Annotated in this window: 41 protein-coding genes; 4 read left to right on the forward strand and 37 right to left on the reverse strand. The window is 74.9% G+C overall.

Going from position 1 to position 43979, the window contains the following annotated elements:
- The 4 genes from ACWFNE_RS14450 to ACWFNE_RS14465 form a co-directional block, all read right to left on the reverse strand.
- The coding region (locus ACWFNE_RS14450) for a translation initiation factor IF-2 N-terminal domain-containing protein (protein ID WP_452123131.1) at window positions 1-368 on the reverse strand (368 nt) is incomplete at its 3' end.
- Between the two features lie 172 nt (window positions 369-540).
- Complete coding sequence (locus ACWFNE_RS14455) at window positions 541-804, reverse strand: YlxR family protein (protein ID WP_452123132.1); 264 nt, start codon at window positions 802-804, stop codon at window positions 541-543.
- Window positions 805-893: 89 nt separating this feature from the next.
- Window positions 894-1994, reverse strand: coding sequence for a transcription termination factor NusA (nusA, locus tag ACWFNE_RS14460; RefSeq protein ID WP_452123133.1), 1101 nt, complete (start codon window positions 1992-1994; stop codon window positions 894-896).
- A 1-nt stretch (window position 1995) separates the two neighbouring features.
- On the reverse strand, window positions 1996-2670 hold the full coding sequence (locus ACWFNE_RS14465) for a ribosome maturation factor RimP (protein ID WP_452123134.1): 675 nt from the start codon (window positions 2668-2670) through the stop codon (window positions 1996-1998).
- A 158-nt stretch (window positions 2671-2828) separates the two neighbouring features.
- On the opposite strand from ACWFNE_RS14465, the gene ACWFNE_RS14470 reads away from it, so the two are divergent.
- Entirely contained in the window at window positions 2829-3947 is a 1119-nt protein-coding gene (locus ACWFNE_RS14470; protein WP_452123135.1) for a DUF4439 domain-containing protein, read from the forward strand.
- 188 nt (window positions 3948-4135) lie between these two features.
- Here the strand turns inward: ACWFNE_RS14470 and ACWFNE_RS14475 are convergent, their stop codons facing one another.
- On the reverse strand, window positions 4136-5947 hold the full coding sequence (locus ACWFNE_RS14475) for a proline--tRNA ligase (RefSeq protein ID WP_452123136.1): 1812 nt from the start codon (window positions 5945-5947) through the stop codon (window positions 4136-4138).
- Between the two features lie 35 nt (window positions 5948-5982).
- Between ACWFNE_RS14475 and ACWFNE_RS14480 the strand changes: the two genes are divergently transcribed.
- Window positions 5983-6867 (forward strand): Fpg/Nei family DNA glycosylase, encoded by an 885-nt coding sequence (locus ACWFNE_RS14480; RefSeq protein WP_452123137.1) that lies wholly within the window; start codon window positions 5983-5985, stop codon window positions 6865-6867.
- Between the two features lie 3 nt (window positions 6868-6870).
- Here the strand turns inward: ACWFNE_RS14480 and ACWFNE_RS14485 are convergent, their stop codons facing one another.
- The 3 genes from ACWFNE_RS14485 to ACWFNE_RS14495 form a co-directional block, all read right to left on the reverse strand.
- Complete coding sequence (locus tag ACWFNE_RS14485; RefSeq protein ID WP_452123138.1) at window positions 6871-7773, reverse strand: GNAT family N-acetyltransferase; 903 nt, start codon at window positions 7771-7773, stop codon at window positions 6871-6873.
- 77 nt (window positions 7774-7850) lie between these two features.
- Complete coding sequence (ispG, locus tag ACWFNE_RS14490) at window positions 7851-8987, reverse strand: flavodoxin-dependent (E)-4-hydroxy-3-methylbut-2-enyl-diphosphate synthase (RefSeq protein WP_452123443.1); 1137 nt, start codon at window positions 8985-8987, stop codon at window positions 7851-7853.
- A gap of 132 nt (window positions 8988-9119) precedes the next feature.
- Window positions 9120-10433: a M50 family metallopeptidase gene (locus ACWFNE_RS14495; RefSeq protein WP_452123139.1), complete on the reverse strand. Its 1314-nt coding sequence runs from the start codon at window positions 10431-10433 to the stop codon at window positions 9120-9122.
- A gap of 284 nt (window positions 10434-10717) precedes the next feature.
- Here ACWFNE_RS14495 and ACWFNE_RS14500 point away from each other — a divergent pair, with 284 nt between their 5' ends.
- Window positions 10718-12151 carry an NAD(P)/FAD-dependent oxidoreductase gene (locus ACWFNE_RS14500; protein ID WP_452123140.1) on the forward strand — a complete coding sequence of 478 codons (1434 nt, stop codon included), beginning with the start codon at window positions 10718-10720 and terminating at the stop codon, window positions 12149-12151.
- Window positions 12152-12182: 31 nt separating this feature from the next.
- Here ACWFNE_RS14500 and dxr read toward each other — a convergent pair whose 3' ends face one another.
- The 8 genes from dxr to rpsB all read right to left on the reverse strand — a co-directional run bounded on the left by dxr (window position 12183) and on the right by rpsB (window position 19445).
- Window positions 12183-13373 (reverse strand): 1-deoxy-D-xylulose-5-phosphate reductoisomerase, encoded by a 1191-nt coding sequence (gene dxr, locus ACWFNE_RS14505; RefSeq protein WP_452123141.1) that lies wholly within the window; start codon window positions 13371-13373, stop codon window positions 12183-12185.
- A gap of 109 nt (window positions 13374-13482) precedes the next feature.
- A complete protein-coding gene (locus ACWFNE_RS14510; RefSeq protein ID WP_452123142.1) occupies window positions 13483-14037 on the reverse strand; it encodes a DivIVA domain-containing protein in 555 nt (184 codons plus the stop codon).
- Window positions 14034-15161: a 23S rRNA (adenine(2503)-C(2))-methyltransferase RlmN gene (rlmN, locus tag ACWFNE_RS14515; RefSeq protein WP_452123143.1), complete on the reverse strand. Its 1128-nt coding sequence runs from the start codon at window positions 15159-15161 to the stop codon at window positions 14034-14036. Before rlmN ends, ACWFNE_RS14510 begins: the two co-directional genes overlap by 4 nt.
- Window positions 15162-15200: 39 nt before the next feature.
- Window positions 15201-16070, reverse strand: a complete 870-nt coding sequence (locus ACWFNE_RS14520; protein WP_452123144.1) for a phosphatidate cytidylyltransferase — start codon at window positions 16068-16070, stop codon at window positions 15201-15203.
- Window positions 16070-16627, reverse strand: a complete 558-nt coding sequence (gene frr / locus ACWFNE_RS14525; protein WP_183297781.1) for a ribosome recycling factor — start codon at window positions 16625-16627, stop codon at window positions 16070-16072. Before frr ends, ACWFNE_RS14520 begins: the two co-directional genes overlap by 1 nt.
- A gap of 62 nt (window positions 16628-16689) precedes the next feature.
- Window positions 16690-17433 (reverse strand): UMP kinase, encoded by a 744-nt coding sequence (gene pyrH / locus ACWFNE_RS14530; protein ID WP_452123145.1) that lies wholly within the window; start codon window positions 17431-17433, stop codon window positions 16690-16692.
- Window positions 17434-17530: 97 nt separating this feature from the next.
- Window positions 17531-18370, reverse strand: coding sequence for a translation elongation factor Ts (tsf, locus tag ACWFNE_RS14535; RefSeq protein ID WP_452123146.1), 840 nt, complete (start codon window positions 18368-18370; stop codon window positions 17531-17533).
- 43 nt (window positions 18371-18413) lie between these two features.
- Window positions 18414-19445, reverse strand: a complete 1032-nt coding sequence (rpsB, locus tag ACWFNE_RS14540) for a 30S ribosomal protein S2 (protein ID WP_452123147.1) — start codon at window positions 19443-19445, stop codon at window positions 18414-18416.
- 513 nt (window positions 19446-19958) lie between these two features.
- Between rpsB and ACWFNE_RS14545 the strand changes: the two genes are divergently transcribed.
- Window positions 19959-20477 carry a M23 family metallopeptidase gene (locus ACWFNE_RS14545; RefSeq protein ID WP_452123148.1) on the forward strand — a complete coding sequence of 173 codons (519 nt, stop codon included), beginning with the start codon at window positions 19959-19961 and terminating at the stop codon, window positions 20475-20477.
- A gap of 124 nt (window positions 20478-20601) precedes the next feature.
- Here the strand turns inward: ACWFNE_RS14545 and whiG are convergent, their stop codons facing one another.
- From whiG to smc, 21 genes are all read right to left on the reverse strand, one after another.
- Window positions 20602-21567 carry an RNA polymerase sigma factor WhiG gene (gene whiG / locus ACWFNE_RS14550; RefSeq protein WP_452123149.1) on the reverse strand — a complete coding sequence of 322 codons (966 nt, stop codon included), beginning with the start codon at window positions 21565-21567 and terminating at the stop codon, window positions 20602-20604.
- A complete protein-coding gene (locus ACWFNE_RS14555; protein WP_452123150.1) occupies window positions 21564-22496 on the reverse strand; it encodes a tyrosine recombinase XerC in 933 nt (310 codons plus the stop codon). The genes whiG and ACWFNE_RS14555 overlap by 4 nt, the downstream gene beginning before the upstream one ends.
- A gap of 373 nt (window positions 22497-22869) precedes the next feature.
- Window positions 22870-24009, reverse strand: a complete 1140-nt coding sequence (gene dprA, locus ACWFNE_RS14560) for a DNA-processing protein DprA (protein ID WP_452123151.1) — start codon at window positions 24007-24009, stop codon at window positions 22870-22872.
- Between the two features lie 389 nt (window positions 24010-24398).
- A complete protein-coding gene (locus ACWFNE_RS14565; RefSeq protein WP_452123152.1) occupies window positions 24399-25937 on the reverse strand; it encodes a YifB family Mg chelatase-like AAA ATPase in 1539 nt (512 codons plus the stop codon).
- On the reverse strand, window positions 25934-26293 hold the full coding sequence (locus ACWFNE_RS14570; RefSeq protein ID WP_452123153.1) for a YraN family protein: 360 nt from the start codon (window positions 26291-26293) through the stop codon (window positions 25934-25936). Before ACWFNE_RS14570 ends, ACWFNE_RS14565 begins: the two co-directional genes overlap by 4 nt.
- Window positions 26294-26475: 182 nt before the next feature.
- On the reverse strand, window positions 26476-26799 hold the full coding sequence (locus ACWFNE_RS14575) for a DUF2469 domain-containing protein (RefSeq protein ID WP_034628486.1): 324 nt from the start codon (window positions 26797-26799) through the stop codon (window positions 26476-26478).
- Between the two features lie 73 nt (window positions 26800-26872).
- A complete protein-coding gene (locus tag ACWFNE_RS14580) occupies window positions 26873-27868 on the reverse strand; it encodes a ribonuclease HII (RefSeq protein ID WP_452123154.1) in 996 nt (331 codons plus the stop codon).
- Complete coding sequence (gene lepB, locus ACWFNE_RS14585; RefSeq protein ID WP_452123155.1) at window positions 27865-28629, reverse strand: signal peptidase I; 765 nt, start codon at window positions 28627-28629, stop codon at window positions 27865-27867. The genes ACWFNE_RS14580 and lepB overlap by 4 nt, the downstream gene beginning before the upstream one ends.
- A gap of 216 nt (window positions 28630-28845) precedes the next feature.
- Entirely contained in the window at window positions 28846-29211 is a 366-nt protein-coding gene (gene rplS, locus ACWFNE_RS14590; protein WP_452123156.1) for a 50S ribosomal protein L19, read from the reverse strand.
- Between the two features lie 249 nt (window positions 29212-29460).
- The gene (gene trmD, locus ACWFNE_RS14595) at window positions 29461-30333 is read right to left on the reverse strand and encodes a tRNA (guanosine(37)-N1)-methyltransferase TrmD (RefSeq protein WP_452123157.1); all 873 of its coding nucleotides are present in this window, start codon (window positions 30331-30333) and stop codon (window positions 29461-29463) included.
- Window position 30334: 1 nt separating this feature from the next.
- A complete protein-coding gene (gene rimM / locus ACWFNE_RS14600) occupies window positions 30335-30901 on the reverse strand; it encodes a ribosome maturation factor RimM (protein ID WP_452123158.1) in 567 nt (188 codons plus the stop codon).
- Window positions 30902-31051: 150 nt separating this feature from the next.
- A complete protein-coding gene (locus ACWFNE_RS14605; RefSeq protein ID WP_034628495.1) occupies window positions 31052-31291 on the reverse strand; it encodes an RNA-binding protein in 240 nt (79 codons plus the stop codon).
- The gene (gene rpsP, locus ACWFNE_RS14610) at window positions 31291-31719 is read right to left on the reverse strand and encodes a 30S ribosomal protein S16 (RefSeq protein ID WP_452123159.1); all 429 of its coding nucleotides are present in this window, start codon (window positions 31717-31719) and stop codon (window positions 31291-31293) included. The genes ACWFNE_RS14605 and rpsP overlap by 1 nt, the downstream gene beginning before the upstream one ends.
- A 200-nt stretch (window positions 31720-31919) precedes the next feature.
- Window positions 31920-33014 carry an amidohydrolase family protein gene (locus ACWFNE_RS14615; protein ID WP_452123160.1) on the reverse strand — a complete coding sequence of 365 codons (1095 nt, stop codon included), beginning with the start codon at window positions 33012-33014 and terminating at the stop codon, window positions 31920-31922.
- 33 nt (window positions 33015-33047) lie between these two features.
- Window positions 33048-34655, reverse strand: a complete 1608-nt coding sequence (gene ffh, locus ACWFNE_RS14620) for a signal recognition particle protein (RefSeq protein WP_452123161.1) — start codon at window positions 34653-34655, stop codon at window positions 33048-33050.
- A gap of 28 nt (window positions 34656-34683) precedes the next feature.
- Window positions 34684-36483, reverse strand: coding sequence for a [protein-PII] uridylyltransferase (locus ACWFNE_RS14625; protein ID WP_452123162.1), 1800 nt, complete (start codon window positions 36481-36483; stop codon window positions 34684-34686).
- Between the two features lie 22 nt (window positions 36484-36505).
- Window positions 36506-36847 carry a P-II family nitrogen regulator gene (locus ACWFNE_RS14630; RefSeq protein ID WP_258726657.1) on the reverse strand — a complete coding sequence of 114 codons (342 nt, stop codon included), beginning with the start codon at window positions 36845-36847 and terminating at the stop codon, window positions 36506-36508.
- Entirely contained in the window at window positions 36847-38148 is a 1302-nt protein-coding gene (locus ACWFNE_RS14635; protein WP_452123163.1) for an ammonium transporter, read from the reverse strand. Before ACWFNE_RS14635 ends, ACWFNE_RS14630 begins: the two co-directional genes overlap by 1 nt.
- Before the next feature lie 156 nt (window positions 38149-38304).
- Window positions 38305-39570 carry a signal recognition particle-docking protein FtsY gene (gene ftsY / locus ACWFNE_RS14640; protein ID WP_452123164.1) on the reverse strand — a complete coding sequence of 422 codons (1266 nt, stop codon included), beginning with the start codon at window positions 39568-39570 and terminating at the stop codon, window positions 38305-38307.
- 80 nt (window positions 39571-39650) lie between these two features.
- On the reverse strand, window positions 39651-39980 hold the full coding sequence (locus ACWFNE_RS14645) for a hypothetical protein (RefSeq protein WP_452123165.1): 330 nt from the start codon (window positions 39978-39980) through the stop codon (window positions 39651-39653).
- 202 nt (window positions 39981-40182) lie between these two features.
- Window positions 40183-43755 (reverse strand): chromosome segregation protein SMC, encoded by a 3573-nt coding sequence (gene smc, locus ACWFNE_RS14650; protein ID WP_452123166.1) that lies wholly within the window; start codon window positions 43753-43755, stop codon window positions 40183-40185.
- Window positions 43756-43979: the final 224 nt, after the last annotated feature.

Genomic DNA, 43979 nt, shown 5'->3' on the forward strand with positions numbered 1-43979 from the left:
CACCCGAGCGGCCCAGCACGACGTCGGCGCACGCCAGCGCGAGCTGCATCTCGTCGAGGTACTCGCGCAGGTGCGGCGGGTGCCGCCGCGGCGGGGCTCGGCGCCGCAGCGACCGGGGCCGACGCTGCCGGAGCGGCGGCGGCGGGGGTCGGCGCGGCGGCCGGCTTGGGCGCCGCGGGGCGGGCCGGTGCCGGCGCGGGTGCAGAGCCACCCACGGGGTAGAGGTCGCGCAGCTTGCGCACGACGGGCGGCTCGATGGTCGAGGACGCCGAGCGGACGAACTCCCCGAGGTCGCCCAGCTTGGTCATGATGGTCTTGCTTTCCACACCGAGCTCTTTGGCGAGCTCGTAGACGCGGACCTTGGCCACATCTCTCCTGTCTCGGTCCGCCCAGGAGAGGGTCGGACCGTCGTTAGTGCGAGGTACTCATCGCTGGGTACTCATCGGTGCGTGCTCATCGGGCAGCCATCGGCTTGTCAAACCCGCTTCCCATGTCGACGGTTCGGTGCTCCCGGGTTCGGGACCCGGTCGCTGGTTCCCCTCAGCCGCGCTCGAGATGCTCGCGCACCGGTGCGGCGTCCAGCGGACCTGCATGACGCAGGGCCCGCGGGAACGCCCGACGGCGCTCGGCAAGCTCGAGGCAGTGAAGCTGGGGGTGCAGCCACGCCCCCCGGCCCGGCATCCGACGACCGGCGTCCACGACCACTGCGGGTTCCCCCGCGGTGCCCGTCCCGACGACCGTCCTCAGCAGGACCGACCTCGGGCCGGTCGACCGGCACCCCACGCACGTGCGGAGCGGGCCCATGCCGGACACCGGAAGGGCGTCAGGGGGTCGCCTGCTCGGCGCGGAGAACCGGGCATCCAGCCCAGCCTCCGGAAGTCTACCGCGCCTCGTCACCGCGTGGGACCGGAGCCGGCTCCCCGCTGCGTCTCGCCGCGGGCCGGCTCGTCCCGGCGACCGTCCTTGGACCCGTCGGCCGGGGCCCCCGCCGCACCCTCCGCGTCCGAGCGGATGTCGATGCGCCAGCCCGTGAGCTTCGCGGCCAGGCGGGCGTTCTGGCCCTCCTTGCCGATCGCGAGCGACAGCTGGTAGTCGGGCACCACGACGCGCGCGGCACGCGCGACCGGGTCCACGACCGTGACCGACAGCACACGCGCCGGCGACAGCGCGTGCGCGACCATCTCGGCCGGGTCGTCGGAGTGGTCGACGATGTCGATCTTCTCGCCGTGCAGCTCCGCCATGACCGCCCGCACGCGCGCCCCGAGCGGGCCGATGCACGCGCCCTTGGCGTTGAGGCCCGCCACGCGCCCGCGCACGGCGACCTTCGTGCGGTGACCCGCCTCGCGGGCGATCGCGGTGATCTCGACCGAGCCGTCGGCGACCTCGGGGACCTCCATCGCGAACAGCTGGCGCACGAGGTTGGGGTGCGTGCGCGAGAGCGTGATCTGCGGACCCTTCGGCCCGCGCGCGACCTCGAGCACGAGCGAGCGCAGCCGCTCCCCGTGCACGTACTGCTCGGTCGGGACCTGCTCGTGCGCGGGCAGGACCGCCTCGGTGCCCCCGACCTCGACGAGCACGACGCGCGGGTCGCGACCCTGCTGGATCACACCGCCGAGCACCTCACCCTCCTTGCCGCGGAACGCACCGAGCACCTGGTCGTCCTCGGCGTCACGCAGGCGCTGCACGATGACCTGGCGCGCGGTCGCCGTGGCGATGCGCCCGAAGCCCTGCGGGGTGTCGTCGAACTCGGGGCCGGGAGCCGGGGGCGGCACCGCGACGCCGTCCTCCGCGGGCTCGGGCGCCGGCTGCTGCTCGCGCGCCCAGACGGTCACGTGGCCGGTCTTGCGGTCCAGCTCGACCCGGGCCGTCGCGTGCGCGCCGGGGGTGCGGTGGTAGGCGGACAGCAGCGCCTGCTCGATCGCGGACACGAGCACGCCGAGACTGATGTCCCGCTCGCGCTCGAGCATCCGCAGGGCGGCCATGTCGATGTCCACGTCAGCTCTCCTTGGTGGCCGGCGCACCGGCGTCGGGGTCGGCGGCGTCGGTTCCCGAGCCGTCCGGGTCGAGGTCGTCCACGCCGTCGAGGTCGTCGACGTCGTCGGTGTCGGTGCCCGTGTCCTCGTCCACGACGTCGCCGAACAGCTCGGCGTCCGTCCCGTGGGCGAGGCGGGCGAGCTCGACCTCTACGTGCGCGTCGCGCACGCGGTCGAGCGTGATGTCCTGGGGCGGGGCTGCGACGGGCTTGCGGCCCTTCACGCTCACGGGCTCGGGGACGACGTGCAGCACCGTCGCCTGGCCCTCGCCCTCGACCGAGACGAGGCGTCCCGTCACGGGCTCGCCGTCGCGCAGCCGCACGGTCACGAGCCGGCCGCGTGCACGGGCGAAGTGCCGCCGCTCGGTCAACGGTCGCGAGACGCCCGGGCTCGACACCTCGAGGGTGCTCTCCCCCGGGATGACGTCGTCGAGGGCGGCCGAGATGTGCCGCGACACGTCCGCGATGCGGTCGAGGCTCAGGCCGCCCGTCTCGTCCTCGTGGAGGTCGAGGACCACGCTCACGACGGTCCTCGCGCCGACCCGTGCGACCTCGAGCTCCTCGAGGTGCAGGCCGGCCCCGCGCACGACCGGTTCGATGACGTCCCGGACCCGGTTCGTCGGTGCTGGCGAGGACATGGTCGCCTCCTGTCGGCTCCGGCGGGTCACCCTGACGCGCCCCTCCGGACTGCCGACCCTGTGATGTTGTGGCGCCCAGCCTAACGACTCGGCGCGACCCGCCCGACCGCGGGCACCACCGCCGTGCGGGCGCCGCGCCCGTGGGAGGATCGCGGGCGATGAGTGCCACCTGCCCCGCGGAGCCGTCCGCGCACACCGTCCCGCCCGGGAGCGGCGCTCGCGCACCCCGGGCCGGCACGCGCGGACCGGGTCGGTCCGCGCGCCTCGTGGTCGCCCTGCTCGGCGCGGTCGTCGCGCTCTCGGGCTGCGGCCTGCGCCTGGAGACCCCGCCGCCCGAGCCGCTCGTCCCCGACGCGCTCGAGCTCGTCCGGAGCCGGACCGTCGACGACGCCCTGGCGCTCGCCGCCGGGGCGTCGGACCTCGTGACGGCCAGGTCGGCCGCGGCCGCCCCCGACGACGCGCTGACGCCGGTGCTCGCCGACGTGACCGCGTTCTCGACGGCGCACGCCGAGCAGATGGGTGGCGTCTACGACTCGGGGCTGCCCACGCCGACGCCGACCGTGACCCCGACCCGCACGCCGGTCCCGGACGCCGACGCCCTCCTCGCGCTGGCCGCGGCCGCGGCCGACACCGCACGCACCGACGCGGACGCCGTCGAGGACGGCCAGCTCGCCCGCCTGCTCGGGTCCGTGGCGACGTCGCGCGCGAGCCTGCGCGACCGGCTCGGTGCGGCGATCGGCGCGACCCCGCCCGAGCCGGTCGACCCCGCACCCAGCCCGGCCGCTTCGGTCCAGCCGGGTCCGCTGACGCCCGAGACGTACGCCGACCTCGTCGTCGCCGAGGACGAGGTCGGGTACGCGTACGAGGTGGTCGCGGCGAAGCTCACCGGCGACGCCCGGGCGGCCGCGCAGGCCGACGCGGCGGCGCACCGGGGACGTGCCGAGGCGTGGGCCCGCGAGTCCGGGGTCGACGGGACCACGATCGACCCGCGGCGGACGGCGTACTCCCTGCCGGGCGGCATCGACGACCCTGCGGTCGCGGTCGAGCTCGGGCGCACGCTCGAGCTGCGGCTGACCGTCGCCTACGCGAGCGCTGTCGCGGTCGCGCCGGCAGGTGCGCGTGCCGCGGTGCTCGCGGCGCTCCGGAACGCCGACGCGGAGTCCACGGCGCACGGCGCACCCCCGGTGGCGTTCCCTGGGCTCCCCGAGCAGCAGCCCGGTGCGGACGTGGCGCCCGACGCCGGCCCGGCCGAGCCCGCGGGCGGCGCGGACGGCTGAGCCTCGACCGTCGGGCAGCCGCTCGGCGACCCTCGGCCGCGGCGCGGCCGCCCGAGCGGGGGGGGGCCGGGGGGGGGGGGGGAGGGGGAGGCGGGGATGGGGGGGAAGCGGTGGGGCGACCGTTGGCGGAGGCGTGGCCTCCGGGGGGGGGGGCCGCGGGGGGGCGCCCGCCCCCTCGACAACGCTCCTCAGCCCGCGATCAGGTCGTCCACGAGCTCGGCGACGCGGTCCGCGGCGTCCGACACCGGGACCTGCTCGGCCTGCGGCCCGCCCTCGACCACCACGCGGGGCCGGACCTCGACGACGCCGTCGGCGAGCCCGCGGCCCACGACGACCACCAGCGGCACGCCGAACAGCTCGGCGTCGGCGAACTTCACACCGGGCGAGACCTTGGGACGGTCGTCGTAGAGCACCTCGATGCCGCGCGCGGACAGCGTCGTGGCGAGGGACTCGGCGGCCTCGAACACCGCGGGGTCCTTGCCGGTGGCGACGACGTGCACGTGCGCGGGGGCGACGCCGGCGGGCCACGCGAGCCCGCGCTCGTCGTGGTTCGCCTCGGCGAGCGCCGCGAGCACGCGCGTGACGCCGATCCCGTAGGAGCCCATCGTCACGACGACGGCCTTGCCGTTCTCGTTCAGGACCGTGAGGCCGAGCGCCTGCGCGTACTTGCGGCCCAGGGCGAAGATGTGGCCGATCTCGATGCCGCGCGCGAGCTCGAGCGGGCCCGAGCCGTCCGGCGCGGGGTCGCCGGCGCGCACCTCGGCCGCCTCGATCGTCCCGTCCGCGGTGAAGTCCCGTCCCGCGACCAGGTCGAACACGTGGCGCCCGGACTCGTTCGCGCCCGTGATCCACCGGGTGCCCGCCACGACGCGCGGGTCCAGGAGGTAGCGCAGGCTCGTGCGCACCTCGTCGTCCGCCGCCTGGCCCGTGGGGTTGGGGCCGAGCACCGCCGGACCGAGGTAGCCCTTGACGATCTCGGGGTGCCCGGCGAAGTCCGCCTCGCCCGCGGGCTCGACCTCGGCCGGCGACACGGCCGCCTCGAGGCGCTTGAGGTCGACCTCACGGTCGCCGGGCAGCCCGACGACGACGAGCTCCCGCTCGCCCGTCGGGTGGACGAGGGCGAGCACGACGTTCTTCAGCGTGTCCGCGGCCGTCCAGGCGCGGTCGGGGCGCGCGAACCGCTCGTTGGCGAGGGCGACGAGCGTGTCGATCGTCGGGGTGTCGGGGGTGTCCTCGACGTGCGCGGGCGGTGCGTCTTCGAACGGCACGGCGTCGGGGACGACGGTCGTGACCGCCTCGACGTTGGCCGCGTAGCCGCCCGCCGAGCGCACGAACGTGTCCTCGCCGATCGCGGTCGGCGTGAGGAACTCCTCGCTGCGCGACCCGCCCATGGCGCCCGACGTCGCGGCGACGATCACGTACTCGAGCCCGAGGCGCGTGAAGATCCGCTCGTAGGCGTCGCGCTGACGCTGGTAGGACGCCGCGAGACCCTCGTCGTCGACGTCGAACGAGTACGCGTCCTTCATGATGAACTCGCGGCCGCGGATGAGCCCGGCGCGCGGGCGGGCCTCGTCGCGGTACTTGGTCTGCACCTGGAACAGCGCGAGCGGCAGGTCCTTGTACGAGGAGTACAGGTCCTTGACGAGCAGCGTGAAGAGCTCCTCGTGCGTCGGTGCGAGCAGGTAGTCCCCGCCCTTGCGGTCCTTGAGCCGGAAGATGTTCGGGCCGTACTCCGTCCACCGGCCCGTCGCCTCGTACGGTTCGCGCGGCAGGAGCGCCGGGAAGTGCACCTCCTGCGCGCCCGCGGCGGCCATCTCCTCGCGGACGACGGCCTCGACCTTGGCGAGCACGCGCAGCCCGAGGGGGAGCCAGGTGTAGATGCCCGGGGCGGCGCGGCGGATGTACCCGGCGCGCACGAGCAGGCGGTGGCTCGCCACCTCGGCGTCGACCGGGTCCTCTCGCAGGGTGCGGACGAACAGCGAGGACAGGCGCAGCAGCATGGCGCAGAGCCTAGTGCGTGCTCCACGATGGACCCGTGCCGGAGCTGCCCGAGGTCGACGCGCTCGCGTCCTTCCTGCGTGACCGCGTCGTCGGGCGCGCCGTGACCGGAGCCGACGTCGGCGCGATCAGCGCGCTCAAGACGTTCGCCCCCGGCCCGGCGGACCTCGTCGGGCGCACCGTCGTCGGCGTCGAGCGGCACGGCAAGTGGATCGACGTCACCGTGGGCGACGAGCCGGGGGTGCACCTCGTCCTGCACCTCGCCCGCGCCGGCTGGCTGCGCTGGTACGACGCCGTGCCGAAGACAGCCGTCAGGCCGGGCCGCTCCCCCATCGCGCTGCGCGTGCGCTTCGACGACGGGAGCGGGTTCGACCTCACCGAGGCCGGCACCCGCAAGCGCCTCGCGGTGTACGTCGTGACGGACCCGCGGGAGGTCCCGCAGGTGGCGACGCTCGGGGTCGAGCCGCTCTCGGCGGAGTTCACCGAGACCCGGCTGCGCGAGCTCCTCGCGGCCCGCAACCAGCAGGTGAAGGGCCTGCTGCGGGACCAGGGCACGATCGCCGGGATCGGCAACGCCTACTCCGACGAGATCCTGCACGCCGCGCGACTGAGCCCTTTCGCGCCCACCCGCTCGTTCGACGAGGACCGGGCCGCGACGCTCTACCGGGCGATCGTCGACGTGCTGACCGAGGCCGTCGGTGCCGCCGCCGGCAAGCCCGCCGCGGAGCTCAAGGACGCGAAGCGTCGCGGGATGCGCGTGCACGGCAGGACCGGCGAGCCGTGCCCCGGCTGGGACGGGGTGCCGTGCGGCGACACGGTGCACGAGGTGTCGTTCGCCGACTCGTCGCTGCAGTACTGCCCCACGTGCCAGACGGGCGGCCAGCCCCTCGCCGACCGGCGGCTCTCGCGCCTGCTGCGCTGAGCGTCAGAACAGCACCGTCGCGTACGTCCCGACCTGGCGGAACCCGACGGACCGGTACGCCGCGAGCGCCCGGGCGTTGTAGTGGTTCGCGTACAGGCTCACGACGGGCGCGACGTCCCGGCGGGTCGCTGCCACGACGGCGGCCATGCCCGGCTCCGACAGCCCGAGCCCGCGGTGCGACGGGCTGACCCACACGCCCTGGACCTGCGCGACCCCGCCCGCGACGGCGCCGAGCTCGGCCTTGAACACGACCCCGGGGCCACCGTCGGGCGCGACGCCGTCCTCGATGCGCACGAACGAGCGTCCGTCCGCGATCAGGCTGCGCACCCGGGCCTCGTACGGGCCGTCCGTGCCCGAGACCGGCGAGTACCCGACCTCCTCGACGAACATCCGCACGCACGCCGGCAGCACGAGCGGGTACTCGCCGGGGTGCGAACGGCGCACCCGCGGGTCGGGGGCGAGCACCGGGTCGTCGTCGAGCACCATCGACGGCTGGTCCGCCCGCACCTCGCGCGCCCGCGGCCACTCGTCGGCGAGCCGGTCCCACAGGCCGAGCACCGCGGGGGCCTCGCCGACGATCGACGAGCACCGACGCCCGTGGCGCGACGCGAGCGCTGCGAAGCCGTCGAGCGCGTCCTCCGCGGCGTCCTCGACGGGAACGACCGGGACGAGGTTGGCGCCTGCCCAGCAGACCGCGAGGAGCTCACCGGCACGCTCGTAACCCCAGACCTGACCGCCGGTCGAGCGCAGGCCCGAGCGTGCGGCAGACTCGAGGCGCGCCGTCGCGAGCACCGACGCGACCGGGTCGAGCGCGCACACCGCGAGAGCTGCCGCGACGTCCGCGTCGCCCAGGAGGCGCCCACCGGCGACCTGACGGTCCTGCGTGGCCCAGCGCCCACGTCCCATGGCAGCGATTCTGCCCCAGGTCCCGGCGGCGCGCCGGGCCGGGCGCAGCCCCGCGCCGAGCTCGGGTCGGTCGGTCCTCAGCCGACCGTCACGACCGTGGGTCCGCCCGCTCCGTCGACGGGCTCCATCGAGTCCGCGAGGCGCATGGCCTCCTCGATGAGCGTCTCGACGATCATCGCCTCGGGCACGGTCTTGATGACCTCGCCGCGCACGAAGATCTGACCCTTGCCGTTGCCCGACGCGACGCCGAGGTCCGCCTCGCGGGCCTCGCCGGGACCGTTGACGACGCAGCCCATCACGGCGACGCGCAGCGGGACCTCGAGCCCCTCGAGGCCGGCGGTGACCTTCTCGGCGAGCGTGTAGACGTCGACCTGCGCGCGCCCGCACGACGGGCACGAGACGATCTCGAGCTTGCGGGGCCGCAGGTTGAGCGACTGCAGGATCTGGATGCCGACCTTGACCTCCTCGACGGGAGGCGCGGACAGCGAGACCCGGATCGTGTCGCCGATGCCCTTGCTCAGCAGCGCACCGAACGCCGTCGCGGACTTGATCGTGCCCTGGAACGCCGGGCCGGCCTCGGTCACGCCGAGGTGCAGCGGCCAGTCCCCGCGCTCGGACAGCAGCTCGTAGGCGCGGACCATGATCACGGGGTCGTTGTGCTTGACCGAGATCTTGAAGTCCTGGAAGCCGTGCTCCTCGAACAGCGACGCCTCCCAGACCGCGGACTCGACGAGGGCCTCGGGCGTGGCCTTGCCGTACTTGGCGAGCAGGCGGGGGTCGAGCGAGCCCGCGTTGACGCCGATCCGGATCGAGACGCCGGCGTCCGTCGCGGCGCGCGCGATCTCCTTGATCTGGTCGTCGAACTTGCGGATGTTGCCCGGGTTCACGCGCACCGCCGCGCACCCGGCGTCGATCGCCGCGAACACGTACTTGGGCTGGAAGTGGATGTCGGCGATGACCGGGATCTGCGACTTGCGCGCGATCGCCGGCAGCGCGTCGGCGTCGTCCTGGCTCGGGACCGCGACACGCACGATGTCGCACCCGGCGGCCGTCAACGCCGCGATCTGCTGCAGCGTCGCGTTGATGTCGGTCGTGGGGGTCGTGCACATCGACTGGACGCTGACCGGGGCGTCGCCCCCGACCGCGACCTTGCCGACGTTGATCTTGCGCGTCTTGCGACGGGGGGCCAGCACCGGGGCGGGGGCCTCCGGCATGCCGAGGTTGAGGGGGATGCTCACCGTCCCAGTGTCCCACCCGCGGCCGCCGGGCGTGCCCGGGAGTGACCACTCTCACCAGACCCACCCGTTCCCCACGCGGGACCTCGACCGCGAGCGGCGGGGCGGGTCTCAGCCGAGCGTGATGGGCTTGACCAGGTCGGCGTAGACGAGCAGCAGGCCCATGCCCGCGAGCAGCACGAACACCCCGTACGCGAGCGGCACGAGGCGCGCGGTGTCGAACGGTCCGGGCCGGGGCAGGCCGCGCAGGCGGGCGACCTGGCGGCGGGTGCCCTCCCACAGCGCACCGACCACGTGCCCGCCGTCGAGCGGCAGCAGCGGGATGAGGTTGAACGCGAACAGCGCGATGTTGAGCCCCGCGACCAGGCTCAGGAAGTACTGGACCTGCTCGCGGAGCGACAGACCGTCGTCGTCCGCGATCTCGCCGGCGAACCGGCCGATCCCCACCACGCCGATCAGCCCCTCGTCGTCGCGCGGGGCCGAGCCGAAGGTCGACCGCGCGAGGTCCGCGAGGTGCACGGGGAGGGTCGCGACGACGCCGAACGTCTGCCACGTCGCGTCGGCCACGAACGGCGCGGCCGCCGTGACGGGCTGCCGCACGAGCTCGTTCGCCGGGGACATGCCGAGGAACCCGACGCGCGTCGTGCGCGGCTCGCCGTCGTCGCCGAGCACCACCGCACCCTCGTCGTCGAGCACGGCGCGCTCGGCGACGATCGGGGTGATCTCCGTCGTGACGCGCTCGCCGCCGCGCTCGAGCACGAGCTCGACCTCCTGGCCCCCCGACGCCCGGATCTGCGCCTGGAGCTGGGTCCACTCCTCGACCGCGACGCCGTCGAACGACACGACCCGGTCGCCCGGCTGCAGGCCCGCCGCGGCCGCGGGCGCCGCGGTGTCGTCGTCGGTGCAGGTGCGCGACGCGTCCTCGCTGACCGGGATCACGCACTGGCTGACGGACTCGAGGGTCGTGCTCGGCGTCGGCACGCCGATGCCGGAGAGCAGGACGGTGAAGAGCGCGAGCGCGATCAGGAGGTTCATGAACGGGCCGCCGAGCATCACGACGAGCTTCTTCGGCGCCGACAGGCGGTAGAAGGCTCGCGCGTCCTCGCCGGGCAGGATCTCCGCCGCGCTGACCTCACGGGCGTCGGCGGCGACCCGGCCGAAGAAGCCGCGCGGCGTGGGGTTGCCGACGGCCTCCGCGGGCGGGTACATCCCGACGAGGCGCACGAAGCCCCCGAGCGGGATCGCCTTGATGCCGTACTCGGTCTCGCCGCGCACGCGCGACCACAGCGTGGGCCCGAAGCCGACCATGTAGTGGCTGACCCGCACACCGAAGCGCTTCGCGGGCACCATGTGCCCGACCTCGTGCAGCGCGATCGACACGAGCACACCGACCACGAGCACGAGCACACCGACCAGGTACTCCATGACAGCTCCGCTCCCGTTCCGTTCCGGTCCGGTCGACCGCCCGTCCCGGGACCATCATCCCCCGCGCCCGCCCGTGACCGAGCCGCCGACCGGCAGATCACCCGCACGACGGCCCGCAGCGGGAGCACGGTGCTCGCGGAACCGACGGTCGGCGACGCAGCGACCGTGCCGGTCGGGACCGGCCCCCATCCCCGCGCGGGCGCTCGACCCGGTCGCTAGGGTCGCGCCATGAGTGCGCCCGACGAAGGCTCGACCCGTCCACCCCGCCCCCCGGGAGCCGCGTGGTGACGGCACGACCGCTGCCCCGTCCCGTGTGGTCCGCCGGTACGGCGCAGGTCGACGACGACGTCGACGGCGGGCTCGACGGGGACACCCGCGCGGACGTCGTGGTGGTGGGCGCCGGGGCTGCCGGCCTGTGGACCGCCTACTACCTGGTCGAGGCCGACCCGGCCCTCGACGTCGTGGTGCTCGAGCAGGGGCGCGTCGCGGCGGGCGGGAGCGGTCGAGGCCTCGGCCGGTGCTCCGCGCACCTCCCGACGAGCGCCGAGGACGTCGCGCGCGCCCACGGCCCCCGGGCAGCACGCAGCCTCCGGGCCACGATGCGCGACGCGGTCGTCGAGGTCGGGGGCGTGGCCGCCGCCGAGGAGATCGACTGCGGCTTCAGGTACGCGGGGACCGTCACGGTCGCCCGGACCCTGCCGCAGCTCGCGCGCGTGCGGGCGCGAGCCTCCGCCGCCGGCGCCTGGGGTGACGAGGAGCAGCTCCTGGCGCCCGACGCGGTCGCGGAGCACGTCACCGCGCCCGACGTGCTCGGGGGGTCCTGGACGCCGGACAGCGCCCAGCTCGACCCGGCGCGCCTCCTGCGCGGGCTCGCGGACGTGCTCCTCGCCCGCGGCGTGCGCCTGGTCGAGGGCACCCGTGCCGTCCGGGTCTCGCCCGGCGCCGTCGTCACGGAGCACGGGACGGTGCGCACCCGCGTCGTGATCCGGGCGGCAGGGGCGTGGACCCCGTCGTTCGCCGGCGTCGACCGCCCGGTCGCGGCGGCCGCCCTCGACCTCATCGCCACCGAGCCCCTCGGGGACCCGCGCTGGGACCTCGTCGGGCTCGCGCGCGGGCAGGGCCTCGCGGACGCCGCGCACGACCGGCTCGAGGTCCGCCGCACGGAGGACGGCCGGCTCGTGGCGGCGCTGCCCGCCCGCCGAGCGCGCGGGGGCACGAGCGGTCGCGGCCTGAGCCGTCTCGGCGCGAGCGGTCCCGGCGCGAGCGGCCGGCACCGGGTCGGTCGTGGCGGAGGCGGTCGCGACGCGGACGGTCCCGCTGCGGGCGCCGACGTCGAGCGCCTGCGGGGCCGCCTCCTCGACCTCCTGCCCGGCGCTGCCGGGGCTCAGGTCACGCACGCGTGGCGCGCGCCGGTCGCCGTGACGCGTGACGGGGTGCCCCGCGTCGGGCTGGACCGGGAGACCGGGCTCGGCTGGGCCACGGGCTTCGGCCGTGACGGCGTCGCGGCGGCGAACGTGGCCGGGCGGACGCTCGCGGACCTCGTCACCGGCAACGTCACCGAGCTCACGCGGCTGCCGTGGGTCGACCACCACGGTGCACGCCCGACGGCGGGGGGCCGGACACGCATCGCGCTCGCGTCGCGCCTCGGCCGGGCCGCCGACGCGGTCGAGGCACGGACCGGGCGGGAGAGCCGGGCGCTGCCCCTCCTCCGCTGGTGACCGGGGAGCCGACGCTTCCGGGAGAGGGACGTCAGCGCCGGGCGAGCACCTCGTGCGCGCGGGCCCGCGCCCACGTCTCGGCCTCGAGCACGTCGTCGAGCCGCACGTCGGCGGGTGCGGTGCCGCCGTGCTCGGCCAGGACCCGCTCGACGGTGGTCACGATGTCGAGGAACCCGATCCGCCCGCCGAGGAACGCCGCGACGCACTCCTCGTTGGCGGCGTTGAGCACCGCCGGGTGCGTCGCCGAGGCCGCGACGGCCGCCCGCGCGAGTGCGACAGCGCCGAAGACCTCCTCGTCGAGCGGCTCGAACGTCCAGGACGTCGCCCGCGTCCAGTCGCACGCCGGCGCGGCGTCCGCGACGCGATCCGGCCAGGACAGGCCCAGCGCGATCGGCAGCCGCATGTCCGGGGGCGACGCCTGCGCGATCGTCGAGCCGTCGACGAACTCGACCATCGAGTGCACGACCGACTGCGGGTGCACGACCACCGTGATGTCCTCGACCGGGACGTCGAACAGCAGGTGCGCCTCGATGAGCTCGAGGCCCTTGTTCATCAGCGTCGCCGAGTTCACCGTGACGACCGGGCCCATCGACCACGTCGGGTGGTGCAGCGCCTGCTCCGCCGTCACGGCCTTGAGCTCGTCGCGGACCCGCCCGCGGAACGGACCGCCCGAGGCCGTCAGCACGAGCCGGCGCACCTCGCGCGCCGCACCCGAGCGCAGCGCCTGGGCGATCGCCGAGTGCTCCGAGTCGACCGGCACGATCTGGTCGGGACGCTGCTGGGCGGCCCGCACGAGCCGGCCGCCGACGACGAGGGACTCCTTGTTGGCGAGCGCGAGCGTGCTCCCCGCGGCGAGCGCCGCGAGCGTCGGCCCCAGCCCGACCGAGCCCGTGATGCCGTTGAGCACGACGTCGGCGCCGCGCTCCGCGAGCCGCGTCGCCGCGTCCGGGCCGGTCAGCACCTCGACACCCAGCTGCCGCAGGCCCGCGTCGGCGCTCGCGCGCGTGAGCTCCGCGAAGAGCGGACCTGCGGCCGCGGGGTCGGCGACCGCGACGGCGTCGACGCCGAGCTCGATCGCCTGGCGGGCGAGCGCCGCGGGGTCCGCTCCCCCGGCGCTCAGGCCGGTGACCCGGAACCGGTCGGGGTTGCGGCGGACGACGTCGACGGCCTGGGTCCCGATGGACCCGGTCGACCCGAGGAGGAGGACGGTGCGCTGGCTCACCCGGCCATCATCCCTGGTCCGCCGGTGCGCTCCGTGCACGCCCGGACGTGGGAGCGGCGCCCGCCGGTATGGCCGCGGGACCACGCCGGGTCACCGACGTGGTCCCGGCTCACTCCGCGCCGAGGATGACCTCGACCGCGCGGTCCAGGAACGCGTCGACGGGCGCCTCGGCATACCCCGCCCGGCCGTTGCGGCGGCGGAAGGTCGCGGAGCGCAGCTCCTGGGCGGTGAGCGGCTGCCCCTTGTCGAAGTAGGCGACGAGCCGGTGGCAGAGGTCGTCGACGTCCGCGGGCTCGTACCCCGGCTGGCGCCCGTGCGGCGGGGCGAAGCGCTCACCGTCGGGCCGGGTGAGCCGCCCGTACAGCGTGCGCGCCTGCTCGGCGAGGCGGTCCATCCAGGCCTGCTGCCCGTTCTCGGCGACGAAGTCCGCCCGCGACCGCGCGACGAACGCCGCCTCGAGCCGGTCGAGCGCCGCGTCGACCGCCGACGTCACGTACCCGCGACGCACCATGTCGAACGCGACCGTCCGGACGTCCCGACCCGAGAGCGCCCCGGCGGGCCCCTTCTCGTACACCGACCGTGCGTGCTCGAAGAAGTCGTCCACCTCGTCGGGGTCGTAACCGGTGCGCAGGCCCGAGACGGTCCGGAACATGACGTCGCTCACCCTTCCTCATCGGCTGCGAGCTGGCCGCACGCGCCGTCGATGTCACTCCCCCGAGTGTCACGGATCGTCGTCGGGATGCCGTGCGCGCGCAAGCGTGCCACGAACTCGGCCTCGACCGCGGGATCGCTCGCCGTCCAGATCGAGCCCGGTGTCGGGTTGAGCGGGATGGGGTTGCAGTGCACCCAGCCCCTGCCGCGGGCGTTGAGCTTCTCGCCCAGCATGTCCGCACGCCACGCGTGGTCGTTCATGTCGCGGATCAGCGCGTACTCGATCGACACGCGGCGCCCGGTCACCTGGAAGTACCGGTACGCGGCGTCGAGCGTCTGGTCGACGCTCCACCGGGTGTTGACCGGCACGAGGGTGTCGCGCAGCTCGTCGTCGGGGGCGTGCATCGACACGGCGAGCGTCACCGGGATGCCCTCGTTGGTGAGCTTCTCGATCGCGGGGACGAGGCCGACGGTCGAGACGGTGATGTTGCGCGCCGACATGCCGAGGCCGTCGGGTGCGGGCGCGACGAGGCGCCGCACCGTCTCCATGACGGCCTTGTAGTTCGCGAGGGGCTCGCCCATGCCCATGAACACGAGGTTCGACAGCCGCGTCGGGCCGCCCGGGATCTCGCCGTCGGCGAGCGAGCGCGCCGCCGCGCGGACCTGCTCGACGATCTCCGCGGTCGACAGGTTGCGGGTCAGGCCCAGCTGGCCCGTCGCGCAGAACGGGCACGCCATGCCGCAGCCGGCCTGGCTCGACACGCACAGCGTCGACCGGTTCGGGTACCGCATGAGCACGGACTCGACCTTGGCGCCGTCGAACAGGTGCCACAGCGTCTTCACGGTCGTACCGCCGTCCGCCTGGAGCGTGCGCGCCGCCGTGAGCAGCTGCGGGAAGAGCTCCGCGGCGAGGGTGTCGCGGCTCGCCTTCGGCAGGTCCGTCATCTCCGCCGGGTCGGACGTCAGGTGCGTGAAGTAGTGCGTCGCGAGCTGCTTGGCCCGGAACGGCTTCTCGCCGAGAGCCGTGACGGCCTCGACCCGCTGCTCGGGCGTGAGGTCGACGAAGTGGCGCGGCGGCTTGCCGCGGGCGCCGCGCGTCGGCGCGGACATGTTCAGGGTGACGGGTGTCCCGCTCATCACGGGCACCCCCTCTCGGGGTTCGGGGTGGTGCGCCGCTCAGACGACCGGCTGGAGCACGGTGAGGATCAGGTAGACGACCGGGGCCGTGAGGAGCATCGAGTCCAGACGGTCGAGCAGACCGCCGTGGCCCGGGAGCAACGAGCCCATGTCCTTGAGCTCGAGGTCACGCTTGAGCAGCGACTCGGACAGGTCGCCGAGCGAGGCCGTGACGACCGTCGCGACCCCGAGCGCCACACCGACGAGCGGGGCACCGTCGAACATCGCGCCGATCCCGACGACGCCGACGAGGCAGGCCAGGACGAGCGAGCCGATCAGGCCCTCCCACGTCTTCTTCGGGCTGACCGACGGCGCGAGCGGGTGCCGGCCGATCAGCACCCCGACGACGTAGCCGCCGGTGTCGCTCGCGACGCACAGCAGGATGAACAGCAGCACGCGGAACGCGCCGTCCGGCTGCGCGAGCAGAAGCATCACGAAGCCGCCCATGAACGGCAGGTACGCCGCCGCGAACGCGGCACCGGTCGCGTCGCGCAGCGCCGGCGCGCCGCTGCCGTCGAGCACCCGCCACACCACCGCGCCGCCGACCGTCAGCATGAACGCGACGAACAGCGCCTCGGCGCCCGCCATGTACGCCGAGACCAGGATGCCGGCGTCGCCGACGAGCAGCGGCAGGAGCGGCAGGTGGATCCCGCGGCGCGCGAAGGCCTGCGCGAGCTCCCACAGCCCGGCACCGACCGCGAGCACCGCGAGCAGGAGGAAGCCCTCCTTGCGCACGAACAGCGAGGCGCCCACGATCGCGAGGAGCGTCAGCCCCACCACGACGGCGACGGGCAGGTCACGGCCCGAGCGCGAGACCCCGGGCGTGCGGGGCGCGCTGGCGGCGGCGAGGCGGGCGGCGTTCTGGGGCATCAGACCTCGAGCAGCTCGTTCTCCTTGGCGGCGAGGACCGTGTCGATCGCGTCGACGTGCCGCTTGGTCAGCTGCTCGAGCTCCTTCTCCGCGCGACCGACCTCGTCCTCGCCCGCCTCGCCGTCCTTCGCGATGCGGTCCAGCTCCTCCTTGGCGCGCCGGCGGATGTTGCGCACCGAGATGCGCGCGTCCTCCGCCTTCGTCCGGGCGAGCTTGACGTAGTCCTTGCGGCGCTCCTGCGTGAGCGCGGGCAGCACGACGCGGATGACGTTGCCGTCGTTCGTCGGGTTGACGCCGAGGTCGGAGTCGCGCAGCGCCTTCTCGACCGCGCTCGACGACGACTTGTCGAACGGCGTGATGAGGATGGTGCGCGCCTCGGTCACGTTGAACGACGCGAGCTGCTGCAGCGGGGTCGGGCTGCCGTAGTAGTCGACGAAGATCTTCGAGAACATGGCGGCGTTCGCCCGGCCCGTGCGGATCGTCGCGAAGTCCTCCTTGGCGACCTCGATCGCCTTGTCCATCTTTTCCTCGGCCTCGAGGAGGGTCTCGTCGATCACCGGTGCTCCTTCATGTGCTCGGGGGTGCGGTCGTGCGGCTGGTCGTGCGGCGCGGGCGCCCGTCAGTCGACGGTGACCAGCGTGCCGATCTTCTCACCCTGCAGCGCGCGCGTGACGTTGCCGGGCTCCATGCCGAACACGCGCATCCGCACGTCGTTGTCGCGGCACAGGCTGATCGCCGTGGCGTCCATGACGCCGAGGTCGTTGACGAGCGCGTCCGTGTAGGTCAGGTGGTCGAGCTTGACCGCCGTGGGGTCGGTGCGCGGGTCCGCGGTGTAGACGCCGTCCACGCCGTTCTTGCCCATGAGCACCTCCTGGCAGTGCGTCTCGAGCGCGCGCTGCACGGAGACGGTGTCCGTCGAGAAGAACGGCATGCCCGCGCCCGCGCCGAAGATGACGACGCGACCCTTCTCCATGTGCCGGATCGCGCGGAGCGGGATGTACGGCTCGGCGACCTGACCCATCGTGATCGCGGTCTGGACGCGCGTGCTGACACCGGCCTGCTCGAGGAAGTCCTGCAGCGCGAGGCAGTTCATGACCGTGCCGAGCATGCCCATGTAGTCGGCGCGGGCGCGGTCGATGCCGCGCTGCGCGAGCTCGGCGCCGCGGAAGAAGTTGCCACCGCCGACGACGATCGCGACCTGGACGCCGCTGCGGACCGCCACGGCGATCTCGGCGGCGACCCGCTGGACGACGTCGGGGGCGAGGCCGACGGCTCCACCGCCGAACATCTCGCCCGACAGCTTCAGCAGGACCCGGCGGGGAAGGGCGCCGTCCTGGTCCGGTGCGGTCACGTCCTGGCCCACGGTGCCTCCTGCTGTGCTCGACGTGCTCGGTCTGGGGTGCTCGTGCCGGTGGCCCCGGCCCGAGGTCGGGCCGGGGCCACCGGGATCGCGGCGGTGCTCAGGCGCCGACGCGGAACCGCACGAACGCCGTGACGGTGCCGCCGGCCTCGGTGAGGACCTGGCCGACCGTCTTCTTCGGGTCCTTGGCGAACGCCTGCTCGAGCAGGACGTTCTCCTTGAAGTACCCGTTGAGGCGACCCTCGATGATCTTCGGCAGCGCGGCCTCGGGCTTGCCCTCGTTGCGCGCGGCCTCCTCGGCGATGTGGCGCTCCGAGGCGACCGTCTCCGCGGCGACCTCGTCACGCGCGAGGAACGTCGGGGAGTACGCCGCGATGTGCGTCGCGATGTCGCGCGCCACCGAGGCACCCGCCGCGTCGGTCGCCACGAGGACGCCGACCTGCGGGGGCAGGTCCTTGTTGACCTTGTGCAGGTAGACCTCGACGTGCTCGCCGGTGACGCGCGCCACGCGGCGCACGACGACCTTCTCGCCGAGCGTCGCGGCCGTCTCGTCGACGACCGACTGCAGCGAGGAGCCGTCGACGTCCGAGGCGAGCAGCGCCTCGGCGTCCGCGGCACCCGACGCGACGGCCGCCGCGATGACCTTGTCGGCGAGCGCGATGAACGTCGTGTTCTTCGCGACGAAGTCGGTCTCCGAGTTGACCTCGACGAGCACGCCCGTGTGGCCCTGCCCGTCGGCCGCGACGTTCGCCGCGACGAGACCGTCGGACGCCGACCGGCCCTCACGCTTGCCGACACCCTTGAGGCCCTTGACGCGGATGATCTCGAGCGCCTTGTCGGCGTCGCCCTCCGCCTCCTCGAGCGCCTTCTTGACGTCGAGCATCCCCGCGCCGGTCTTCTCGCGGAGCGCCTTGATGTCAGCGAGGCTGTAGTTCGCCATCAGTCTGTGTCCGTCCTTGTCGTCAGATGCGGATGGGTGCGCGTCACTTGGACGCGGCGTCACCCTCGTTGGCGGGCGTGGCGACGTCCGGGACGTCGACCGCGGGGGCGGCGTCCTGGCCCGGGGCCTCGGCGGCCTCGCCGGCCGGCGTGGAGTCGTCCCCGACGGTCGCAGCGTCCTGCGCGGCAGCGTCCGTGGCGGCGACGACCGGCTCGGCCGCAGCCTCCGTGGGCTCGGCCTGGGCGGCCTCGGTCGGGGCGGCCTCGGTCGGGGTGGTCGCCCCGGCGGCGAGGTCGGCCTCGGCACCGGCGAGGAGCTCGCGCTCCCACTCGGCGAGCGGCTCGGCGTCGGCAGCAGCCGCGTCCGTGCCGCCGCTGCGGCCGGAGTGACGCTGCATGAGGCCCTCGGCCGCGGCGTCCGCGATGACACGGGTCAGCAGCGAGACGGCGCGGATCGCGTCGTCGTTGCCCGGGATCTTGTAGTCGACGACGTCCGGGTCGCAGTTCGTGTCGAGGATCGCGACGATCGGGATGCCGAGCTTGCGCGCCTCGTCGACGGCGAGGTGCTCCTTGTTCGTGTCGACGATCCAGATCGCCGAGGGCACCTTCGTCATGTCGCGGATGCCGCCGAGCGTCTTGGCGAGCTTGTCGCGCTCGCGACGCATGATGAGGAGCTCCTTCTTGGTGAAGGCGCTGCCCGCGACGTCGTCGAAGTCGACGAGCTCGAGCTCCTTGAGGCGCTGGAGCCGCTTGTTGACCGTCTGGAAGTTGGTGAGCATGCCACCGAGCCAGCGCTGGTTGACGTAGGGCATGCCCACGCGCGCGGCCTGCTCGGCGACGGGCTCCTGCGCCTGCTTCTTCGTGCCGACGAAGAGGATCGTGCCGCCGTGGGCGACAGTCTCCTTGACGAAGTTGTAGGCGCTGTCGATGTACGTCAGCGACTGCTGCAGGTCGACGATGTAGATGCCGTTGCGCTCGGTGAAGATGAAGCGCTTCATCTTGGGGTTCCAGCGGCGGGTCTGGTGCCCGAAGTGGACACCGCTCTCGAGCAGCTGGCGCATGGTCACGACGGCCATGGCACGTCCTTCCGGCGCGCGCCCGCGGGCACGCGCGTCTGGGCGGGTCCCACGCTGGGGACCCGCGTTCTCGGTTGTCGGCCCCGACCGGTCGGTCGTTGCCCCTGGCGCCACGTCGCTGCTGGCGCCGGGCTGCGAGCCCGGACCGGTGCCAGCGCCGACCCTCGTGCCCGTGCGTGACCGCACCCGGAACCGGGTGCGTGCCTGCGGGGCGGAGATGATGACGCGCGATGTCGACCGGCACGTACCGGTCGCGAGCGTCAGTCTAGCGGACGGTCGCCGAGGTCTCGGCCACGCGCCCCGGTGCTGTCCACCACCCCCAGCCCGGACGGCGCACGGCAGGGAGCAGGGCGCGCGGGCCGACGGGCCGGTCGCGCCCGGCACCGGCGCAAGGTCGTCGCCATGGACAGCGCGAGACGGACCCGCCGCGGCACGACCCGCACCCGCTCCTGGGGGGTGCCGGTACGCACCACGGCCCCCCTCCCCCGGCGCGGAGCCGGCGCTGCGCTGCGCGTGGCACTCCTCGGGAGCGCGCTCGCGCTACCGCTCACCACCGTCGCTGCCGGGCAGGTCGCAGCGGGGCCGGCTCACGACCCGGGAGCGCGGGCCGACCACGGCTACACGTTCCCGCTGCGCGAGCCCGTCGACGTCGCGCGCGGGTTCGACGCGCCCGAGGAGCGCTGGCTCAGCGGGCACCGCGGCGTCGACCTGACCGCCGCACCCGGCGACCCCGTGCTCGCACCGACCGCCGGCGTCGTCACCTTCGTGGGACCCGTCGCCGGGCGCGTCGTCCTGACGCTGCAGCATCCCGACGGTCGCCGCTCCAGCCTCGAACCGGTCGCGCCGACCGTCGCCGCGGGCGACGCGGTGGAACCCGGGGCGGTCCTCGGCCAGGTCGCCGCGGGAGCGACCCACTGCGCGCCCGCCACGTGCCTGCACTGGGGCGTCCGCACCGCCGACGACACCTACGTCGACCCGCTCACGCTCCTGGCCGGGCGAGGGCCCGTGGTGCTGCTGCCGGGTGTGCCGTGACGGCAGGACGCACCGGCGGGGCGCTGGCCGGACGGACCGCGACCGTCGGCAGCCGGGGCGGTGGGACGCGCCGGTCAGCAGCCGAGCGGGGACGGGGGCGACGGTGCATGTAGCCGCCCCGGCGTCAGGCGCGGTCCGAGTCCGTGAGCTTGGTGCGCAGCCGCAGCATCGCCGCGGTGTGCATCTGCGAGATCCGGGACTCGGTGACGCCGAGGACCCGGCCGATCTCCGCGAGGGTCATGCCCTCGTAGTAGTACAGGACCAGCACGATCTTCTCTCGCTCGCCGAGCTGCTCGATCGCGCGGGCCAGCAGGAACTTGGTCTCCTGCGCCTCGAACGACCCTGCCGGGTCCTGCGCGCGGTGGTCGCCGAGCGTGTCGACGAGGCTCACCTTGTCGGATCGCTCCGAACCCGCCCCGAGCAGCTCGTCGAGCGCGACGACGTTGACGGTCGAGAGCTGGGTGAAGACGCCCCGGAGCTCGCCGATGCCCATCTCGAGCCGCCCGGCGACCTCCTGCTCGCTGGGCGTGCGGTGCAGCTCGCCCTCGAGCTCGGCGTACGCACGGTCGACCGCGCGAGCCTTCGTGCGCACCGAGCGCGGGATCCAGTCCATCGCCCGCAGCTCGTCGATGATCGCCCCGCGGATGCGGGCGCTCGCGTACGTCTCGAACTTCACGGCCCGGTCCAGCGCGTACTTCTCGATCGCGTCGATGAGGCCGAACATCCCGTACGAGACGAGGTCGGCCTGCTCGACGGTGCTGGGCAGGCGCATCCCGACGCGCGAGGCGACGGACGTCACGAGCGGGGCGTAGTGCAGGATCAGGCGCTCGCGCAGGAGACGGTCGCCGGTCGCCTTGAACTCGCGCCACGCGGCCTCGATCGGGTCGACCTCGAGCAGGTCGACGTCGCCGGGGACCGCGGCCGGGATCGCCGGCGCGGGCACCGAGCTCAGGCGTCGGTGCGCAGGGACGACCGCCGCGGCGTGCGGCTGGGGCACGACGCCGTCGGGAGCCGTCACGCTCCGGGCGCGCTCAGCGAGGGACGCGACCGACTCGGCCTGTACCGTCATCGTGCTCTCCGATTCCGTCATGCTCGTGGGTGTGCCTGCTCGAACGACGAGCGGAGGCGCTCGGCCGAGACGTGGGTGTACCGCTGGGTCGTCGCGAGGCTCGCGTGACCCAGGACCTCCTGGACGCTGCGCAGGTCGGAGCCCCCCTCGAGGAGGTGCGTCGCGGCGCTGTGGCGCAGGGCGTGCGGGGCGATGTCGTCGACTCCGGCGAGCGCGGCGAGGTCGTGGGCGACGCCACGCAGCTGGCGCTGGTCGACTCGGCCCCCGCGACGGCCGAGGAGCAGCGCCGGCTCGGTGCCGCCCGCGGCGAGGACCGGACGGCCGGTCGAGAGCCAGGCCTCGAGGGCCTCAGCAGCCGGGAGCCCGAACGGGACGACGCGCTCCTTGTCGCCCTTGCCGACGACGTGCAGGGTGCGCTCGGCGAGGTCGACGTCGGTCACGTCGGCCCGGCAGAGCTCGCCCACCCGCGCTCCCGTGGCGTAGAGCAGCTCGAGGGCGGCCCAGTCGCGCAGGTGCACCGGGTCGGCGTCGTCGGCGCGCGTGCGCGCGACCTCGAGCAGGCGGGCCGCGTCGTCGACCGCGAGGACCGTGGGGAGGGCGACGGTGGGGCGGGCGCTCGCGAGCCGCAGCGCGGGGTCCGTCGCGACCCGGCCGGTGCGGACGGCCCAGTCGAAGAACGTGCGAACGGCGGCCCCGCGCCGGGCGAGCGTCGCCCGGCTCCGCTGGGCCGCGGACATCGCGGCGAGCCAGCCGCGCAGCACGGTCAGGTCGATCTCGCCGAGCTCGGTGCGGCCGTGGCGTGCAGCGTAGGCCAGGAGGTGCTCGACGTCGCTCACGTAGGCCCGGACGGTGTGGTCCGAGAGGCCTCGCTGGGCGCCGAGGTGGAGGGCGAAGTCGGCCGTGAGCCGGACGGCCGGAGCCGCCTCCGTGACCCCCGTCGCCGTCTGCATGTCCCTACCGTGACTGGTCACACGGGTGGCCCACAAGCGGACCCGCACACAGTTCACCCTCTGCGCGGCTCAACCGTCGCACTTGTCCGGTTTTGAACATGGGCATCTGTCCAGTTCGACCCGACGCGTCGATGTGAGCGGTCTCATAAGGCGGACACGACCGCTGTGGACGTCCGCCCGGACGGTCCACCCGGACGGGTCAGGGCACGCGCCGGAGCGCTGCACGAGAGGTCCGGTTCACGACCCGGCGAGGGGCCGGGTTCACCACCCGCGGCCGCCCGGGCAGAGCGGTCGAGGCGCGAGGGCGCGACGACGTCCGACGAGGCCGGCCGCGCGACCGACGGGACCACCGCCCGCGACGGCCCCGGGACCGTCACACGCCGGCCCGCGTCCGGCGCCACCCGGTCGTCCGGAGCTCGGCGAGACCGGCCAGCTCGAGGCTCCCGAGCGCCCCGCGGACGTCCCTCGGCGACAGCCCCGCGCGACGCGCGAGCGTGTCGACGTCGGCGGCCGACCGCAGCGACAGCGCGTCGAGCACGCGGTCCGCGACCCAGTCGAGACCGTCGTGCGGGCGCGCGTCCTCGGGTCGGTCCTGCTCGGGCGCGGGCCCGAGCGGTCCCGCGAGCTCGAGCACCTCCGCGACGTCCGTCACGCAGATCGCCGCTCCCTCGCGCAGCAGGCGGTGGCAGCCCGCGGAGGCGACGGACGTCACGGGGCCCGGCACGGCACCGAGGGGACGCAGGAGGGCTGCGGCGTGGTGCGCGGTGCTCAGGGCGCCCGAGCGCCACGCCGCCTCTACGACGACGGTCGCCCTGCTCACCGCCGCGATCAGGCGGTTGCGCATGAGGAACCTGCTGCGGCTCGGGGCGCCGCCCGGGGGGATCTCGCTGAGCACGGAGCCGCCGTGCTCCAGGACGCGTTCGAGCAGCGTGGCGTTGCCAGCCGGGTAGGCGCGGTCGACCCCGCCCGCCAGGAGGGCGACGGTAGGCCCCCCGGCCGCGAGCGCCCCGCGGTGCGCGGCGGCGTCGATCCCGTACGCGCCGCCGGACACGACGCACACGCCGCCGGCGGCGAGCCCCTCGGCGAGGTCGACCGCGACCCGTTCGCCGTATGCGGTCGAGGCGCGGGCACCCACGAGCGCGACCGACCGGCCGAGCAGACGGTCCGGCTCCGGCCCGCCCCGCTGCCAGAGGCCCAGCGGTGCTGCCGCACCGAGGTCGTCGAGCCCGGCGGGCCACCCCGGGGCGCCCGGGTGCAGGAACCGCCCACCCAGCCGGTGCACGTGCTCGATCTCCCGGGCGGGTTCGAGGAGGGCGATCCGTGGCTCCCAGCGCGCGAGGGCCGCGCCCAGGCGTCGTCGCAGCGGCGCGAGCGACTCGTCGTCGCGTGCGACGAGCGTCTGCACCGCGGCCTCGACCCGCCCGCTCGTGGCGGCCCACCGGACCCAGTCGAGCGCCTCGCGCGCTCCCATAGTGTGCACGAGCGCCCCGGCGACCGTGTCCCCTGGTTCCACGAGCCGGCTCCAGGCAGCGCGCGCCAGCATCTCCTCGGCGCCCTGGTCCCGCGCGTGGGCGTCTCCGGCACCGGTTCCCCACGCGGGCGATCCCTCGGCACCGTGTCCGTGTGCGAGCGCCCCCTCGGCACCGCTTCCCAGCGCCCCGGTCCCCCGGGCACCGCTCCCCAGCGCCCCGGTCCCCCGGGCACCGCTCCCCAGCGCCCCGGTCCCCCGGGCACCGCTCCCCAGCGCCCCGGTCCCCCCGGCACCGCTCCCCAGCGCCCCGGTCCCCCCGGCACCGCTCCCCAGCGCCCCGGTCCCCCCGGCACCGCTCCCGGGCGCGCCGGTCCCGCCGGCACCGCTCCCCGGCGCGAGCGCTCGCGCGGCACCGCTCCCCCTCGCGCCCGTCATGCCGCTGCCTGCCCGCGGGTCCGCAGCAGCAGCGCGTGACCCACGTCCGTGCGGTCGGGGGCGTCCCGGCCCGCCAGGTCGGCGAGGGTCCACGCGACCCGCAGCACCCGGTCGACGCCGCGCAGGCTGAGCAGTCCGCGGTCGAACGCACGGTCGAGGTCGAGCACGAGGCCGCGGTCGGGCCCGAGCCGCGCGCGCAGCCAGCGTCCCGGCACGTCGGCGTTGGTGCGCCACGTGGTTCCTGCCAGGCGCTCCGACTGCGCCGCGCGCGCCTGCGCCACCCGGGCGGCCACGACGGCGGTGCTCTCCGCCGGGGCTGCACCGGCGAGGGCCGCCCGGGACACCGGTTGGACGTCCACCTGGAGGTCGACGCGGTCGAGCAGCGGCCCCGACAGCTTGCTGAAGTAGCGACGGCGCTGCTCGGAGCGGCACGTGCAGTCGAGCCCCTTGCCCACGGCGCGCCCGCACGGGCACGGGTTGGCGGCCATGACGAGCTGGAAGCGCGCCGGGTACCGCGCCACCCCGGCGGCGCGGTGCAGCACGAGCTCCCCGTGCTCGAGCGGCTGGCGCAGCGTCTGGAGCACGGCGGTCGAGAACTCGGGCGCCTCGTCCATGAAGAGCACCCCGCGGTGGGCCCGGGACGCGGCGCCGGGCCGTGGTACGCCGGAGCCGCCCCCGACGATGCTCGCCGGCGTCGCCGTGTGGTGGGGGTCCTCGTAGGGCGGGCGGCGGACCAGCCCGCCGCGCGGGTCGAACGTTCCCGCGACCGAGTGCACGGCGGTGACCTCGACCGCCTCGGCTTCCGTGAGGTCGGGCAGCAGACCCGGCAGCCGGGCGGCGAGCATCGTCTTGCCCGCGCCCGGCGGACCGACCATGAGCAGGTGGTGACCGCCCGCCGCCGCGACCTCGAGCGCGATCCGGGCGTCGTCCTGCCCGAGCACGTCGGCGAGGTCGGCCACCGTCCCGGTCGAGCCCGGCTCGAGGTGCTCGGCACCGACCGCGACGACGTCCGGGACGTCCAGGTCGGCCCCGTACCGGTGGGCCACCTCGGCGAGGCTGCGAGCGCCCACGACGCGCGCACCGGGCACGAGCAGGGCCTCGGCCTCGTTGGCGACGGGGACCACGACGTGGGGGTGACCGGCCTGCACTGCGGCAGCCACCGCGGGCAGGACACCCCGGACGGGCCGCAGGCGCCCGTCGAGCCCGAGCTCGCCGAGGTGCACGACCCCGGACACCGCCTCCGGACGCACGAGCCCTGCCCCGGCGAGGGTCGCGACCGCGATCGCGAGGTCGAACGCCGAGCCGGACTTCGGCAGCGTCGCCGGCGAGAGGTTCACCGTGATCCGCCGGTTCGGCCACGCGAGCCCGCTCGACGTGACGGCCGCCCGGACGCGGTCGCGTGCCTCGGCGAGCGCGGCGTCCGGCAGGCCGACGAGGGTGAACGCCGGGAGCGACGCGGCGAGGTGGGCCTCGACCTCGACGACGTGGCCGGTGAGCCCGCGCAGCGCCACGGCGACCGTGCGCCCGAGCGTCACCGGACCACGCCCGCGAGGTGCTCGAGCACGAGCGGCTCGCCGCGCCGGAGCAGGATCGCGATCACGTCGATGCGCACCGAGCTCGGGCGGGTGTCGTGCGCGACGAGCCACTGGGCCGTCAGGCGTCGGATGCGCGCGAGCTTGCGTGGGGTGACGGCCTCCGCCGGGTGGCCGAACGCGGTGCTGCGCCGGGTCTTGACCTCGACCGCGACGAGCTCGTCACCGTCGAGCGCGACGAGGTCGAGCTCGCCGCCGTCACCGCGCCAGTTCCGGTCGAGCACCGTCCACCCGGCGTCGCGCGCCCACGCCGCCGCGACGTCCTCCCCGTACCTGCCGACCGCGTCCTTCGCCCGCATGGCGACCACCTCCGCGGGACACGTTCGCGGATCGTCGGCGACGCCGGAGGTTGACCGGCGCGGACCGTCAGCCTCGACGCGCCGCGGAAGGGCTGTGGGTGGCCGATGCGGTCAACGGCTCTGCGGGACGCCGCGTGGACGCCGCCCGACGGAGGGCGGGTTGCCCGGTCCGTGCGGCGTGCTCAGCGCGAGAAGCCGGGGCCCCCACCGAGGTCGAGCTCCGCCTTCGCGAGCTCCTCGACGTTGACGTCCTTGAACGTCACGACGCGCACCGACTTCACGAACCGCGCGGAGCGGTACACGTCCCACACCCAGGCGTCGGCGAGCGCGAGCTCGAAGTAGACCTCGCCTGCGGCCGACCTCACCTGCAGGTCGACCTGGTTGGCGAGATAGAACCGGCGCTCGGTCTCCACGACGTACGAGAAGAGCCCGACCACGTCCCGGTACTCGCGGTAGAGCGCGAGCTCCATGTCGGTCTCGTAGTTCTCGAGGTCTTCCGCACTCACCCGGTCATCATCCCCCATCGTCGGGCCCGTCCTGCGCGCGGAGGCCGGCTCGCGACCTCACCTGCTGCGAGGTTCACCCGCCCGCGGCGCACTCGTCGAGCGGCAGCCGCCAGCTCACCCGGTGCAGCGGGCTCGGCCCGTGCAGGCGCAGCGCGGCCACGTGGTCGCTCGAGCCGTACCCCTTGTTGGCGTGCCAGCCGTAGAGCGGGTGCTCGCTCGCGAGGTTCGTCATCGTCTCGTCGCGCTCGCACTTGGCGAGCACGCTCGCGGCGGCGACGCTCGCGCACGTGCGGTCCGCCTTGACCATCATGCGCACCCGCGGCACGAAGCCGAGCGCCCCGATCTCGTCGTCGGCGGCCGCCCGGTGCTCCCTCGCCTCGTGGTCGGCCTCGGTCTCGTCCTCGAACAGCGCACCCTGCGCGGGCGGCGTGAGCCAGTTGTGCGAGCCGTCGAGCACGACGGCGTCCACCGGGCCGACCTCGTCGGCGACGGTGCGCAGGGCGCGCGACCCCGCGAGGCGCAGTGCCGCGATGATCCCGATCGCGTCGATCTCCCGTGCCGAGGCGTGGCCGACGGCACGCGCGATCCCCCAGCGCCGCAGCGCCGGCACGAGCGCGGACCGCGCCGCGGGGCTCAGGAGCTTCGAGTCGGTGACGCCCGGCGGGCACGCGCGCGTGCGGGCGTCCACCACGACGACGCCGACGCTGACCGGGCCCGCGAGGGCGCCCCGGCCGACCTCGTCCATCCCGGCCACGAGCAGCGCGCCGGAGCGCAGCAGCGTGCGCTCGTGCCGGAGCGTCGGTGCGGTGCGGGCTTGTGCCGTCCGGGCCGGCGCGGTGCGGGCGAGCGCGGGGCGCGTCAGAGCCGTGCCGGTCGACGCGGGCTCGGTCGACGCGAGTGCGGTCGAGGCGGCACCGGTCGACGCCGTGCTCGTCAGAGCCGTGCCGGTCGCGGCGGTCCCGGGCGCGGCCGTGCGGTCCGGCTCGGCGCCGCGCGACGCGGTGTTTGGCTCGTCGCCCTGAGCTGCCGGGGGCACGGCCGCTGTGCGGGTGAGGTCGAGCAGCGTCATGCGGGGTCCGGCACGGCCGCGAACGTGTCGGAGGGGTTCGTGAGCGTCCCGGCGCGGTCGAAGGGCCAGACGGTCACGAACGCGGTGCCGACGACGTTCTCGACGGGCATGTACGGGCCCCCCGGGGAGCCCATGTTGGCGCGCGAGTCGGCGGACGCACCGCGGTTGTCGCCCATGAGCCACAGCGTCCCCTCGGGGACGGTGATGTCGAACGCGCTGATGCTCGGGACTGCGCCCGGGGCGAGGTACGGCTCGTCGAGCGCGACGCCGTTGACCGTGACCGGGGCCCCGTCGCCCTCGCACGCCACGTGGTCGCCGGGCAGGCCGATGATGCGCTTGATCAGGTGCTCGCCGGCATCCTGCGGCAGGAGCCCCACGAACGTGAGCGCCTCGTTGACGACCCGGCGGGCCTCGCTGGGCTGGGGCGTGATCGCGCCGCTGAGCCAGCCGCCGGGGTCCTTGAACACGACGATGTCCCCGCGGCGCAGGTCGAACGGACCGGGGCGCAGCTTGTTCACCAGCACACGGTCCCCCTCGATGAGGGTCTCGTGCATGGACTCGCTCGGGATGAAGAACGCCTGCACGAGGAACGTCTTGACGACGAGCGACAGCAGCAGCGCGCTGACCAGGATGATCACCGACTCGCGCAGCCACGCCAGGCCGGAGCTCCGCGCGGGCTTGCGTCCGTGGTTCCGGCGCTCGGGTCGGCTGCTCTCGGGGACGGTCGTGTCGTCACGCTCCGCGGAGTCCTGGTCGGTCACCCGACCACTCTTCCATGCCGCGGCCGGTGCGGGCGCGACGTCCCACCGGCCGGTCGCGTCCGACCACCGGCCGGTCGCGGGCGTCGCGGGCCGCAGCCGCCCGCAGCCGTCCGCAGCACGGCCGGAGCACGACCGCAGCACGGCCGCGCACGGGCCGGGACGCCGACGGGCGGCCACCGAGACCGGTGACCGCCCGTGCGAGCCGTGCGAGGTGCGTCAGGCCTTCTTGGCCGGCACCGCGTCGCGCTTCTCCTTGATCTTCGCCTTCTTGCCGCGAAGGGCGCGCAGGTAGTAGAGCTTCGCGCGGCGCACGTCACCGCGCGTCACGACCTCGATCGACTCGAGGCTCGGCGAGTGCACGGGGAACTTGCGCTCGACGCCGACGCCGAAGCTCACCTTGCGGACCGAGAACGTCTCACCGACGCCGCCGCCGTGACGCGAGATGACGACGCCCTGGAACGCCTGGATGCGGGAGCGGTTGCCCTCGACGACCTTGACGTTCACCTTGAGGGTGTCGCCCGGGCGGAAGGCGGGGATGTCGGAGCGCAGCGAGGCTGCGTCGACGCTGTCCAGCGTGTGCATGATGTTCACTCTCTCGCGCTGCCACAGGTCAGGCGCGTCGTCGAGGGCGCTCCGCCGACCCGTCAGACGTGGTCTGACCGGAGCGGGCGGGCGTCCCGATGGCTCATGGACGGTGCGTCGGACCCGGCGGACCGGGGACGAGCGGCCGTGGTCGTCTCCCCTGTGGCAGAGACGCAGCCGGTGCGCACCAACGGACCAGTCTGCCACACGGGCGGCAGCGACCGGAAACGGCGTGGATCGGGCGCCGCCTCAGGCCCGCGGGACGTCGCTGGCGGCGTCGGATCCCCGGTCGGCACCCGGCCCGGGCGCCGACTCGGCACCTGGCTCCGGCACCGGGTCGGGCGCGGGCACGGGCACGAGGCGCCCGTCGGTCACGACCCACCCCGCCTCCGCGAGCACCGCCCGGTCGCGTGCGTCGAGCACCGCGACGTCGAGCACCCGCACGAGGTCCGGCCGTCGCTCTGCCGTGCGGACCAGCGCCTCGTCGCGCCGCCACCGCTCGATGCGCGCGTGGTGCCCCGAGAGCAGCACCTCGGGCACGTCGAGGCCGGCCCAGCTCGGCGGCTTCGTGTACACGGGGTACTCGAGCAGCCCGGCCGCGCCGTGCGACTCCTCGACGAGCGAGGCGGGGTTCCCGACGACCCCCGGCAGCAGGCGGGCGACCGCCTCGACCAGCACGAGCGCCGCGACCTCTCCCCCGTTGAGCACGTAGTCGCCCAGCGAGAACTCGCTGACCCGCACGCCGGGCACGGTGCGGTAGTGCTCCGCGACGCGCGCGTCGATGCCCTCGTACCGGCCGCACGCGACGACGAGGTGGTCCTCGCCTGCGAGTCGCTCCGCGGTGCGCTGGGTCAGCGGTGCGCCCGACGGCGTCGGCACGAGCAGGTGCCCCCCTCCGGCCAGCACCTCGTCGAGCGCGGTCCCCCACACGTCCGGGCGCATGACCATGCCGGCGCCCCCGCCGAACGGTGTGTCGTCGACGGTGCGGTGGCGGTCGGTCGTCCACGTGCGCAGGTCGTGCACCCGCAGGTCGAGGATGCCGGCGCTGCGCGCCTTGCCGACGAGCGAGAGGTCGAGCGGCGCGAGGTACTCGGGGAAGATCGTGACGACGTCGATGCGCACGTCAGCCCTCGTCGCCGGACGGCTGCGGGGCGCCGCTCGTCTCGTCGCTCACGACCATGTTCGCCGCGTCGGACGCCATGAGGCCCGCCGGCGGGTCCAGCACCACGCGGCCGCCCGGCACGTCGACGACGGGCACGATCGCCCGGACGAAGGGCACGAGGGTGCGCTCACCCGAGGGCTCGCGCACCACGAGCAGGTCGTGCGCGGGCAGGTGCTCGAGGCCGACGACCTCGCCGAGCAGCGTCCCGTCGACGTGCTCCGCACGCAGGCCCGCGAGCTCGTGGGGGTACCACGCGTCCTCGTCGTCGGAGGCGTCCTCCTCGGCGAGCAGGTCGACGCCGCGCAGCGCCTCCGCGGCGGTGCGGTCGGACGCCTCGGCGAACGTGATGAACCAGCGGTCGTGCTGCACCCGAGTCCGGGCGACCGTGAGCGGCCCGGCCGACGCGGGCTCCGTGACCAGGACGGTCCCGGCTGCCAGCCGCTCGTCGGGCGCGTCGGTGCGCAGGTCGAGCGCGACCTCGCCGCGCAGCCCGTGGGCACGCACGATCCTCGCGACGGTCAGCAGCATCGGGGTTCCTTCCGGGGCAGGCGGGCCGGCGGGTCCGCCGGCTCGGGTCGCGCGGGCCGGCGCGGCGGCCGGGCGACGGGTCGGACGCCGAGAGGCCCGGCCCCAGGGCAGGGGCCGGGCCTCTCGGAGTGGCCGACGGTGGTCGACAGCTCAGCGGCGGTCGACGTCCACGACGTCGACCCGGACCGGGCCTTCCGTCGAGAGCGCGCCGACGACGGTGCGCAGCGCACGCGCCGTGCGACCGCCACGCCCGATGACCCGGCCGAGGTCGTCCGGGTGCACCCGGACCTCGAGCAGCTCACCGCGACGCAGGGTCTTCGTGCGGACCTGCACGTCGTCCGGGTGGTCGACGATGCCCCGCACGAGGTGCTCGAGCGCGTCGTCGAGCATCAGGCCTGCTCGTCCTCGGCAGCGTCGGCGGCGGGCGCCTCGGCCTTGGCGGCAGCCTTCTTCTCGGACGCGTTCGCCTTGACCTTCTCGGCGTCCTTCGCGGCGGCCTCGATGGCCGAGCTCGGGTCGGCCTTCGGGGCCTTGACGCGCAGCGTGCCCTCGGCGCCCGGGAGCCCCTTGAACTTCTGCCAGTCACCCGTGACCTTGAGGAGCACGAGGACCTGCTCGCTCGGCTGCGCGCCGACGCCGAGCCAGTACTGCGCACGCTCGGAGGAGATGTCGATGAGCGACGGCTCCTCGGTGGGGTGGTACTTGCCGATCTCCTCGATGACGCGGCCGTCACGCTTGGTGCGCGAGTCCGCGACGACGACGCGGTAGTACGGCGCGCGGATCTTGCCCATGCGCTTCAGACGGATCTTGGTGGCCACAGTGTGGTCTCTCCTGGTTTCTGCTGTGGTGGTCGGGCGCGCCCGCACGTGGGGAGAGGGGCTCGTCCGACCGGAAGGACACGGTCGCGGCCGGCTAGAGGGTCCGGGCGCGCCGAGTACAGGGACGCATTCTGCCAGACGCGGGGCCCCGCACCCAACCAGGCGCGACGCGAACCGACGTGATCCTCGTCGCGACGCCCTCAGCGGACCTGGACGCCCCGGAGCACGACGGCAGACGGTGCTGCGAGGACGTCGACGTCGGCGCGCGGGTCCGTCGGGTAGACCACCACGTCGGCCCTCGTCCCCTCGTCGAGCGGCTCGGCGCCGAGCCACGCCCGGGTCCGCCAGCTGGCGGCCGCGACGACCTCCCGCACGGGGATCCCCGCACGCACCATCTCGCGCGCCTCGTCGGCGATCCGCCCGTGCGCGATCGTGCCGCCCGCGTCCGTCCCGACGAGGACCCGCACGCCCGCGTCGTGCAGGTCGCGCACCTGGTCGTACCGGCGCGCGTGCAGGCGGCGCATGCGCGCGGCGAACAGCGGATACCGCACCGCCTGCGCGGCGATCGCCTCGAACTGCGCGACCTGGAGCAGCGTCGCGGTCACCGGCACACCGTCGGCCGCGAGGCGCTCGATCTGCGCGGGCGTCGCCCCCGTGGCGTGCTCGAGGCAGTCGACCCCCGCGTCCAGCAGCGCGTCGACGGACTCCGTCGCGAACGTGTGCGCGGTGACCCGCGCGCCCTCGGCGTGCGCGGCGGCGACCGCCTCGGCGAGCATGTCCGCCGGCCACAGCGGCCGCAGGTCCCCGTCGGCGCCGAGGTCGCGGTCGATCCAGTCGGCCACGAGCTTGACCCAGCCGTCGCCGCGCCGGGCCTCCTCGGCGACGGCTGCGGGCAGCTCCGCGACGTCGGCGAGCTCGCGGCCGTAGTGGCGCAGGTACCGCTTGGGCCGGGCGAGGTGGTGACCGGACCGGATCAGGCGTGGCAGGTCGGTGCGCGCATGCACCCACGACGTGTCGGCCGGCGAACCCGCGTCGCGGACCAGCAGCACCCCGGAGTCGCGGTCGGCCAGCGCCTGCTGCTCCGCGGTCGCCGCGTCGACGGGTCCGTCCGAGGCGAGGCCGATGTGGCAGTGCACGTCCACGAGCCCGGGCAGCGCGACCCCGTCGAGCACCCGCACGTCCGTCGCCGACGGGCGCGTCAGCGTGAGCCGCCCACCGACGACCCAGGCCTCCCCCACCTCGCGCTCGTCGTCCAGGACGACGGTCCCGCGCACGTGCAGCACCGGCGCGGTCACCGGCGTGCCGCCCTGCCCGGCGCGAGGTCCACGTCAGCGCCCGAGGAGCTTGTCCAGGCCGGGCGGCAGCTGGAGCGCGCCGGGGTCGACCTGCTCGGGCGCGGCGGGCTGGCCGAGGCCGAACGCCGAGCCCTGCGGCGCGCGCGGCGTCAGGCCGGCCGCACGGTCCGCCGCGAGCCGCTCCTGCTCGGCTCGCTTCGCGGGGTTCCCCGACTTGCCTTTGGCCTTGCGCGGCGGCGGGGCGACGCGGCCCCGCGACTTCTTGCCACCCATGCCGGGCAGGTTCCCCATGCCGGGCACGCCCATGCCGCCACCGCGCGCCATCTGCTTCATCATCTTCTGCGCGCCCTCGAAGCGGTCGAGGAGCTGGTTGACGTCCGTCGCCGTGGTTCCCGAGCCGCGCGCGATGCGGGAGCGGCGCGAGCCGTTGATCATCTTGGGGCTGCGGCGCTCGGCGGGCGTCATCGACCGGATGATGGCCTCGATGCGGTCGACCTCACGCTCGTCGAAGTTGTCGAGCGCCTCGCGCATCTGGCCCATGCCCGGCAGCATGCCGAGCATCTTCTTCATCGAGCCCATGTTCTTCATGGCCTGCATCTGCTGCAGGAAGTCCTCGAGCGTGAAGTCCTCGCCGCTCGCGAGCTTGCCGGCCATCGCCTCGGCCTGCTCGGCGTCGAACGCCTTCTCGGCCTGCTCGATGAGCGTCAGCACGTCGCCCATGTCCAGGATGCGCGACGCCATGCGGTCGGGGTGGAAGACCTCGAAGTCGGTGAGCTTCTCGCCCGTCGACGCGAACAGGATCGGCCGGCCGGTCACGCTCGCGACCGAGAGCGCGGCGCCACCGCGCGCGTCGCCGTCGAGCTTCGAGAGCACGACGCCGGTGAAGTCGACGCCCGCGGCGAACGCCTGCGCCGTCGCGACGGCGTCCTGGCCGATCATCGCGTCGATGACGAACAGGATCTCGTCGGGGCTGACCGCGTCGCGGATGTCCGCGGCCTGCTGCATGAGGTCGGCGTCGACGCCGAGGCGGCCGGCGGTGTCGACGATGACGACGTCGTGCTGGCGGGCGCGCGCCGTCGCGAGCCCCTCGCGCGCGACCGCGACCGGGTCGCCGCCCGCGAGGCCGGACAGGTCCTCGCTGCCCTGGTTCCCCCGGTGCGGGGCGAACACCGGCACGCCCGCGCGCTCGCCGACGACCTCGAGCTGCGTGACCGCGTTCGGGCGCTGGAGGTCCGCCGCGACGAGCAGCGGCGTGTGCCCCTGCGAGCGCAGGTGGAGCGCGAGCTTGCCTGCGAGGGTCGTCTTGCCCGCACCCTGGAGGCCCGCGAGCATGATGACGCTCGGCGGGGTCTTCGCAAGGTGCAGCGGGCGGTTCTGACCGCCGAGGATCGCGACGAGCTCGTCGTTGACGATCTTCACGACCTGCTGCGCCGGGTTCAGCGCACCCGAGACCTCGGCGGAGAGCGCACGCTCGCGCACCGCGCCGGTGAACGCGCGCACGACGGGGACGGCCACGTCGGCGTCGAGCAGCGCGCGGCGGATCTCGCGCACCGTGGCGTCGATGTCCGCCTCGGACAGCTTGCCCTTGGTGCGCAGGTTCTTGAAGGTGGATGTCAGTCTGTCGGACAGGGTGGCGAACACCGCTCGATCCTCACGCTCTCCTCGCCGATCACGGACGGTCCAGGGTACCTGCCAGCCGGTCGACCGCCCGCGCCGTCGCGTCGTCCACGAGCCGCTCGCGCCACGCGCTCCACGCGGTCGGCCCCGCGGCGGTCGCGTCGGCCTCCGTGAGCGAGCGCAGCAGCCCGAGCAGGTCCGCCCGGTGGTCCACCGCCTCGAGCAGGCGCTCGGTCGTCGCGGGGTCGTCCGGGTCCGCGGTCGTCGCGAGGTCGGCGAGCGTCAGGTGGTGCCGGACGAGCCGGGCGACGTCGTCGGCGTCCTGCTCGCCGAACCCCATCCGCAGCACGATCGGCCCCGCGAGCCGGGCGCCCTCGGTCGAGTGGTCGCCCGCGCCGGCCCGCTTGCCGATGTCGTGCAGCAGGGCCGCGAGCAGCAGCAGGTCGCTGCGCTCGACGCTGCGCTTGTCCCGGCTCGCGAGCGCGACCGTCTCGACGAGGTGCCGGTCGACGGTGTGGCGGTGGATCGCGGAGCGCTGCGGCCGGTTGCGCACGCCCGCCCACTCGGGGATCCACGTCGTCACGACGCCGGCCAGGTCGAGCGCCTCCCAGACCGGGACCTGCGCGTGCCCGGACCCGAGCAGCTGGAGCAGCGACGTACGCGCCGCCTTGGGCCACGGGGTCGGCAGCGGCGGGGTCTGGGTCAGGCTCGCGACGGTGACCGGCGAGAGCGGCAGCCCGGTGCGGGCCGCGGTCGCCGCCGCACGCAGCGACAGGATCGGGTCGAGGGCCGGGCGCGCGTCGACGGCCAGCACGATCTCGCCGTCGTGCTCGACGAGCCCCTCCCCGATCGGCCGCAGCAGCGGGGCACCGCGCCGGCCACGCACGAGCACGGGGCGGCGCACGAGCGGGCGCTGGAGCGCCTGGCGCGCGTTCCGGACCGTCGAGTCGAGCGCGTAGGAGATGATCCGGCCCGCCTCCGCGAGACTCGCGAGCAGGTCGTCGCGGTCGTCGAAGCCCGTGAGCGCCGCGACCTCGTCCTGGTCGGCGGCGAGCAGCCGGTTGGTGTGCCGGCGTGTCGCGACCTGGATCGCGTCGCGCACGTCGAGCAGGTGGGCGTACGCGTTGTCGACCGCCCCGTGCGGGCGGTCCGTGAGCCAGGTGGCGGCGAGCGCCGAGAGCACGACGGCGTCGCGGATGCCGCCCCGGGCCTCCTTGAGGTCCGGCTCGATGAGGTAGGCGAGCTCCCCGTGCCGCTCCGCGCGCTGCTTGGTCGACGCGAGCAGCTCGGGCAGCCGCCGCCGCGCTGCGGAGCGCCAGTCCGCGAGGAGCGCCGACTTGGCGCGGTGCACGACGAGGTGGTCGCCCGCGACGGGCACGAGATCGAGCAGCCCGACCGCCGCCGGCAGGTCCTTGGACGCGACCTGACGGCACTGCGCGAGCGAGCGCACCGAGTGGTCGAGGTCGAGGCCCGCGTCCCAGATCGGGTACCACAGGCGCTGCGCGAGCTCCGAGACGTCCGCCGCGGAGTGCCCGCGGCCCTCGTGGACCAGGAGCAGGTCGAGGTCGCTGACCGGGCTCGCGTCGCCGCGCCCGACGCTGCCGACAGCACCGAGCGCGATGCCGCTGACGTCGCGCCCCGCGGTGGCCTCGTCCCACAGCTCGGCGAGGCGCTGGTGGACCAGGGTGACCCCGGCGAGACGGCGCGCGACCCCGTCGCTGCCCGGGCCGGTGAGCCCGGCGGCGAGCTCGAGCCGTTCCGCCCGGAGGCCCCGCACCCCTCTCGTGGGGCGCGGGGCCTCGGGCGACCCGTCGCCGGCCGCGCCCCCTGCGGGCGACCGTGACTGCGTCATCGGCTGGTGTCTGCTGCCCGGCTCAGAGCGCGTCCGCGCCGTGCTCGCCGGTGCGGACCCGTGCGACGTCCTCGACCGGGACGGTCCAGACCTTCCCGTCGCCGATCTTGCCGGTCTGCGCGGCCTTGACGATGACCTCGGTGACCGTCGCGGCGTCCTCGTCGGAGACCAGGACGTCGATCTTGACCTTCGGCACCAGGTCGACCGTGTACTCGGCACCGCGGTAGACCTCGGTGTGGCCGCGCTGCCGGCCGTAGCCGCTCGCCTCGCTCACCGTCAGACCCCGGACACCGGCCGCCTCGAGCGCCGACTTCACATCGTCCAGCCGGTGCGGCTGGATGACTGCCGTGACGAGCTTGGTCATCACTTCACCTCCGTAATAACGCGGGCACCCAGGGTCTCGTACGCCGTCTCGCCGTGCACCGCCAGGTCGACGCCGCCGACCTCGGCCTCGTCGCTCACGCGCCAGCCCATGGTCGCCCTGAGGATGAGGGCGATGACCAGCGTCGCGAGGCCGCTGAACACCATTGCCGCGACGGCGACGATGATCTGCGTGCCCAGCTGCGTGAGGCCGCCGCCGTAGAACAGGCCGTTCAGCGCGCCCTCGGGGTACCAGGTCGAGTCCTTGTCCGTGGCGAACAGGCCGATGAGGACCGTCCCGACGAGACCGCCGACGAGGTGGACGCCGACGACGTCGAGCGAGTCGTCGTAGCCGAACCTGTACTTCAGGCCGACCGCGAGGGCGCACAGGACACCGGCGACGGCACCGATCGCGATGGCGCCGAACGTGTCGACGGCGGCGGCGGCCGGGGTGATGGCGACGAGACCGGCGACGACGCCGGACGCGGCGCCGAGGGACGTGGCGTGGCCGTCACGGAACTTCTCGGTGACGAGCCAGGCGAGCATCGCGACCGCGGTGGCGACGAGCGTGTTGACCCAGGCGCGGCCCGAGACGTTGTCGGCACCGAACTCCGAGCCGGCGTTGAAGCCGAACCAGCCGAACCACAGCAGCGCGGCGCCGAGCATCACGAACGGGAGGTTGTGCGGGCGCATCGGCTCCTTGGCGAAGCCGCGGCGCTTGCCGATCACGAGGGCGAGCACGAGGCCCGCGACACCCGCGTTGATGTGCACGACCGTGCCGCCGGCGAAGTCGATGGGGGTCGACAGACCGCTCGTGATGCCGTCGGCGCCGAGGTGGCCGCCGCCCCACACCATGTGCGCGAGCGGGATGTAGACGACCGTGACCCAGACCGCGCTGAACGCGAGCCACGTCGAGTACTTCGTGCGGTCCGCGATCGCGCCGGAGATCAGCGCGACCGTGATGATCGCGAACGTGGCCTGGTAGCCGACCGCGACGAGCGCCGGGACGCCGGTCGCCTTCATGAGGCTGTCGTCGTCGGTCATGCCCGCGAGGCCGAAGAAGTCGAACGGGTTGCCGAAGAACCCGGCGATGTCCGTGCCGAAGGTCCCGGAGTACCCGTAGAGGACCCAGATGAGGGAGACGACGCCGATCGCGCCGAAGCTCATCATCATCATGTTGAGGACGCTCTTGCCCCGCACCATGCCGCCGTAGAAGAACGCCAGACCCGGCGTCATCAGCAGCACCAGCGACGCGGCAGTCAGCATCCATGCTGTGTTGCCCGTGTCCAGCACAAACTCTTCCATCTGGATTGCCTTCCTTCGCCAGCCGGGCGGCCGGGTCGGGCACAACCTTCGGGGAGGGGAGTTTCACCGGAAGGCCGGACGGGTTACGCGCGCGTGACAGCGGCGCCCGCCACGTAAACGTTGCGTTTCGTGCTGGGCAGAGGTCCAGGAAACGGGTCAGACCTGGAGGAGTCCGTCGACGAAGTCCTCGGGGTCGAACGGCGCCAGGTCGTCGGGCCCCTCACCGAGCCCGACGAGCTTGACGGGCACCCCGAGCTGGCGCTGGACCGCGACGACGATGCCGCCCTTCGCGGTCCCGTCGAGCTTGGTCAGGACGATGCCGGTGACGCCCGCGACCTCGGCGAACACCTTGGCCTGGTTGAGACCGTTCTGACCGGTCGTCGCGTCGAGGACGAGGAGGACCTCGGACAGCGGGGCCTCACGGGTGATCACGCGCGTGATCTTGCCGAGCTCGTCCATGAGGCCGGCCTTGTTCTGCAGGCGGCCCGCGGTGTCGACGAGGACGACGTCGAACTGCTCGCGCACGCCGGTGCGCACCGCGTCGAACGCGACCGCTGCCGGGTCTCCCCCGTCGCGGTCCGAGCGGACGGTCGGCACGCCGACGCGCGAGCCCCACGTCTCGAGCTGGTCGGCGGCGGCGGCCCGAAACGTGTCGGCGGCGCCGAGGACGACGGTGCGCCCCTCCGCGACGAGCACGCGCGCGAGCTTGCCGACGGTCGTCGTCTTGCCGGTGCCGTTGACGCCCACGACGAGCACGACGGCCGGGACGTGGGGGCGCGCGGCTCCGTCGGCCTCCGCGGCGCCGTCACTCGACACCGCCGCTGCGGTCGCCGACGGCGGCGTCGTGGCGAGCGAGCGGTCGAGGGTCGGGTCGACGAGCGCGACGAGCTGCTCGCGCAGCAGCGCGCGGACGTGCGCCGGGTCCTTGACGCCCTGCACGCGCACCTGGGTGCGCAGCGCGTCGATCAGCTCGCCCGCGGGGCCCGCGCCCATGTCGGCGAGCAGCAGCGTCTCCTCGAGCTCGTCCCAGTCGTTCTCGGAGAGGTGGTCGCGCGAGAGGACGGCGAGGAGGCGGGTGCCGAGCGGCGAGCCGGAGCGCGCGAGGCGGTCGCGCAGGCGCGCGAGCCGCCCGGTGGCGGGCGCCGGGACCTCGAAGCCGACGACCTCGTCCAGGTCGGGGACGACCTCGACGTCCTCTGCGGCCGTGGTGGTGCCGGGGGCGACCGGCGGTCGCTCGAGCGTCGCGGTGCCTGCTCCCCCGGACGGCTCTCCGGCGGAGCTGCTGCCTGCGGCACGGGTGGCGTCGGTCGAGCCGGGCTCGCCGCCCGTCCCGGAACGGCGACCGCGTGCGACGAGCACCCCGACGACGGCCGCGAGGGCGGGCACGCCGACGAGCAGGGCTGTGAGGAGTTCGTTGTCCACCGGACCAGTCTCTCAGCACCGGCGCGGCTGCGGCGCGACGCGGAGCGCGCGGACCGGGCGCCGGAGCGGTGTCCCGTGGGTCAGACGGGGCGGCGCGTGAGCTCGTGCACCGACCGGACCGCCTTGAGCTTCGCCTTGCCGAGGGTGTCGCGCAGCTCGTCGACGTGCAGGTAGCCGTCGTCGTCGACCTGGGTCGCGAGCAGGAACTCGTCGAGCGGCACGTCGACCGGCTTCGCGTCGAGCAGCTCGGCGCTCAGGCGCGCGGACCGGGGGTCACGGCGCGCGGCGAGGCCGGCGCGCAGGTCCCGGATGAAGGAGGCGTCGGCGCCGTTGCTCGTGGCGCTGGCCACCAGCGCGACGACGCCCGCGGCGACGAGCGCGACAAGGGTCCACACGATCAGAGCAGTCATGGGATCATTATCGGTCGCCCGGTGCCGCCCGTCCCGCGTCGACGCACGGTCTGTGCGCAACGCCACACAACCTTCACGCGACCGGCGCAACGTCGCCGTCCGGGGCCGCGCCAGCGCGGCGCAGGCACGTCACGGCGCGGTCGGGCCCGGCCGCCTGGGCCCGCGCGCGGAGGGAGCCCGGCCAGGTCGAGACGTCCTCGCGTCAGGCCGACACGTCCTCGCGCATGCGCTGGCTGATCACGGTCGTCACGCCGTCGCCCCGCATGGTGACCCCGTACAGGGCGTCCGCGATCTCCATGGTGCGCTTCTGGTGCGTCACGACGATGAGCTGCGAGTCCTCCTGGAGCTCCCGGAAGATCTCCAGGAGCCGCCCCAGGTTCGCGTCGTCGAGCGCGGCCTCGACCTCATCCATCACGTAGAACGGGCTCGGGCGCGCCTTGAAGATGGCGACGAGCAGTGCGACCGCCGTGAGCGAGCGCTCGCCGCCCGAGAGCAGCGACAGGCGCTTGACCTTCTTGCCCGCGGGCCGGGCCTCGACCTCGATGCCGGTCGTGAGCATGTTCGCCGGGTCGGTCAGCACGAGGCGGCCCTCCCCGCCCGGGAACAGGCGCGGGAACACGACGTCGAACGCCGCGGCGGTGTCGCGGTACGCGTCGGTGAACACCTGCTCGACGCGCTCGTCGATCTCGCGGACGATCTCGAGGAGGTCCGCGCGGGACTTCTTCAGGTCCGCGAGCTGCTCGACGAGGAACTTGTGGCGCTCCTCGAGGGCGGCGAACTCCTCGAGCGCGAGCGGGTTGACGCGCCCGAGCAGCGACAGCGCGCGCTCGGCGCCCCGCAGCCGCTTCTCCTGCTGCTCGCGCACGTACGGCACCTCGGTCGGCGCCTCCGGGTCGGGCTCCACGCCCGGCGCGAGCACGACCGGGACCCCCCGGTGCGGCCCGTACTCCTCGAGCAGCACGGCCGGGTCGAGCCCGAGGTCCTCGACCGCCCGGGTCTGGAGCTGCTCGATCCGCAGCAGCTGCTGGGCGCGGGCGACCTCGTCGCGGTGGGCCACGTCGGTCAGCTCCGCGAGCTCGCGCGTGCGCTGCTCGACCTCGGCCCGGACCTGCGTGAGCGCGGCCTCGCGCTCGGTGCGCGCCGCCTCCGCCGCGGCACGCTCGTCGCCGGCTCGCGCGAGCGAGACCTCGAGCGCGGTGAGTGCCTCCTCGGCCCCCGCGCGCACCGCCTGGGCGAGACGCGCCTGCCGCACCCGCGCACGCTCGCGCTCGGCGGCACGCTCGCGTGCGGCGCGCTCGGCCCGCGCGGCCCGCTCGAGCGACTCGGCCCGGCCCGACAGCGCCCGGGCCCGCTCCTCGCTCGTGCGCAGCGTCAGGCGCGCCTCGGTCTCCCGGGCGCGCGCGGCGGTCGCGAGGCCAGCGAGGCGGTCGCGGTCGGCGGTGCCCTCGGCGATCGCGGCCTCGGTCTCGGCCGGCTCGGTCTCCGCGGCGGCGAGCCGCTCGGTGAGCTCCGCGAGCTCGTCGGCCCCGGCGGCGAGCGTCGCGGTCGCCGCGTCGAGGGAGGCCTGGACCCGCTCGGCCTCGGCGCGCGCGGCGCGGGCGGTCGCCCCGAGGTGGCCGAGCTGCTCGGCGACCGCGGCGAGCGCCGCGTCGGACTGGTTGAGGCGCTCGAGGGTCTCGTCGTAGCGGGTCCGCGCCGCGGCGTGCGCCTCGCGGGCCGCGGTGAGCTCGAAGCGGGCGCGCTGCCCCGCCGCGACGGCGGCCGCCGAGCCGGTGCGGGCCTCGTCGAGCGCCTGCTGCAGGTGCAGCGCGCTGGGCGCCGTCGCCGAGCCGCCGGACGCGCGGTCGCGCGCGAGCACGTCGCCCGTGCGGGTGGCGACGACGAGGTGCGGGTGCGCCGCCACGACGGCCCGGGCGGCGGCCAGGTCGTCGACGACGACGACGTCCGCGAGCAGCCGGTCGAGCGACGAGCGCACGCTCGCCGGGGCCGTGACGAGGTCGACCGCGCGGTCCGCCCCCTCGGGCACGTCGACGCCGGCGAGGGGACGCTCCGGCCCGGGGGCCCCGCCGACGACGAGTGTCGCGCGCCCGGCGTCGTCGGTGCGCAGGCGGCGGATGGCGTCGACCGCCGCGTCGACCGACTCGACCGCGACGGCGTCCGCGAGGTGGCCGAGCGCCGCCACGACCGCGTCCTCGTCGCGCGGGGCGACCTCGAGCAGCGCCGCGAGCGAGCCGATCGTGCCGGGCAGGCCGTCCGCGGCGAGCAGCGCACCCGCGCCGTCCTTGCGCAGCAGGCTGAGCTCGAGGGTCTCGATCCGCGAGTCGAGCGCGGTGCGCTCCCGGTCCGCCGCGGTCACGGCCGCCTCGAGGGCGGCGAGGCGGGCGGCAGCGGCCTCGACGGCGTCGGCCGCGGCCTCGTGCTCCGCGTCGAGGCCCTCCTCGCCCTCCTCGACGCCCGCGACCTGGGTCTCGAGCGCCGCGAACTCCGTCGTCGCCTGGTGGCCCCGGCGCTCCGCCTCGGCCAGCGTCGTGCGCAGGCGCCCGATCTCGGCCTCGGTCGCCTCGAGCCGGCTGCGGCGCGCCGCGACCTGACCGGCGAGCCGCGCGAGCCCCTCCCGGCGGTCCGCCGCCCCGCGCAGCGCCGTCGCGAGCTGCTTCTCCGCCGCCGTCGCCGCGGCCTCCGTGTCGGCGCGGTCGCGCGTCGCCGCCTCGAGCGCCGCGCGTGCGAGGTCGACCTCCGCGACGAGCTCGGCCTCGGCCGCCCGTACGCGCTCGGCCTGGGCCGCGAGGTCGTCGGGGTCCGAGCCGCCCGCTCGCTCCGTCCCGGCGCTGCCGAGCAGCCGGACCCGCTCGCCCGCGAGTGTCGCGGTGCCGCGCAGCCGCTCGCGCAGCGACGAGAGCCGGTACCAGACCTCGCCGGCCTCGCTCAGCGCCGGGGCGGCCTCGGCGGCCTCCCGCTCGAGCGTCGTGAGCCGCGCACGTGCCTCCGCGAGCGTCGCCTCGACCTCGGCCTTCCGGGCCCGCAGCGCCGACTCGTCCGCGATCTCCTGCTCGAGGGTCGCGGACAGCTGCGCGAGGTCGTCCGCGAGGAGACGCGCACGTGCGTCGCGCAGGTCGGTCTGCACGACCTGGGCCTTGCGCGCGACCTCGGCCTGGCGCCCGAGCGGGCCGAGCTGGCGGCGGATCTCCGCGGTGAGGTCGCCGAGGCGCGTGAGGTTCGCCTGCATCGCCTCGAGCTTGCGCAGCGCCTTGTCCTTGCGCTTGCGGTGCTTGAGGACCCCCGCGGCCTCCTCGATGAAGCCGCGGCGCTCCTCGGGCGTCGCGCGCAGGACCGCGTCGAGCTGACCCTGGCCGACGATCACGTGCATCTCGCGGCCCAGGCCGGAGTCGGAAAGCAGGTCCTGGATGTCGAGCAGCCGGCAGCCCTGGCCGTTGATCGCGTACTCCGAGCCGCCGTTGCGGAACAGCGTCCGGGAGATCGTGACCTCGGAGTACTCGATCGGCAGCGCGCCGTCCGTGTTGTCGATGGTCAGCGCGACCTCGGCGCGGCCGAGCGGGGCGCGGCCGGCGGTGCCGGCGAAGATGACGTCCTCCATCTTGCCGCCGCGCAGCGACTTGGCGCCCTGCTCGCCCATGACCCACGCGAGCGCGTCGACGACGTTCGACTTCCCCGAGCCGTTGGGCCCGACGACGCACGTGACGCCGGGCTCGAAGCTCAGCGTCGTCGCCGAGGCGAACGACTTGAACCCGCGCAGGGTCAGGGTCTTGAGGTGCACGAGCCGAGCCTAGGTGCTCGCGAGCGGACCCCCGGGGACCCCGGCGACGCGCCGGGGCGGCGCCGGCCCTCTCGTGTAGGGGGGGGGACGGACAGGGGGGGGGGAGAAGGGGGGGGGGCGGGGAGAGGAGTGGGAGGGTGTGGGCGGGGGGAAGAGAGTAGGCAGAGAACGTAAACCCGCCCTAGATCGGCTCCGGCGCGCCGACGCCGCGCGCGCCCACGACG

This window comes from Cellulomonas sp. NPDC055163 (assembly GCF_053607065.1).

What these genes read in the sequence shown, in the direction of transcription:
- ACWFNE_RS14455 (WP_452123132.1), bottom strand. Translation starts at nt 804, where the DNA reads ATGGGCCCGCTCCGCACGTGCGTGGGGTGCCGGTCGACCGGCCCGAGG.
- ACWFNE_RS14465 (WP_452123134.1), bottom strand. Translation starts at nt 2,670, where the DNA reads ATGTCCTCGCCAGCACCGACGAACCGGGTCCGGGACGTCATCGAACCG.
- ACWFNE_RS14470 (WP_452123135.1), top strand. Translation starts at nt 2,829, where the DNA reads ATGAGTGCCACCTGCCCCGCGGAGCCGTCCGCGCACACCGTCCCGCCC.
- ACWFNE_RS14475 (WP_452123136.1), bottom strand. Translation starts at nt 5,947, where the DNA reads ATGCTGCTGCGCCTGTCCTCGCTGTTCGTCCGCACCCTGCGAGAGGAC.
- ACWFNE_RS14485 (WP_452123138.1), bottom strand. Translation starts at nt 7,773, where the DNA reads ATGGGACGTGGGCGCTGGGCCACGCAGGACCGTCAGGTCGCCGGTGGG.
- ispG (WP_452123443.1), bottom strand. Translation starts at nt 8,987, where the DNA reads ATGCCGGAGGCCCCCGCCCCGGTGCTGGCCCCCCGTCGCAAGACGCGC.
- ACWFNE_RS14495 (WP_452123139.1), bottom strand. Translation starts at nt 10,433, where the DNA reads ATGGAGTACCTGGTCGGTGTGCTCGTGCTCGTGGTCGGTGTGCTCGTG.
- rlmN (WP_452123143.1), bottom strand. Translation starts at nt 15,161, where the DNA reads ATGAGCGGGACACCCGTCACCCTGAACATGTCCGCGCCGACGCGCGGC.
- ACWFNE_RS14520 (WP_452123144.1), bottom strand. Translation starts at nt 16,070, where the DNA reads ATGCCCCAGAACGCCGCCCGCCTCGCCGCCGCCAGCGCGCCCCGCACG.
- tsf (WP_452123146.1), bottom strand. Translation starts at nt 18,370, where the DNA reads ATGGCGAACTACAGCCTCGCTGACATCAAGGCGCTCCGCGAGAAGACC.
- rpsB (WP_452123147.1), bottom strand. Translation starts at nt 19,445, where the DNA reads ATGGCCGTCGTGACCATGCGCCAGCTGCTCGAGAGCGGTGTCCACTTC.
- whiG (WP_452123149.1), bottom strand. Translation starts at nt 21,567, where the DNA reads ATGACGGAATCGGAGAGCACGATGACGGTACAGGCCGAGTCGGTCGCG.
- ACWFNE_RS14555 (WP_452123150.1), bottom strand. Translation starts at nt 22,496, where the DNA reads ATGCAGACGGCGACGGGGGTCACGGAGGCGGCTCCGGCCGTCCGGCTC.
- ACWFNE_RS14570 (WP_452123153.1), bottom strand. Translation starts at nt 26,293, where the DNA reads ATGCGGGCGAAGGACGCGGTCGGCAGGTACGGGGAGGACGTCGCGGCG.
- ACWFNE_RS14580 (WP_452123154.1), bottom strand. Translation starts at nt 27,868, where the DNA reads ATGACGCTGCTCGACCTCACCCGCACAGCGGCCGTGCCCCCGGCAGCT.
- rplS (WP_452123156.1), bottom strand. Translation starts at nt 29,211, where the DNA reads ATGCACACGCTGGACAGCGTCGACGCAGCCTCGCTGCGCTCCGACATC.
- rimM (WP_452123158.1), bottom strand. Translation starts at nt 30,901, where the DNA reads ATGCTGCTGACCGTCGCGAGGATCGTGCGTGCCCACGGGCTGCGCGGC.
- ACWFNE_RS14605 (WP_034628495.1), bottom strand. Translation starts at nt 31,291, where the DNA reads ATGCTCGACGACGCGCTCGAGCACCTCGTGCGGGGCATCGTCGACCAC.
- ACWFNE_RS14625 (WP_452123162.1), bottom strand. Translation starts at nt 36,483, where the DNA reads ATGACGCAGTCACGGTCGCCCGCAGGGGGCGCGGCCGGCGACGGGTCG.
- ACWFNE_RS14630 (WP_258726657.1), bottom strand. Translation starts at nt 36,847, where the DNA reads ATGACCAAGCTCGTCACGGCAGTCATCCAGCCGCACCGGCTGGACGAT.
- ACWFNE_RS14635 (WP_452123163.1), bottom strand. Translation starts at nt 38,148, where the DNA reads ATGGAAGAGTTTGTGCTGGACACGGGCAACACAGCATGGATGCTGACT.
- ACWFNE_RS14645 (WP_452123165.1), bottom strand. Translation starts at nt 39,980, where the DNA reads ATGACTGCTCTGATCGTGTGGACCCTTGTCGCGCTCGTCGCCGCGGGC.